Here is a 57,671-nt window from a genome sequence, read left to right as displayed (position 1 = left end):
CGGCACCATCGTCGGCCTGGCGCTGGGCATCGTGTTCGTTGCGCCGGAATTGAAAATGCCAGCCTTCACACAATTCATGGACGGCTCCGGCCCGGTCTGGTCCGGCAGCTTGTTCCCCTTCCTGTTCATTACCATCGCCTGTGGCGCAGTATCCGGTTTCCACGCGCTGATCGCTTCCGGCACCACGCCGAAACTGCTGGAAAACGAACGCCATGCGCGCTTCATCGGCTACGGCGCGATGTTGATGGAATCGTTTGTCGCCATCATGGCGTTAATCGCGGCATCCTGCATCGAGCCTGGCGTGTATTTTGCGATGAACAGCCCGGCCGCATTGATCGGCACTACTGTCGAAACGGCAGCGCAAGCCGTGTCGCAATGGGGTTTCCACGTCACGCCGGAAATGCTGGCGCAGGTGGCTAAGGATGTGGGCGAGCACAGCATCATTTCCCGCGCCGGCGGCGCACCGACGCTGGCGGTCGGCATGGCGCACATCCTGTCGAGCATCGGCGGCGGCAAAGTCATGATGGCGTTCTGGTATCACTTTGCGATTCTGTTCGAAGCGCTGTTCATCCTGACCGCAGTCGATGCCGGCACTCGCGCCGGCCGCTTCATGCTGCAGGATCTGCTCGGTACTTTCGTGCCATCCATGCGCAAGATCGATTCGTTGCCGGCCAGCTTGATTGCGACCGCCTTGTGCGTCGCCGGCTGGGGCTATTTCCTGTATCAAGGCGTGGTCGATCCGCTTGGCGGCATCAATACCTTATGGCCTTTGTTCGGCATCTCCAACCAGATGCTGGCGGGGATCGCTTTGATTCTGGCGACTTGCGTATTGTTCAAGATGAAGCGCGACCGTTTTGCCTGGGTCACCATCGTGCCGACCGTCTGGATTCTGATTTGCACCTTGACCGCCGGCTGGCAAAAAATCTTCGACGCCAATCCACGCGTCGGCTTCCTGACCCACGCCGCCAAATATCAGGCTGCGCTGGCAGAAGGAAAATTGCTGGCGCCGGCGAAATCGATCGCGCAAATGCAGCAGGTAATCTTCAATGATTACCTGGATGCGGGCCTGGCTGCCTTCTTCATCCTGGTGCTGGTGAGCATTCTCGGCTTCGGCATCAAGACCGTACTGGCTGCGCGCGCCAGCCATCGCCCGAGCACCAGCGAAACCCCGTTTGAATCACTGCCGACGAGCGCTCTACCGTCAGTCTGAAAGGTTGGCCATGCTGGAAGAACTATCGAAAGCCGGGCGCTACCTCGGGCAAACCATGCGGCTGATGGTGGGTTTGCCTGAGTACGGCACTTACGTGACGCATATGGAAAACACCCATCCTGGTGAACCGATGATGAGCTACGAAGAGTTTTTCAAGGAACGCCAGGAAGCGCGCTATGGCGGCAATGGCCGGGTTGGCCGCTGTTGCTAGCTGCTTAAAAATTAAGCGTCCTGTGGAGATGTTTGTGCCGACCGGTTCGCCGGCCGGCATTTTTTTCGTCCAGCGTTCAGCCTTTCAGTTGACCGTTATAAGCGCCTGGCGCCGGTTGTGCTTGTTGCGCACTGTGATACAGGCTGACAACGCGCAGCAGGCGACCGATGAACATGCCGTTAAAGACGCCATAAAGTGTGCAGACAACAGCTGTAAATGCGCCATCGTGTGCCAGTGCAGGATGTATCGCCAGCGTCACGCCAACCGTATATTTGGTCAGGAAAATTCCCATCATCAGTATCAATGGCAGCCAGCTACCGCGCTGGAACACCACGCCACGCTCCGGATAGGCAATGACGCGATCCTTCCTGAACAGGCGCCAGTTCAAGCTCGCAGCGACAGTTGCCGCCAGCAGCCAGCACAGCATAGGCGGCGGCGTGACGCCGAACACAGTGGACACGCCCTGCCAGGACAGCGCCAGCATTACCAATGGAATAATCGACAGTTTTTTCAGCGTCAGTTCGCGATCGACGCTGGCCAGGATGCCGCGATAGATCAGGAACGCCAGTAGCGCCCAGACCCAAAGCGGTGTGTGTGAAATGATTTGTACAAGCATGTCGTTCTCCGGTTGATTGATCTGCGGCGATTATCTGGTCGCCGCAGAGGCGGGAAAAGCGGAAAGCGACGAAATGCAGGAATACGTCGTGAATCGACAGTTGGAGAGGATGGCGCACCACCTTGGCGCGCTGCCCCCGGTTGCCAGAACCCTAGCGGATTTCTGCCGAATACTGGAAACGCTCTGCCGGCACAAAAGATGTGCGCCATTCAACCGGTTCACCGGCGTGATCCAGCATCAGCCGTTCGACACAGATCGCCACGGTCTTGGTTTTCAGTTTGAACACGGAAGCATTGGCCCGGTTCAGCGGTTTCGCTGTCAAGTCGTCGATGGCACGCGAGACCAGCACATCGCATTCGCTCTCATAGACGGGATACAGGGATGCCGGAGAATTGCTTTTTAGATATTTCTGCAACTTCCTGAAGCGCGCAAGCGGCAGCCAGATATGTTCCGACAGCACGATTTCATCATCGAAAGAACGGGTGCGATGCAGATATAGCGCTTTGTCGCGCGGCTTGAGCTTGAGTTTATCCGCCACCGCAACGGGCGGTATCGCGGTCGTCATCGAACGAATCTGCGCGGTCGGCAGCTGGTTTTCAGCTTTGCCGTGTTGCCGCACGAAACGCAGCATCGATGAGCGTTCGGCAGCGCGCGCGACGAATGTCCCGCGTCCGCGCACGCGATCGACGACGCCATCGGTGACCAGCGCGTCCAGCACCTTGCGCATGGTGCCGACTGCAATTTCATATTCGGCGGCCAGTTTGTCCTCGGACGGCAGCGCTTCATCAGCGGCCCAGCTACGCAAAGCGATCCTTTGGAGCAGATCGTCACGGACTTGCAGGTAGCGCGGCAAGCGTGGATCAGACCCGTTTTCTGGCGGGAGAGACGCGTTTTTTTTCAGGAGAGACGTATTTTTTTTCGAGAGAGACGCGTTTTTTTCAGAGAGAGACGCATTTTTTTGAGAGAGAGGCGTTTTTTTTGCGCTTTTTTTGATCGGCATTAACAACATTTCAAACTTGGAACGGGTCCGCAATTTACCAAGTTCCAGCTGTTTTTACAATACATATGTGAATCTCTACTTCTATACAGAACCAGAGATTCACAAATTGATTCAATTCTGATTCAGCGCGATGCGTGCCGGACGCGGCTTGCGCTCGGCCAGCCACAACAACAGGATCGCCACTCCCGAATAAATCCAGTAGTCGACCGGCACACCGCCAAGCCAATGCTTATGCCACGGGACATCGGCCGGATTGAAACGTCCCAGTCCATATGCCGGGTTGAGTACAAACCATAGCCAGTCCTCACTGATCCAGAACACCATGATGGACGCCATGATCCGGGCTTCGCCGCGCCAGTCCCAACTGCCGTTGAACCAGATCGGATAGTGGAACATCAACGCAATGAAAGGAAAAATCCAGGCGTGATAGCCGGTCATGGCGCGGCCGCCCCAGAAGATGTCGAGCAGCCAGTGATGTTCGATACGCCAGGTCGGCAAATTGGCGGCCCAGCCGGCGGCGCCCTCGATCTGGATTTCGACATTGGCGAAAAAAAAGGCAGTCAGCACTGCCCAGAACAGCATGCCGAGCAAGCGGCGAAAAGGTGTAGTTGCGGTCATGTCGATACCGTATGAAATTGAGAATCGAGTTTGCTGAAGACAGTTTGCAGCACTGCGCGGCCGGCATGCGGGCGGCCCAACGTCAGGCTGTGCTGCCGCAAGCGTTGAAGTTGTTCCGGCTGTTGCAGTAGTTGCTGGACCCGGAACGCCAGTGCGGTCAGGTCGATCGCTTTCAGCGCTGCGCCCTGTTCCAGCAGATAGTCGGCGTTACGTTCTTCCTGGCCCGGGATTGGCGAGTGGATGATCATCGGTACCCCCATCGCCAGGCATTCTGAGGTAGTCAGGCCGCCTGGTTTGGTAATCGCGAGATCGGCACACGCCATCAATTGTTCCACATGGTGGGTAAAGCCGAAAGGAAACAGGCGGCGCGGATGGGCAGCCGCCAATTGCTGCAGGTTGCCCAGTAGCGCGGCGTTTTTACCCGCCAACGCCACCAGCTGAAAATCGTCGCCCAGCTCCAGCAGCCGTTGCACGGTCTTATCGAGATCGCCGATACCGGCGCCGCCCGACATCATCAGGATAATCTTGCGGTCGGGATCCAGGCCGAATTGCTGCGCGCACCGCCGGCGATCCAGCGGTTGCCCGAATCCCGGCATGATCGGGATACCGGTCACGTGTACCGCGTCGGCCGCCAGGCCGCGCGCCCGCATGCGATAGGCGATTTCTTCGGTGGCGGCAAAGTAACCGCGCATCAGCGGTTGCAGCCACATGCTGTGCAAATCGAAATCCGTAACTTGTACCCAGACCGGGCACACCACACGCTGGCTGCCGATTTCGCGCGCCAGCAATTCGGCCGGCAGGAAGTGGGTGCAGATGATGGCGTCCGGCGCTGCCGCCTGGATCGCGGCACGCAAGGGGCGCGTGCTGATGCGTTCAATCGCGCGCCGCAATTTTTGCGTTGGCGAGTTGGTCAGGGCTTTGTCGCTTTTTTGGTAAACATAACCCCACAACGCAGGATGGCGATTCACCAGATGCAGATAAAAATCGGTATACACCGCACGGAATCCGGCCGGCACGTAATCCATCGCGTCCAGATGGATCGCTTCGGTGTCGGGGAATTCGGCGGCGGCATAGGCCTTGAGCGCTTCGGCGGCGCGCATATGGCCGGCACCGGCAGAGACGCTTAACAGTAATAGTTTACGAGGGCGCGGGGCTTTGACTGACTTATGAATAATATGCTCCGGCCATCATCGGTTTGCTGCCGGTAATGCAAAAGTGACTACTTTCAAGCATACTCCTTGCAATCTGCATTCGGATTTTTACCGGGCACTCCTGCCCGATCACGCTGATGATAGGGATAAATCGGCGCTGAGTAAAATGACATTTATGACAAACAATCCCTGTTTCAGAAAGAACGTGATGCCCGCTACTCGCAAACCGCTGGACGGTTTGGCCATGAGCCTGATGTTGATGCTGTGCCTGTGCTGGGGGCTGCAACAAGTTGCAATCAAAGTGGCGGCGCCCAGCATCTCGCCGATCCTGCAAAACGGCTTGCGCTCAGCGGTTGCGGCGGTGCTGGTGAGCGGCCTGATGTGGTGGCGCGGCAGTAAATTTTCGCTGACCGATGGCACCTTCTGGCCGGGTCTGGCAACCGGCTTGCTGTTTGCCGGCGAATTCCTGTGCGTCTCCATCGGTTTGAACTACACCACCGCTTCGCACATGTCGGTGTTCGTTTACACCGCGCCGATTTTCACCGTGCTGGGTTTGCACTGGCTGGTGCCGGGCGAGCGTTTCGGCGTCACCCAATGGCTAGGTGTGATTGCCGCATTTGCCGGGATTACCGTGGCGTTCGCCGGTGGCTTTGAAGCCGGCGCCGGTTTCAGCCGGATGCTGATCGGCGATGCGTTGGGCGTGCTGGCCGCCGTGTTCTGGGCCGCCACCACGATCATGATCAAGCGCAGCGTCCTCACCAACGCCTCTCCCAGCATGACATTGTGGTACCAGTTGGTGATAGCCGCATTGTCGCTGCCGCTGGTGGCCCTGGTTTCGGGGCAGACAGAAGTGGCGCCGTTGACCGGCATCATGTGGGTGAGCCTGGTGTTCCAGTCGCTGATCGTCGCTTTCGGCAGTTTCCTGGCCTGGTTCTGGATGTTGCGCCGCTATCTTGCTTCGCGGCTGACGGTGTTTTCTTTCCTGACGCCGTTGTTCGGCGTCAGTTTCGGCGTGTTGCTGCTGGGGGATCCGATCGGGTTGCCGTTTGTATTCGGCGCGTTGCTGGTGTTGAGCGGGATTGTGCTAGTGAATTGGCAACGCGGCTAATTGCTGCATATCAGTTTTGTAGGGTGGGCACGTATGCCCACGCGTGACCTCAAATTCACCAACACGCCTATCCGAGAACACGTGGGCAAAAAAACTTGCCCACCCTACCCGACTACAATTGTCAGGCCTTGAAAATCCCTTCAGAAACCAACTCTTGCAACGGCTTGCGTGGGCTTGGCTCTTCCTTGGCGCGCAAACCTTCCGGCAACATAGCTTTATCGCCGATCTTGCCGATGGCTACCGCAGCTTCAATCGCGAAATTGGCCGGGATGTCCAGTTCCTTGCGCGTTTTTTCCTTGTCGAAACCGGCCATGCCGTGCGCATGCCAACCAGACAAACTGGCTTGCAGCGCCAGGTAACCCCAGGCTGAACCGGCGTCGAAAGAGTGGGTTGGCATCGGCGACTCTTCGCTGCTGCCCGGTGGCGCAAAGGTGGTTTTCGACAAGATGATCACTAATGCCGCGGCATTTTCCGCCCAGCTGCGATTGAAATCGTTGAGCAAAGGCAGCAGTTTGTTCCAGTGCGGTGTGCCGCGGCGTGCGAACACGAAACGCCAAGGTTGCGAGTTATAGGACGACGGCGCCCAGCGTGCCGCTTCCAGAATGGTCAGCAATTCTTGTTCGGAAATCTCGTCATTGGCATAGGCGCGTGGCGACCAGCGGCTGAGGAATTGCGGATGGGCAGGGTGGTCGGCTACACGGGGTGTGGACTGGGTCATCAAGGTTCCTGTAGATAAATAAGCAAGGCAAAACGAGGCGGCCGATGACGTTTCAAAAATGTTTCAGAAACATGTCAGAAACGCCACGACCGAGACGCAGCATCTTAGCAGCAGTTTTTGATGCTTGCAGCGCGTGGCCGGATTTACGGGATGTCGTCATCCACACGGGCAAGCAGGGTGAAGATTGCCCCGCCAAGCCGGTATAATCGAGAATAATCAAGTAAATGGGGCAGTCCCATAGACTTTTCGCATAAATCCAGTACGGTCCCCGTACTATTGACCACCTATCCTATGCTCGCACCACAGAAACAACAGATCATCGACCTTTTCAACGCTGCCTTGCAGCCCATTATTGCCGGCAGCGAATTGCAGCCGACGGTGACGCTGGAGCGTCCGCGTGACCCGTCGCATGGCGACGTCGCCTGTAATATCGCCATGCAACTGGCCAAGCCGCTGAAAAAGAACCCGCGTGAACTGGCGCAAGCTTTGGTGGCGGCGGTGCTGGCCAGCACCGAACACCGCGATCTGATCGAAACCGCTGAAATCGCCGGCCCCGGCTTCATCAATCTGCGTTTGACAGCGGCGGCCAAGCAGCAAGTGGTCAAGACCGTTCTGCAAGAGGGCGCCGACTACGGCAAGAGCAAGCTTGGCGCCGGCAAGAAAGTGTTGGTGGAGTTTGTTTCCGCCAATCCGACCGGGCCTTTGCATGTGGGCCACGGCCGTCAGGGCGCGCTCGGCGATGCCATGTCCGCACTGTTCGAGGTGCAAGGTTTCGATGTCACCCGCGAGTTTTACTACAATGACGCCGGCGTTCAGATCGCTACCCTGACGACTTCTGTGCAGGCACGCGCCAACGGCTTCAAGCCGGGTGATGCCGCATGGCCGGAAAGCGCCTACAACGGCGATTACATTGCTGATATTGCACAGGATTTCCTGGCCAGGAAAACGGTTGCCGCCAGCGATGGCGAACCGGTCACCGCCAGCGGCGACATTAACGATATCGAGTCGATCCGCAAGTTCGCCGTCGCTTACCTGCGCCGCGAGCAGGATCTGGATTTGCTGGCCTTCGGCGTCAAGTTCGATAACTATTACCTGGAATCGTCGCTGTACAAAGACGGCAAGGTCAATGCCGCCGTCGAGGCCCTGATCGCAGCCGGCGTCACCTATGAGCAGGATGGCGCATTGTGGCTGCGCACCACCGACTACGGCGACGACAAAGACCGCGTCATGAAGAAGTCCGACGGCACCTACACCTATTTCGTGCCCGACGTTGCCTACCACATCGTCAAATGGCAGCGCGGCTTCGGCAAGGTCATCAATGTCCAGGGCAGCGATCACCATGGCACGATTGCGCGGGTGCGCGCCGGACTGCAAGCCGTCAACATGGGAATTCCGCAAGGCTATCCCGACTACGTGCTGCACAAGATGGTGACCGTGATGAAGAACGGCGAGGAAGTGAAGATTTCCAAGCGCGCCGGTTCGTATGTCACGGTGCGAGACTTGATCGAATGGTCGTCTGGCGAAGATGGCGCTGCCGATGGTGCGCAGGACAAGGACGCGCCGCGCGACCTGACCCGCGGCCGCGACGCCGTGCGGTTCTTCCTGATCTCACGTAAGGCCGATACTGAATTCGTGTTCGATGTCGATCTGGCGTTGGCCAAATCCGACGAAAATCCGGTCTACTACGTGCAATATGCCCATGCCCGTATCTGTTCGGTGCTGGCGCAATGGACCGGTGACGAAGCCAGCCTTGGCACAGTCGACCTGAGCCCGCTGACCGCGCCGCGCGAGGCCAGCCTGCTGGCCAAGCTGGCGGAATATCCGGATATGCTGCAGCATGCGCTGGAAGAGCTGGGGCCGCATCAGGTCGCGTTTTATCTGCGCGATTTGGCGGGTGAGCTGCATAGCTACTACAATGCTGAGCGGGTTCTGGTTGACGATGAAGCGCTCAAGATGGCGCGCCTTGCCTTGATGTACGCAACCCGCCAGGTGTTGCGCAACGGCTTGGCGCTGATCGGCGTATCGGCGCCAGCCCGCATGTAATGTAAATCTGCAATCGGCGATCTCTGGCAGCCGCTGCCGGAGACGGTCTGTAAATCTGCAATCAGGATGTCATTGGGAAAGTATGAGCAAACTTAACAACAAGCAAGCTGGCGGTACCTTACTGGGCCTGATTTTCGGCCTGATTATCGGATTGGCGATTGCCGTCGTAGTGGCGATCATGATCACCAAGACGCCGACGCCGTTTACCAACAAGACTACCAAGACCGATAAAACACCAGAGGTCGCTACCGCGCCGGCTGCGTCGACATCGACAGCGCCATCGAACGATCTGCCGGATCCGAATAAGTCGCTCTACGGTAACAAGGATGCGGCGAAGGAAGCAGCCAAGGCGTTTACTCCCCCGGCTACCACTCCGACACCGAGTGCGGACGGCACGCCGCCGCCAAGCGCTGCCGCAGAGAAAAAGCTGGATGCCCTGGTTGCCAAGGCACAGGAAAGCAAGTCGCCCTCTATCGTTGATAAATCCACTGCCGACAAGACCAAGAAAGCGGCCGGCGACATCGCCGAAGCCAAAACCAAAGCTGCCGCAGCCGACGACAACTGGATTTATTTCCTGCAGGTCGGCGCCTTCCGCGAGCAGACCGAAGCCGAAAGCGCCAAGGCCAGACTGGCTCTGATGGGTTTCGAAGCCAAGATCAGCGAACGCCAGGCCGATACCGGTTCTTTGTATCGGGTACGGATCGGGCCATTTAATCAGTTGGAAACAATGAACCGGATACGCGGAAAGTTGTCAGATAACGGCGTTAATGCAGCGGTGGTACGTGCTGCGAAATAAGAAACTTCGAAGAAACTTCGAAGAAACCTCGAAGAAACTTCGAAGAGGCTTCAGTTATAAGTAAATGAATGTTTTTGTTTGTAATTTATGCGTTTTGTTTAATCTAATCGGTTGGGAATAGTGTGATTCGGCACAATGCACAATGCTAAGTCCGGTGATTTTCGCACTCTGTTCCGCACATAACTTGCTTCGCAATTTAATAAAAAAGGATATTTCATGCGTTTTTTTCAAAAAGCCTTGGCTGTCGCTGGTCTTAGTCTGAGTTTCGGCCTGCTTGCCGTCAGCGCAAGTGCATCGCCGACCAACCCGGTTGCCGGCGCCGAATACAAAGTTCTCGATAACCCGCAACCTACCGATTCCGGTATCGGGAAAAAAGTCGAAGTAACAGAATTTTTCGGGTATTTCTGCCCACATTGCAATGCGCTCGAACCGACGCTGGAAGCATGGGTAGCAAAGCAAGGCGACAAGATTTCTTTCAAGCGTGTGCCGGTCGATTTCGCTATCGACCCTGCAAACCCGAACCAGCAGCAACCAAAGTCACCGTACGTTCCACAGAAAAAGCTGTACTACGCGCTGGAAGCCATGGGTAAGCTGCCTGAATTGCACGCGAAGGTTTTTAACGCGATCCACGTACAGCGCCAGCGCCTGGATACAGACAGCTCTGTCACCGATTTCGCGGTGAAGCAAGGTCTCGACAAAGCCAAGTTCCTGGATGTGTACAATTCGTTCGCAGTGCAAACCAAGGTCACCCGCGCCGCCCAGTTGCAAAATGCCTACAAGATCGACGGCGTGCCAACGCTGGTGATTGACGGTCGTTACGTAACCTCGCCATCGATAGTCAGCGTTACTCCTGGCGCCGGCAAAACCGAGCAGGAACTGTTCAAGTCCACCTTGCAAGTGATGGACAGCCTGGTGACCAAGGCCGCCGCAACCAAGAAATAAGTAAGCTGAAAAGCCAGCTGCAAATCAAACTGACCGTCACGGTCAGTCGGCAGCAGATCTTGAAAAGTCCGCCTCTCGCAAGAGGGCGGGCTTTTTTATCGACGTAAAAGGCACTCCCATGAAACGTGTATTCATCACTGGTGCTTCCAGCGGCATCGGGGCCGCACTGGCGCAATATTATGCAGAGCAGGGCGCAACACTGGGGCTGGTAGCCAGGCGCCAGGCGGTGCTGGAGCAATTGCTGGCGGGTTTGCCGCATCCGGAACGGCATCGCCTGTATGCGCTGGATGTCAACGATCATGCTGCCTTGACTGCCGCCGCCGAAGATTTCATCGCCGCCGGCGATGGTGTCGATGTGGTGATCGCCAGCGCCGGGATTTCACAAGGTACCTTGACTGAATATGCCGAAGACCAGCAAGTGTTTGAGCAAGTGTTTGCCACCAATGTGCTGGCTACGGTCGCGACCTTTACGCCATTTATCGCCACCATGAAACGCCAGGCACGGGCCGGGCAAACCGATTTGCGGCTGGTCGGCGTTGGCAGCGTGGCCGGCATTCGTGGCTTGCCGGGCGCCGGCGCCTACAGCGGATCGAAGGCTGCGGTGATCGGTTACTGCGAGTCGCTCAGGGTGGAGTTACGCGCCAGCGGCATCAAGGTGGTTACCATCGTCCCGGGTTATATCGACACGCCGATGACCCAGGTCAATCACTACAAAATGCCGTTCCTGATGCCGGCGCGGCAGTTCGCCGCCAAGACCGGCGCTGCTGTCGCGCGTGGCAGCAGCTATCGGGTGATTCCGTGGCAGATGGGCGTTGTCGCCAAGTTGCTACGTTTGTTGCCGAACTGGCTGTACGACATGGTGTTTTCTAAAGCGCCGCGCAAGGCACGTAAAACCATCAACTAATCAGAGCACATGGATTTCCATAATTTTTTCTTATTCGTACTGACGGAATTCGCGCTATCGGCGTCACCGGGGCCGGCGGTCATGCTGGTGGTTGCCTACGGCATCACGGTCGGCTGGAAGAAAGCGATTTTCGCCATCTTGGGGATACTTACCGCCAATGCGATCTATTTCACCATTTCGGCGACTGGCTTGGGCGCCTTGATCGTCGCTTCGCATACCTTGTTCAGCGTAGTGAAATGGCTGGGCGTGGCGTATCTGGCGTATCTCGGCTTGTCGGCAATATTCGGCCGGCCTTCGCCGATCACCGCTTCCAAGCTGGATAACCGCAACGCCTCCGGCTGGAAAATCTGGTTCAGCGGCCTGACGCTGCAACTGGCCAATCCCAAGGCGCTGATTTTCTTCATCGCCATCTTGCCGCAATTCCTCAACCCGTCCGCGAATATCCCGATGCAAATGATCTGGCTGGCGGCCGGTTCGATCATTCCGGAATTCTTCATCCTGATCGGCTACGCTGCCCTCGCTGGAAAAATGCAAACCATCGCTACCCGGCCGAGTTTTGCGCGGATTACCGACCGCGTCGCCGGTAGCCTGATGCTGGCGGTAGCGATGATTGTGGCGGCGATACCGTAGGGTGGGCACAAAGGCGTGCCCACCCTACCTGGCTTCTGCGCTGAAACGGTAAACCTGATCCGCATCCAGCCGCCGTTTCAGCACGCCGTCAAACCACAACTTGTGCAAATGCGCCAGCGCTTCGCCCAGCGCGAAAGTCATTTGATGCGCATCCAGCGGCCGCCGGAACATGATCGGCACGATGTCGCTGGCCGACTGCGGCGCCGCCGTGCAGGCTTCCACTACCTCCGCCAGCCGCTCCCGATGGTGTTGCTGCAACTGGTCGATACGGATCTGCAAACCGCGGAACGGCTTGCCGTGCGATGGCAGGACCAGCGTAGTGGTCGGCAGAGCGCGGTATTTTTCCAGTGAATCCATATATTGCTGGACCGGATTCGATTCCGGCTCGATCGCAAACACCGAGACATTGGTGGAAATCCGCGGCAACACCATATCGCCCGAAATCAGCAGATCCAGGTCAGCGCAATACAGCGCCACATGTTCCGGTGCGTGGCCGAAGCCGGTAATTACGCGCCATTGGTGTTGGCCGATGCGCAGCTGCTGCTGGTCCGCTAGCCGATGATAGGCCTGCGGTACCGCGGGCACCATGTTCGGATAGTAGGATTTGCGCTGAGATACCTTGGCGATGACCTCAGGATCGTGCATGCCATGCTGCTGAAAATGCGGCAAGGATGCGCTGCCGTCAGCACCGGGCAGCGCCGCCGACATGATGCGCGCAGAAAGATATTCGCCGCCGCTCATCCACAACGGTGCTTGCCAGCGGCTGCACAGCCAGTCTGCCAGGCCGACGTGATCCGGATGGCAATGGGTGACCAGCACCCGCAATACCGGCAAGCCGCGCAACTCACTTGCAAAAATGGCATCCCAGGCGGTGCGCGTGGCATCGTTGGCAATGCCGCAATCGACGATGGTCCAGCCGTGGCGGATACCTTCCTCGGTTTCCACACTGTCTTCCAGCAACCATAAATTGATGTGATCCAACGCAAACGGCAAACCCATCCGCAGCCAGTGCACGCCGGGCGCGACTTCGAGGGTGGCGCCGCTGGCCGGCAAGGTGTCGCCGAATGCATAGCTGAGCTGGGCTTCGAGTGCGTTCATGGGGGGATTCTTTCTTTTTTGCAATGCTAGTAGTTTTTCGGTGTTTTCATTTTCCGTAAGCGCGCCTACAATGTGCTTTACGTTAACGTTAACTGCCATTGTACCTAAACCAGCAATTCTTGTTCTGCCACCCTGAGACCATGCCGACTTACACCATCACTGAACTTGCCCGCGAATTTGACATTACCCCCAGGGCGATCCGTTTCTATGAGGATCAGGGTTTGCTGAGCCCGAAGCGGGACGGTGCCGGCGGCCGCAACCGGGTGTATGCCGCCCGCGAGCGCACTCGCCTGAAGCTGACCTTGCGCGGCAAACGGCTCGGGCTGACGTTGTCGGAAATCAAGAGCCTGGTCGATATGTACGACTCGCCCAAGGATTCGACGCCTCAGCTGGAACTGTTTCTGAGGGTGCTGGCGCGTCACCGCGAACATCTGGAACAGCAACGCGAAGATATAGAAGTGACACTGGCAGAAATTACCGCGCACGAGGATGAGTGCCGCCGCCTGCTGAGCAGTGGCGAGCTGAGCGATCACGTCGCACCATGACTTTACTAACCAAGCGTAGGGTGGGCACCTGTGCCCACGCGGAATTCAAACCCACCTATATTGGCCTTAAATAACGCGTGGGCAGAAATACCTGCCCACCCTACAAATATATTAAAGGAGACAACATGATCCACTTACCCGGTTTAACGTTCGATCACGGCGAAGATATCGACGCATTACGTAGTGCAATCCAGGAATTCGCCGCCGTGGAAATCGCTCCGCGCGCCGCGGAAATCGACCGTAACGACCAGTTTCCGATGGATTTATGGAAAAAAATGGGCGATCTCGGCTTGCTCGGCATCACCGCTGAAGAAGAGTACGGCGGCAGCGGCATGGGTTACCTGGCGCACATCATCGCCTTGGAAGAAATCTCACGCGCTTCGGCTTCGGTCGGCCTGTCTTACGGTGCCCACTCGAACCTGTGCGTCAACCAGATCAAGCGTAACGGCAGCGCCGAGCAAAAAGCCAAATACCTGCCGAAGCTGATCTCCGGCGACCACGTCGGCGCCTTGGCGATGTCCGAGCCGAATGCAGGTTCCGACGTGGTCAGCATGAAATTGCGGGCCGAACTGAAGGGCGATCGCTGGGTGCTCAACGGCACCAAGATGTGGATCACCAACGGTCCCGATGCGGACGTGCTGGTGGTCTACGCCAAGACCGATCTGGAAGCCGGCGCGCGCGGCATGACCGCCTTCCTCATCGAAAAAAGCTTCAAAGGCTTCAGCGTGGCGCAAAAACTGGACAAGCTCGGCATGCGCGGTTCGCACACCGGCGAGCTGGTATTCCAGGATTGCGAAGTGCCTGCTGAAAACGTGCTGGGCGGACTGGGCAAAGGCGTCAATGTGCTGATGTCCGGCCTGGATTATGAGCGCACCGTCCTTTCCGGCGGCCCGCTTGGCATCATGCAGGCGTGTATGGATGTAGTCGTCCCTTACGTGCATGACCGCAAGCAGTTTGGCCAGTCCATAGGCGAATTCCAGCTGATGCAGGGCAAACTGGCCGATATGTATTCGACCATGATGGCTTGCAAGGCATATGTATACGCCGTCGGCCAGGCATGCGACCGCGCCAAGACGCCCGCCGCAGCCCGCGCCTTGCGCAAGGATGCAGCCGGAGCAATCCTGTATTCGGCCGAAAAAGCTACCTGGATGGCGGGCGAAGCGATCCAGGCGCTGGGCGGCAACGGTTACATTAATGAGTATCCGGTGGGACGCCTGTGGCGCGACGCCAAACTGTATGAAATCGGCGCCGGCACCAGCGAAATCCGCCGCATGCTGATCGGCCGTGAACTGTTTGCGGAAACTTGTTAGTTAGTTAAATAATTAATTTAATTGCATTTTTGATATAAAGGCAACAGCGTCAAGCACATGACTTCACTGCATATTCAGACTGCATTACTGCGACACCCGCAACTTTCCGTCGCGCTCGACAAGCAAGTTTTGCTGAAGATGGAAAACACGCAGCCGGCCGGCTCATTCAAGCTGCGCGGGATCGGCTTGCTGTGCCAGCGCGCGGTGGCCGGCGGCGCCAGCCATCTGGTTTGCCCTTCAGGCGGCAATGCGGGCTTTGCAGCGGCGTTTGCCGGCGCGGCGCTGGGCGTCAAGACGACTATCGTAGTACCGGCAACCACCGCTGCAGAAGTTTGCCAGCGTATCCGGGATATCGGCGCCGAGGTGATCGTTCATGGCGGTGTGTGGGATGAAGCCAACCAGCTGGCGCTGAAGCTGTGCGAACAGCCCGGAGCCGTTTATATCCCGCCCTTCGATCACCCCGATATCTGGGACGGCAACGCCACCATGATCGACGAAGCGGTACTGCAGGCGCGCGAGCTCGGGGTCGATTTCGATGTCGTCATCTGCTCGGTCGGCGGTGGCGGTTTGATGAGCGGCGTGTTGAGCGGTTTGCATCGTAACGGCTTGGCGCATATCCCGTTGATCGCAGTAGAAACTGATGGCGCCGCTTCACTGAACGCCGCAGTGCGCGCCGGTGAACTGATGACATTGCCGGCGATTACCTCGATTGCTGGCACTCTTGGCGCCAAGCGCGTGGCCGATGCGTGTTTTGCCTGGACCAAGCGGCATGAAGTGCACAGCGTAACGGTCAGCGATGCCCAGGCGGTCGCCGCCGCGCTGGCATTTGCCGATCAGATGCGCACGCTGGTGGAACCGGCATGCGGCGCGGCACTGGCTGTGGCCTACGAAAAACTGCCGGTGCTGGCACCGTATCAACGGCCATTGATTGTGGTGTGCGGTGGCATCGGCGTCAGCCTGGCGATGCTGGCTGGCTGGAAGGAACGGTTCTCGCTGTGATTACGTCGCCAAACTTTCCAAAATTACTGTCGTCGCAGATCGCTTTCGATACTGCGCGCATGATATTGGACGGTTTCGACAAGCATTACCGTTTGTTCCGCGAAGCCAGCCTGCTGGCCAAGCAGCATTTCGAAGCCGCCGACTGGAAAACCGCGCAACTCGCCGCGCGCGAGCGGATCGGTTTCTACGACGCGCGCGTGCATGAATGCGTGCAGGCGCTGGAAGACGAATACGATCAAAACGATCTGACCGACGAGGTCTGGCGTGAGGTGAAGCTGCATTACATTGGCCTGCTGACCGACCACAAGCAGCCGGAGCTGGCCGAGACCTTCTTCAACTCGGTCTGTTGCAACATCCTGCATCGCGCCTATTTCCATAACGATTTCATTTTCGTGCGGCCGGCAGTGTCGACTGAATATATCGACACCGATGAGGCCTTGCCTACCTACCGGGTGTACTACCCGGCCAAGGATGGCTTGCATTACACGCTCAAGCGCTTGATTACCAACTTCCAGCTGCAGCGGCCGTTCGCAGACCTGGACCGCGATGTCGCAATGGCTGAAGAGCGCATAGCGAAAGCTTTCGGCGAGACGGCGTTGGAGCCGAATCACCAGATCCAGGTGCTGTCGAACCTGTTCTACCGTAACAAGGGCGCTTACGTGGTCGGCAAGATGATCAACGGCCCGCGCGAGTATCCGTTTGTGGTGCCTATCCTGCATGACCGGGATGGCAAGCTGGTGCTGGATGCGGTGCTGTTCGACACCAAGATATTGACGGTCCTGTTCTCTTTCACGCGCGCCTATTTCATGGTCGACATGGAAGTGCCGTCAGCCTACGTACAATTTCTGCGCAGCCTGTTGCCAAACAAGCCACGTAGTGAAATCTACACCATCCTGGGTTTGCAAAAACTCGGTAAAGCATTGTTTTATCGGGATTTCCTGCGCCACCTGCGGCATTCGTCGGATCATTTTGAAATCGCCCCGGGGATTCGCGGCCTGGTGATGGTGGTATTCGCCTTGCCGTCGTTTCCGTACGTGTTCAAGGTGATCAAGGATTATTTTCCGGCGCCGAAGGAAACCACCAATGCGCTGGTCAAGGAAAAATACCTGCTGGTCAAGCATCATGATCGGGTTGGCCGCATGGCCGATACGCTGGAATATTCCAGCGTGGCTTTTCCGCGCGCGCGTTTCTCCGACGAGCTGTTAGCAGAATTGAAGCGGGTAGCACCGTCGGTGGTCGAAGAAGATGGCGACGAAATCGTCATCAAGCATCTGTATATCGAACGGCGCATGGTGCCGCTGAATATCTATCTGAACAACGCCGAGAAAAACAACGACCAGGCTGCGCTGGAGCATGGCATCACCGAATACGGTAACGCTATCAAGGAACTGGTCGCGGCGAATATCTTTCCTGGTGACATGTTGTACAAAAATTTTGGCGTGACGCGTCACAATCGTGTCGTGTTTTACGACTATGATGAGATTGAATACATTACCGACTGCAATTTCAGGACTATCCCGCAGCCGCGTAACGAGGAAGACGAAATGTCTGCCGAGCCCTGGTATTCCATCGCCAAGAACGATGTCTTTCCGGAACAATTCGGTGTATTTCTTCTCGGTAATCAAAACGTCAAGAAATACTTTATCAAACATCACGCGGATCTATTGACCCAGCAATATTGGCAACAACACAAGCAGCACATTCTTGAGGGGCATTTCGACGATGTGTTCCCGTATCCGCAAGAATGCCGTTTTACCTACGTACAAAGTTGATTGACCGGTAACAGACGCAAGAAATCGAACCATCCGAACCATTTTATTTTTGACCAACCAGGCAGCAAAGCCGTTCTGGCGAATCGCAGGACAAAGCCGGTGATTCCTGAAGCGGTTTACAAAGTTGTCGTAATCTGGAGAAGTAACATGAATGACCCAATCGTTATCGTCGGTGCAGCACGTACTCCAATGGGTGCGTTTCAGGGTGATTTTTCAGCATTGACCGCCAGTGACCTGGGCGCCGTAGCGATCAAGGCTGCAGTTGAGCGCGCCGGGCTGAAGCCGGAGCAGGTCGACGGCGTGTTGTTTGGCAATGTATTGCAAGCCGGCCAAGGCCAGGCGCCGGCACGGCAGGCAACAATCAAAGCCGGTTTGCCGGTTTCTACCAATGCGGCCACCATCTCCAAGGTGTGCGGTTCGGCGATGCAAGCCACCATGTTCGCTTTCGATGCCTTGCTGGCAGGGACCAATGAAGTGGTGGTCGCCGGCGGCATGGAGTCGATGACCAACGCCCCATACCTGATTCCGAAGGGACGCAGCGGCTATCGTATCGGCCACGCCACGATTTTCGACCATATGATGCTGGACGGCCTGGAAGATGCGTACTCCAAGGGCGAAAGCGGCGGCGGCCGTTCGATGGGTACTTTCGGTGAGGAATGCGCTGCCAAATACCATTTCAGCCGTGCCGACCAGGATGCGTTTGCGATTGCATCGGTACAGCGTGCGCAAGCCGCTACTGCCGACGGTTCTTTCAAGTGGGAAATCGCGCCGGTGACCGTCACCAGCCGCGCCGGTGAAGTGGTGATCGACAAGGACGAAGGTCCGCAAAAGGCCAAGATCGACAAGATCCCGTCGCTGCGCGCAGCGTTCAAGAAAGACGGCACCATCACGGCGGCTTCGTCGTCCTCCATCAACGACGGTGCTGCGGCGCTGGTGCTGATGCGCGAATCGACTGCCAAGAAACTCGGCTGCACGCCGATTGCCCGCATTCTCGGCCATGCCAGCCATTCGCAAGAACCGGAATGGTTCACTACCGCACCGGTAGGCGCGATTGAAAAGCTGTACAAGAAAGTCGGCTGGAAGAACAGCGACGTCGATCTGTACGAAATCAACGAGGCTTTTGCCGTGGTGCCGATGGCAGCGATGAAAGAACACGATATTCCGCACGACAAGATCAATGTCCACGGCGGCGCTTGTGCTCTCGGCCATCCGATCGGCGCTTCCGGCGCGCGCATTATCGTTACCCTGCTCGGCGCGTTGAAGGCAAAGGGCGGCAAGCGTGGCGTGGCATCGCTGTGCATCGGCGGCGGTGAAGGTACTGCCATCGCAGTCGAACTGGTTTGACGGGGTGCAACTAGTCCTGATGTAACTGAGTAGCAGGCATCAAATGGATCAGCGGTTTTCGCGAACTTTCCGCGAATTCACGCTGATCTTTGTTATCGGTCTTCGCGAATTGCAATAATCGCAATAGTCGCAATAACAATTACCATTTCAGACAGGGCACAAGAAGATGGCTGCAGCGATTGATTTCTACTTTGATTTTTCTTCTCCGTACGGCTACTTTGCTGCCACCCGTATCGATGAACTGGCGGCAAAATACAAGCGCGATGTCGAATGGCATCCGATCCTGCTTGGTCCGGTATTCAAGACCACCGGCTCGACACCCTTGCCGCAAGTACCGATCAAGGGCGATTACTCGTTCCACGATTTCGAGCGCAGCGCGCGATTTCACGGCATCCCGTACAAGCGTCCCGGCGCTTTCCCGATTTCTACTCAGGCAGCGGCACGCGCGGTGCTGTGGGTTCGTGGCAAACAAGGTGAAGACAAGGCCATCAAATACGCCAAGCAGATTTACAAAGCGTATTTTGTCGACGGCACGAATATCGCCGAGCCGATGAATCTGCTTGAGATCGGCCATCACAGCGGCATCGACACCACTGGCCTGAGCGATGGCATCAACAGCGTGCCGATCAAGAATCAGCTGAAAGCGGAAGTCGACCTGGCGATGGCGCGCGGCGTGTTCGGCTCGCCGTTCATGATTGTCGATGGCGAGCCATTCTGGGGTTTCGACCGTTTCGACCAACTCGAAGCATTTCTGAGGGATGGCAAGATTTGAAGAATAAGGCAGGTGACTGCCCTTGCGGTGGCGGCAATTACGCACAGTGTTGCGGCCGTTATCACAATGGCAGCGAGGTAGCGCCGACCGCACTGGCGCTGATGCGCTCACGTTACAGCGCCTATGTCATGGACAACGGCGCCTATTTGCAAGCGACCTGGCATCGCAATACCAGGCCGACAGAACCGATTGTGGCAGAAGCCGGGCTGAAATGGCTGGGGCTCGAGGTTCGCAAGCATCAGGCCGACGGTGACAGCGCCATCGTGGAATTTGTGGCGCGTTACAAGATCGGCGGCCGTGCGCAGCGCTTGCACGAAGTAAGCCGCTTTGTGCGCGAGCGTGAACCTGGCACAGAAGACCAGCCACGCTGGTTTTATGTAGATGGCAGTTTCCCTGAAAAATAAAAATCATTGCGGGAAGCAGTAGAAGGTCCTAACAGGAGACAAGATTATGACGCAACTGAATTCCAGCATCGATCGCGGCAGTCAGGATATCCCGCTGATCGAACAGACCATCGGCCGCTTTTTCGACGAGATGGTGGAGCGGGTCGCCGACAATGACGCACTGGTATCGCGTCATCAGCAGATCCGCCTGAGCTATCGGCAACTGCAAAGTCAGGCCCGGCAGCTGGCCAGCGCCATGCTCAAGCTCGGGCTGCAGCAGGGTGACCGTATCGGTATCTGGTCGCACAACAATGCCGAGTGGGTGTTGACGCAACTGGCTACGGCCTACGCCGGCATCGTGCTGGTGAATATCAATCCGGCGTATCGCGTCAGCGAGCTGGAGTATGCGCTCAACAATGTCGGCTGCAAGGCGCTGATTTCGATGACCAGTTTCAAGACCAGCGATTATCTGGAGATGATCCGCACGCTGGCGCCTGAACTCGAGCACGCCATTGCGGGCAGCTTGCAGGCAGCGCGTCTGCCGACCTTGAAAACCGTGATCCAGCTTGGCTCCGATGCGCAGCCGGGCATGTTGCGTTTTGCCGACTTTATCGCCAGCGGCGATTCGTCCGATCCGCAGCTGGCAGAGATCGCCAGGCAATTGCAAGCCAGCGATCCCATCAACATCCAGTTCACCAGCGGCACTACCGGCTTTCCGAAAGGCGCGACGCTGACCCATCGCAATATTCTTAACAATGGTTTTTTCATTGGCGAAGCGATGAAGCTGACCGCGCGGGACCGGCTCTGCATCCCGGTGCCTTTGTATCACTGCTTTGGCATGGTGCTCGGCAATCTGGCCTGCCTGACGCACGGCGCTACGATTGTTTATCCGAGCGACGGCTTCGAACCGTTGTCGGTGCTGCAGGCAGTGCAGGAAGAACGCTGCACCGGCTTGCACGGCGTGCCGACCATGTTCATCGCGGAACTGGATCATCCGCGCTTTGCCGAATTCGATTTGTCGACGCTGCGCACCGGCATCATGGCCGGATCGCCATGTCCGATTGAAGTGATGAAACGTGTGGTGCGCGACATGCATCTGGCGCAAATTACCATCGCCTACGGCATGACCGAAACCAGCCCGGTCAGCTGCCAGAGCATGACCGATACACCGCTCGAGAAACGCGTTTCCACGGTTGGCCGGGTTCAGCCGCACCTGCAGGTAAAGATCATCGATCCGGAATCGAGCGCGATCATGCCGATCGGCAGTTCCGGTGAGTTATGCACCCAAGGTTATTCGGTGATGCACGGTTATTGGGGCGATGAAGAAAAGACGCGCGAAGCGATCGACAGCGAAGGCTGGATGCATACCGGCGATCTGGCAACCATGGACGCTGAAGGCTACGTCAATATCGTCGGCCGCATGAAGGATATGGTGATTCGCGGTGGCGAGAATATCTATCCGCGCGAGATCGAAGAATTTTTATATCGTCACCCGGCGATCCAGGATGTGCAGGTGGTCGGCGTGCCGGATCAGAAATACGGTGAAGAACTATGTGCCTGGATTATCTTGCGTCCCGGGCAAACCGCGGACGAACAATCTGTGCGCGATTTTTGCCAGGGCCAGATCGCGCACTACAAGGTGCCGCGCTATATCCGCTTTGTCGATGCCTTCCCGATGACGGTGACCGGCAAGATTCAGAAATTCAAGATCCGTGAAGCGATGAAGGATGAGTTGAAAATCAACGATATCCACACCGCATAAAGGAAATTAGATAGATCCGTCATCCCCGCGAACGCGGGGATCCAGGTTGCCGTATTAAATTGGATTCCCGCGTTCGCGGGAATGACGGGTCGCCGAGACAGGGTCGCCAATGACGCGACGGGTTTTTGGGTAACGCATAAGAAGCTGTTTCACATACCAGACACAAAGGACATCGCAATGCCCCAGTTAGAAAGCAAGCTGAACACACGCAGCGAAGAATTCCAGGAAAATGCCAGCGCACTCAATTTGCTGGTTGACGACTTGCGCCAGAAAGTCGCGCAGATCGCCGAGGGCGGTGGTGACGCTGCACGCAAAAAACATGTGGCGCGTGGCAAGTTGCTGCCGCGCGAGCGGGTGCAGATGCTGCTTGATCCTGGCACGCCGTTCATGGAATTTTCCCAGCTGGCGGCTTATCACGTCTACAAAGATAAAGATGGCAGCGATGCAGCGCCCGCCGCCGGGGTGATTACCGGCATCGGCCGTATCGCGGGGCAGGAATGCGTAGTGGTCTGCAACGATGCAACCGTCAAAGGCGGCACCTACTATCCGCTCAGCGTCAAAAAACATTTGCGGGCGCAAGAAATCGCCGAGCAAAACAATCTGCCTTGCATCTACCTGGTCGATAGCGGCGGCGCCAACTTGCCGAATCAGGATGAAGTGTTCCCGGATCGCGACCATTTCGGCCGCATCTTCTACAACCAGGCCAACCTGTCCGCCAAAGGCATTCCGCAAATCGCGGTGGTGATGGGCTCGTGCACGGCAGGTGGCGCCTATGTGCCGGCGATGAGCGACGAGTCGATCATCGTCAAGAACCAGGGCACGATTTTCCTGGCTGGCCCGCCACTGGTAAAGGCTGCAACCGGCGAGGTGGTGAGCGCCGAAGACCTGGGCGGCGGCGATGTCCATACCCGGCTGTCCGGCGTGGCCGATCATCTGGCGCACAACGATATGCACGCGTTGTCGCTGGCGCGCACTATCGTCTCCAACCTGAATCGCCAGAAGCCGCAAGGTCCGCTGTTGCGTCCGGTAGTCGAGCCGAAGTATCCGGCGCATGAACTGTATGGCGTGATTCCGCTCGATACCCGCAAGCCGTTCGATGTACGTGAAGTCATCGCGCGCATCGTCGACGGCAGCGAGTTCGATGAATTCAAGGCGCGCTACGGCACCACGCTGATTTGCGGTTTCGCCCATATCTACGGCATGCCGGTCGGCATCGTCGCCAACAACGGGATTCTGTTTTCAGAAGCGGCCGTGAAAGGCACCCACTTCATCGAACTCTGCTCGCAACGCAAGATCCCGCTGGTGTTCCTGCAAAACATCACCGGCTTCATGGTCGGCCGCCGCTACGAAAATGAAGGCATCGCCCGTAACGGCGCCAAGATGGTGACGGCGGTGGCAACCACTGCGGTACCTAAGCTGACAGTGATCATCGGCGGCAGCTTCGGCGCCGGCAACTACGGCATGTGCGGCCGCGCTTATTCGCCGCGTTTCCTGTGGATGTGGCCGAACGCCCGCATCTCGGTGATGGGCGGCGAACAGGCCGCCGGTGTGCTGGCAACCGTCAAGCGCGACGGCATCGAAGCCAAGGGCGGCAGCTGGAGCGCGGAAGAAGAAGAAGCTTTCAAAAAGCCGATTCGCGACCAGTACGAACATCAAGGGCATCCGTATTACGCTTCCGCCCGCTTGTGGGATGACGGTGTGATCGATCCGGCCGATACGCGCCGGGTGCTGGGGTTGGGTTTGAGCGCAGCCTTGAATGCGCCGATTGCGGAGACCAGGTTCGGCGTGTTCCGGATGTAAAGCCACATGGCGAACAGAAAACCATCATGCACACAATGACAGGAGTATCGGTGAGACCAGCTTTGGCATCTGCATGCCTGTGCCTGTGTGCATGGTGCGCGCAGGCTGCAGGGCAGCCCCTGGCCGAGGATTTGAACGAAGCCGTCACCCGCTTGCCGATCACCGTCAAGAATCTGTATGGCCGGACCGTCAGTGGCAATGTCGTCGTGACGCAATTCAAACCTGCCGGCGGCGGACCGTTTCCGATTGTGATCATCAGTCACGGCCGGAGCGGTACCGATCGCTCCAAGCCGCCGCGGTTCCGCTACACGCAGCAAGTGCGCTTCTTCATCGAGCGCGGTTTTGCCGTGTTTGTGCCGACCCGGCTGGGCTATGGCGAAGCCGGTGTCGAGCCCGACCCTGAAGATAGCGGCGGCTGCCGCGATAAAGATTACGGGCCGATGGCCGAGGCAGCCAGCAGCGAAGTGTTGGCAGTACTTGATTATGCCAAGCAACAACCCTACGTGAATCCCGGGCGGGTGCTGTTAGTCGGCCAGTCGGTCGGCGGCTACACCACAACCGCGACCGCAGCCAGGATGCCGCAGGGCTTGGTGGCTGCAATCAATTTTGCCGGCGGCGCCGGCGGTGATCCGGAGACGCATCCAGGGATACCTTGCCAAGGCGCCAAGCTGGAAGACATGTATGCGCAATTCGGCAAGACTGCCAAGGTGCCGATGCTTTGGGTATACACCCAGAATGACCTGTATTTCAGTCCGCAATACAGCCAGGCCTGGCACACCGCGTTTAACCAGGCGGGCGGCCAGGCCGAATTCAAATTACTGCCGCCGTTTGCCAAGAACGGGCATTTACTATTTTCATCCGGCCTCAGCATCTGGGAGCCGGTGGTGGCGGATTTTCTTGGGCGAAATGGATTTTCCGCGGAGCCGTTGAAGGAGATGAACAAATGACTTATCAGACTTTAGCAATACAACATGCGTCGCAGGTGGCTACCATCGTCCTCAATCGGCCCGAAGTACGTAATGCCTTCAACGAGACCATGATTGCCGAAATCACCCACGCCTTTGCCGATTTGGGCAGCAACGCCGGGGTCAGGGCGATCGTGCTGGCGGCAAATGGCGCAGCGTTCAGCGCCGGTGGCGATCTTAACTGGATGAAGGCGATGGCGGATTACACGCCGGAACAGAATCGCGCCGATGCCGCCCAGCTGGCGACCATGTTGCGCACCATCTACCAATGCCCGAAGCCGGTGATCGCCAAGGTGCAGGGCGATTGCTATGCCGGCGGACTTGGCCTGGTGGCTGCCTGCGATATCGTGGCGGCGGTGGGTACGGCGCAGTTCTGCCTGTCGGAAGTGAAGATTGGCTTGATTCCGGCAACCATTTCGCCCTATGTCATCAAAGCCATCGGCGAGTCGGCTGCGCGTCGTTACTTTATTACTGCAGAACGATTTTCTGCCGAAACTGCGCAAAAGCTCGGCCTGGTGCATGAGGTGGTTGTCGCAGAAAAATTGGATGAAAGCGTGAATTTGTTGCTCAAGGCATTATTGGCGGCCAGCCCCAACGCCGTCACTGAAGCCAAGCGCCTGGTGCGCGCGATTGCGGGCCAGCCGCTGACTGAGGCGCTGATTGCCGATACGGTTGAAGATATCGCTAAAATCCGCGCTTCTACTGAAGGGCGGGAGGGTGTACGCGCCTTCCTGGAGAAGCGCAAACCGTCCTGGCTGCAGTGATCGCGCCGTGATCACATACAATCTCGTCCTTGCAGAGATTTAAATGTCGGAAAAGATGGCAAATGATTAACGAAGAATTTTTGAACGACCCTTACCCGGCTTACCACGCTCTGCGTGCCCAAGGCGCGTTGCATTGGAGCCCGGAGTTCTGCGGCGGCGCCTGGCTGCTGACCGGCCATGCCGATGTCGCCAGCGTGTTGCGCGATCCGCGTTTCTCGGTGCGCCGCGCCGGCGGCTGGGCTAATAGCAGCGGCCCGGGGGCGCTGGCCGAACTGCGCGAATTCAAACGGATTTTTTCACGTTCGCTATTGTTTGTGGATGCGCCGCAGCACACTCGCTTGCGGCAAGTGATGAATGCCGGCTTCAAGCCTGCGGCATTGCAGGAATTGGGGCCGCAGATCCAGATTATTGTCGATCGTTTGCTCGACCAGGTATTGGCCAAGGCCGCTGACTGCGGCGCGTCCGGGCAGTTTGCTGAATTCGCGCAATTCGACTTCATGCGCGACTTCGCCCGTCCGCTGCCGGCGCTGGTGATCGCCAGCATGCTCGGCATTGCCGCTGAAGACCGCAGTGAATTTGTTGCCTGGTCCGACGATATTGCCGCTTTCATCGGCAGTCCGACGCCGACGCTTGAAATCGCCCGCGCGGCCCAGGTCAGCCTGATCGCCATGAACGAATATTTCCGCCAGCTGTTGCCGCAGCGTCGCGCAGCGTTGGGCGACGACTTGATGAGTCAGCTGATACGCGCTGAAGCTACGGGCGGCATCATCACCACTAAAGAGTTGCTGGCGCAGTGCTGCACGCTGCTGTTCGCCGGTCATGAAACCACGCGTAACCTGCTTGGCAACGGCATGCTGGCGCTGTTGCAACATCCGGAACAATGGCAAGCTTTGCAAAGCACGCCGTCGCTGCTGCCGTCTGCTCTAAAAGAATTACTGCGTTTTGACAGCCCGGTGCAGTACACCGGCCGTCGGCTCAAGGTCGATGTCGAGATGCACGGCCAGCTGATGAAAAAGGGCGATCTGGTGATCCCGCTGATCGGCGCCGCCAATCGCGATCCCGCCAAATTCACAGATCCGGACCAACTCGATATCGCGCGCAACCAGGGCGCCCATCTGTCCTTCGGTTATGGCCCGCACGTCTGCATCGGTGCAACGCTGACCTACCTGGAAGCAGAAATCGCGATGCGCAGCGTGATGCAACGCTTGCCGCAATTGCGACTGGCCGGCGACATCCAGTCATGGGGCGGCAACGCGGTATATCGCAGCCTGAACCAGCTGCCGCTAAAATTTGCACGGCCGTCGGCGGCAGAGCAAGCAACAGCAGCAACACCAGCAACACCAGCGGAGGCCCAATATGCCTGAGTTGCTGACCCAGATCCGCGACCAGCTGGCTGCGTTGCAAGAGCAGAAGCTGTTGCGCAAGCGGCGCATCGTCGATGGTCCGCAGGAGCCGTTGCTGGATGTCGATGGCCGGCAATACCTGTCCTTTTGCAGCAACGATTATCTGGGCCTGGCGAACCATCCGGCTCTGCGTGCTGCAGCGCAAGCCGGGCTCGACCGATACGGCGTCGGCGCCAGCGCATCAGCCTTGATCAGCGGCCACACCAGCGTGGTTGAGGAATTGGAACTGGCGCTGGCGGAATTCGTCGGCATGCCGCGCGCCTTGCATTTTTCGACCGGCTACATGGCGAACATGGGGACCATCCCGGCACTGGTCGGCCCCGGCGATATCGTATTTTCAGATCGCCTGAATCACGCCTGCCTGATAGACGGCGCGCGTTTGTCGGGTGCGCAGTTCCGCATCTACCCGCATGCCGATGTGGCAAGACTGGAACAATTGCTGGCCAAGAGCGATCACCCGCGCAAGCTGATCGTCACCGATGCCGTGTTCAGCATGGATGGCGATATCGCGCCATTACCGGAACTGCTGGCCTTGTGCGAAAAATACGATGCCTGGCTGCTGGTCGACGATGCCCACGGCTTCGGCGTGTTGGGTCCGCAAGGACGCGGCAGCCTGGCGCATTTCGGATTGCAGTCGCAACGCATCCTGTATATGGGGACCTTGGGCAAAGCGGCCGGAGTGGCAGGCGCCTTCGTCGCCGGCGATGCGCTGCTGATTGAATGGTTGCTGCAGCGGGCGCGCACCTACGTGTTTACTACGGCCAGCCCACCCATGCTGGCGAGCGCTTTGCTGGCGGCAGTCAAGCTGATGCAGGTCGAGGATTGGCGGCAACAGCACTTGCGCGATTTGATTGCGCGGCTGCGCAGCGGATTGGCTAGCTTGCCCTGGCCTTTGCTGCCGTCAGAAACGCCGGTGCAAGCGTTGATCGTTGAAGATAACCAGCTGGCGCTGGATCTGATGGCAGGGCTGCGCGAGCAAGGCATCTGGGTGCCGGCGATCCGGCCGCCGACCGTGCCGAAAGACACCGCGCGCTTGCGCATATCGCTGTCGGCGGCGCACAGCATTGAACAAATAGATAAGTTGGTCAGCGCACTGCATGTGCTGGCTGAGCACTATACGAGGAACACAATTGCGTAAGAATAGTACAGATGCACTTGCACCACAGTCGGATCTGATTCAGCGTAGCCTGAACAGTGTCTGGCATCCGTGTACCCAAATGCAGCACCATGAATCGGTGCCGCTGATCGCGGTCAGCCGCGGCCGTGGCGCCTGGCTGTATGACAGCGACGGCAAACGCTACCTGGATGCGATCAGCTCCTGGTGGGTCAACCTGTTCGGCCATGCCAATCCACGCATCAATACCGCATTGAAAGATCAGATCGACCAGCTCGAACACGCCATGCTGGCCGGCTTTACGCATGAACCGGTCGTGCAGTTGTCTGAGCAGCTGGCGGCGCGCACCGGCAATGTGCTGGGTCATTGTTTCTATGCCTCCGACGGCGCCTCGGCAGTCGAGATCGCCTTGAAGATGAGTTTCCATGCATGGCGTAACGCGGGTTACACCGACAAGCAGGAGTTCGTGTGCCTGAAAGGCAGTTATCACGGCGAAACCATCGGCGCGTTGGCGGTTACCGACGTGCCGTTGTTTCGCGATGCCTATGGCCCCTTGCTGCGCCAGGCGCATGTGGTGGCGTCGCCCGATGCACGTGGCGCGCGCGACGCTGAGAGCGCTGCCGACGTCGCCCACCGGGCAGCTGCAACACTGGAAAAATTGTTGCAGCAGCGTTCCAGCCATATCGCCGCCATCATCATCGAACCGCTGGTGCAATGCGCCACCGGCATGGCGATGCACGATCCGGTTTATCTGCGCGAATTGCGCGCTTTATGCGACCGCTACAAAGTCCACCTGATTTTTGATGAAATTGCCGTCGGCTGCGGCCGCACCGGTACTTTCTTCGCTTCCGAGCAGGCGGCTGCGCCGGGAGAGGCGCCAATCTGGCCGGATTTCCTGTGTCTGTCGAAAGGCATCAGCGGCGGTTACCTGCCTTTGTCGCTGGTGATGACGCGCGACGAAATCTATCAGGCTTTCTACGATAACGACCTGGCGCGCGGTTTCCTCCACTCGCATTCCTACACCGGTAATCCGCTGGCTTGCCGTGCTGCGCTGGCAACGCTGGCGATTTTCCGGGAAGACGATGTGATCAACGTCAATCGCCGGCGGGCAGAACGCATTACCGCCGCGTTGGCGCCTTTGGCGCAGCATCCTAAAGTGCAGCATTTCCGTCAACGCGGCATGATCTGGGCTTTTGACGCCGTCATCGATAGCAAGGCGCACGCGGCGACATTTTCACGCCGGTTTTTCAGCAGCGCGGTGGAGCATGAATTGCTGCTGCGGCCGATCGGAAAAACGGTCTACCTGATGCCGCCGTATATTCTCGACGATGAAGAGATCGAGTTGCTGGCTACTCGCACTGCCATGGTTTTCGAAAGCGTGATCGATCATGACTGACCCTATCGTAAATACCCAAAAGGCCGCGTGGTTCGTCGCCGGCACCGATACAGAAATCGGCAAGACGCTGATCGCCGGCGCCTTGCTGCATGGACTGACTAAAACCGGTGTTCGCAGCGCCGGCATGAAACCGGTCGCTGCCGGCGCTGAATTGCGCGATGGCGTCTGGCACAACGACGATGCCGATATCCTGGCGGCAGAGGCCAGTGTGAAGCTGCCACAGGAATTGACTACACCGTTTCTATTGCGTCAGGCGACCGCACCGCATATCGCCGCAGAACAAGAAGAGCGGCCGATCGAACTGGCGCATATCCTGTCATGTTATCGACAGCTCGCCGAGCTGGCCGACGCCGTGATAGTCGAAGGCGTGGGCGGCTTCCGCGTGCCGCTCAACGATACCCACGATACCGCCGACCTGGCGCAGCAGCTCGGTTTGCCGGTGGTGCTGGTGGTCGGTTTGCGGCTGGGTTGCATAAGCCATGCATTGCTGACGGTCGAGGCGATTGCCGCGCGCGGCTTGCGGCTGGCCGGCTGGGTTGCCAACACGGTCGACCCGACCATGCTCAACGGCGACGCCAACATTGCCGCATTGAAGAATCGCATTGATGCACCATTTCTAGGCCACGTGCCGCGCATGAACGCGTTGCCCGCCAAGGCGCTGGTCGAGGCCGCCGCCAGTCATTTGAATTTTTCCTGTTTACCGGGGTGGCCTGCGCCATCCGGCAATACACCAAACTCGTAACCGTATTCCCTCAACACAAAGGAAGTCTGATCATGTCATCGCAACCAATTACATTCCAGCCAGCCGCCAAGCCTATGGTGCTGCCAGCCGACGCCAAGTGGCCGGTGCAAACCGTGCTGGATTTGTTCAACCTGCCGTTCAACGAACTGTTGTTCAAGGCGCAGCAAGTGCATCGTGAAAATTTCGACCCGAATGAAGTCGAGCTGGCGACGCTGTTGTCGATCAAGACCGGCGGCTGCCCGGAAGATTGCGGCTACTGCCCGCAAGCGGCACGTTACGACACCGGCGTCACCGCCCAGAAAATCCTGCCGCTGGATACCGTGCTGGAAGCCGCCCGCCAAGCCAAGGCGCATGGCGCAACCCGTTTCTGCATGGGCGCGGCATGGCGTGAGCCGAAAGACCGCGACTTGGAAAAGGTCGAAGAAATGGTGCGCGAAGTCAAGGCGTTGGGCCTCGAAACCTGCGCCACGCTGGGCATGCTGGGCGAAGGCCAGGCTGAGCGCCTGAAGGGCGCCGGCCTCGATTACTACAACCACAATCTCGATACCGCACCGGAAATCTACGGCGACATCATCACCACCCGCGATTACCAGAACCGCCTGGATACGCTCGACAGCGTGCGCGGCGCCGGCATCAAGGTCTGCTGCGGCGGCATCGTCGGCATGGGCGAATCGCGCCTGCAACGTGCCGGCCTGGTGGCGCAACTGGCGAATCTGGAACCGTATCCGGAATCGGTGCCGGTGAACAATCTGGTGCAAGTCGAAGGCACGCCTTTGCACGGCATAGATCCGATCGACTTGTTCGAATTCGTGCGCACCGTGGCCGTGGCCCGTATCACCATGCCGAAGGCGCGCGTGCGTTTGTCCGCTGGCCGCCGGCAGATGGGTGAGGCGATCCAGTCGCTGTGTTTCCTGGCCGGCGCCAACTCGATTTTCTACGGCGACAAGTTGCTCACCACCGGTAATCCGGAAGTGGAAGAGGACCGTGCCTTGCTGGAAAAACTCGGCATGCATTCGCGGTCATCGGTATTCGATGCACGTTGCGAAGTTACCGCCGACAGCAATACCCAACCGCAATAAATAATATAACTGGGGGAGACAGCATGTTTACCAAGATACTGATTGCCAATCGCGGCGAGATTGCCTGCCGCGTGGCAGCCACCGCACGGCGCATGGGTATCAAGACCGTGGCCGTGTATTCGGATGCCGACGCTGGCGCCAAGCACGTTGCGGTGTGTGACGAGGCGGTGCTGATCGGGCCGGCTGCGGCCAAGGAAAGTTACCTGCGCGCCGACAAGATCATCGAAGTGGCCTTGGCCACTGGCGCGCAGGCAATTCATCCCGGCTACGGTTTCCTGTCTGAAAACGCGCAGTTTGCCCAAGCATGCGCCAAGGCCGGCCTGGTATTCATCGGCCCGCCTGCCAGTGCGATTTCGGCGATGGGCTCGAAGTCGGCCGCCAAGGAATTGATGGAAAAAGCCAAGGTGCCGCTGGTGCCCGGTTATCACGGCGAGAACCAGGATGCCGATTTCTTGCAACAGCAAGCCGATAAGATCACTTACCCGGTGTTGCTGAAAGCCAGCGCCGGCGGCGGCGGGAAGGGGATGCGCATCGTCGAGCAAAGCGCCGATTTCAAGGCTGCGCTGGCTTCCTGCAAACGCGAAGCGATCAACAGTTTCGGCGACGACAAAGTGCTGGTCGAACGTTACCTGACCCGTCCACGTCACATCGAAATCCAGGTGTTTGCCGATACCCAGGGCGATTGCGTCTATCTGTTCGAGCGCGACTGCTCGGTACAGCGCCGCCATCAGAAAGTGCTGGAAGAAGCGCCTGCACCTGGCATGACACCGGAACGCCGGCGCGCCATGGGTGAAGCCGCTGTGGCAGCGGCCAAGGCAGTCGGGTACGTTGGCGCCGGTACGGTGGAGTTCATCGCCAATCAGGATGGTTCTTTCTATTTCATGGAGATGAACACGCGCCTGCAGGTAGAACATCCGGTGACGGAAATGATTACCGGCCTCGATCTGGTCGAATGGCAGTTGCGGGTAGCTTCAGGCGAACCGTTGCCACTCAAACAGGAGCAATTGAAACTGAGCGGCCATGCACTGGAAGCGCGTATCTATGCAGAAAATCCGGACAAGGGATTCTTGCCGTCGATAGGCACGTTACGCCATCTGCGCACGCCGGCGGCCACCGAGTTCGAGGTCAGCCAATCAAACGCCAGCATCGTCCGGATCGATTCCGGCGTGCGTCAAGGCGATGCGATCTCACCGTTCTACGATCCGATGATCGCCAAGCTGATCGTCTGGGGCCAGGACCGGCAACAAGCATTGGCTGCGATGGCGAAAGCGCTGGCGCAATATCAGATCGTCGGTCTCGCCAGCAACGTCAAATTCCTGCAGCGCCTGATTGCCGGCAAGCCATTCTCCGAAGCGGATCTGGATACCGGCCTGATCGAACGTCATCAAGATACCCTGTTTCCCGCCGCTACTCCGGTGGCGATCGAAGTATTCGCTTTGGCGGCAGCATCGTTGCTGCTATCGGAACGTAATGCGGCAAACAACGCCGGCAGTGATCCGTGGACCAATACCGATGGCTGGCGCCTGAACGGCAGCCTGCAACGCCGCCTCGCATTTGTCGACGACGGCAACGCCAGTCCACTCGACGTCACCTACGAGGCAGGCCGCTGGTTGCTGCATCATGAGCAGTTCGGCGCCCAGACTTTCAAGCAGATGACCGTGCTGGAGCAAGACGGTAACGCCATCGAAATCAGCCTTGGCGACAGAACCGTAGCCGGCACGGTAGTGCGCGAAGGCGAACAGTTCCACGTGTTTTACGCCGGCAGCCAGTACACGCTAGGCTATGTCGACCCGCTGCTGCATGCTGGCGACACCGAAGCCGAAGGCGGCCGCCTCACAGCACCGATGCCAGGCAAGATCGTCGCGCTGCTGGTAACCCAAGGCGAACAGGTAAAAAAAGGCGCACCATTACTCATCATGGAAGCCATGAAAATGGAACACACGATCGCCGCCCCGTCTGATGGCCTTGTAGAAGAGTTGTTGTACACAGTGGGCGATCAAGTAAGCGAATCGGCGCAGTTGCTAGTCTTTAAGGCGGCTTAAAGAATCGCGGACATAGTTAAATGGGGTCAGAGTTTTTCTTCGCGCCCTTTGCGAAAATTACTCTGACCCCATTTAACGGCCCACGGAGCACAAAGCGCAGCGTTCGCCAGTCGTTGCACGCAAACGAAAAAATTGTTTAAGGACCCAAACAGTGAAACTCCTGTGTTACGTACCACCAGGCTCCGACTTCGAAAACTGGATCACCGACTTCAGCACAGCCCTACCACAAGCCGAAATCCGCTTCTGGAAAGAAGGCGACACCGCCCCAGCCGACTACGCGCTCGTATGGCGCCCACCCGCAGCCATGCTGCAAGGCCGCCACGACCTCAAAGCCATCTTCAACCTCGGCGCCGGTGTCGACGCAATCCTGCAACTAGGCGCAGCGCTACCCACCGGCGTACCGCTGATCCGGGTCGACGATGGCGGCATGGCAATCCAGATGGCGAACTACGTAACCCATGCCGTGCTAGGTTATTTCGGCCGCCACGACATCTACCGCCAACAAGCCGCGCGCGGCGAATGGCGTCCGTTGCCAGCGCCCGACAAACGCGATTTCACTATCGGCATCCTCGGCATGGGCGTACTGGGCTCGCGTATCGCCGAGGCACTGGCGCATTTCGATTTCCCATTGAATGGCTGGAGTCGTACTCCAAAAAGCCAACCGGGAGTACGCAGCTTTGTCGGCGACGACGATCTCGACGCCTTCCTGCGCGCATCGCGGGTGCTGGTATGCATCCTGCCTTTGACGGACGCCACGCGTGGGATTGTGAATCGGCAAAACCTGCAGAAACTGCAAAAGGGCGCTGACGGCGCAGATGGCGCCTACCTGATCAATGTGGCCCGCGGCGGCCACGTAGTCGAGGCAGATCTGCTGGCATCGATCCAGGAAGGGCAGGTTGCAGCCGCGACACTGGATGTATTTGAGCAAGAACCTTTACCGCCAGCCCACCCGTTCTGGCAAGAGCCGCGTATCACGATCACGCCGCATATATCGGCTGTGACGGTAGATGAAGACACGGTCCGGCAGATCCGCGACAAGATACTTGCGCTGGAAAATGGCCAGAGCGTAAACGGCGTAGTCGATCGCACCAAAGGTTATTGAAAACCGAGCGTTGCAAATTGAAAAATAGGTGATGACATGACATTCCCCAGCAAAGTGAAAATCGTCGAAGTCGGCCCTCGCGACGGCCTCCAAAATGAAAAGGAAACCATCCCGGCCGAAGTCAAGATAGCGCTGGTCGACCAGCTGACCAACGCCGGTTTCGTCAACATCGAAGCCGCTTCCTTCGTATCGCCGAAATGGGTGCCGCAGATGGCGACGTCCAGTGAAGTGATGGCGGCCATCCAGCGCAAGCCGGGCGTTATCTATTCCGCTCTGGTGCCCAACATGAAAGGCCTGGAAGCCGCACTGGCAGCCGGCGCCGACGAGATGGTGATCTTCGGTGCGGCCTCGGAAGCGTTCTCGCAAAAGAATATCAATTGCTCGATCGCCGAATCTATCGAACGGTTCCGTGAGGTGGCGCAAGTCGCCAAACAAGAGGGCAAGCGTCTGCGCGGCAGCATCAGCTGCGCTTTCGGCTGTCCGTATCAAGGCGAAGTCAGCATAGATTCAGTAGTCGATGTGCTGCACCGCTTGCGTGACCTCGGCTGCGACGAAATCGATATCGCCGACACCATCGGCGTCGCCACGCCGAACAAAGTGCATACGGTGATGCAACGACTGGTGCAGGAGTTCCCGATAGAACGCCTGTCAGGTCATTTCCACGATACCTACGGCCAGGCGTTGGCAAATATTTATGCCAGCCTGGAAGTCGGCATTTCGATTTATCACTCGTCTGTTGCAGGCCTGGGCGGCTGCCCGTATGCTAAGGGCGCGACCGGCAACGTATCGTCGGAAGACGTGTTGTATCTTATGCAAGGGCTCGGCATCGAAACCGGCATCGATCTCGATGCGGTAGTGGATGCGGGGCAGTTTATCTCGGCGCATCTCGGACGCAAGGCGGCCAGCCGCGCAGGCAACGCCATCGCGGCCAAGCGTCTGAGTTGAAAGGCCGGGCCGCGATCAAGGCGGACGGCACCTACGACAAGCTTCACTCTCAATATTTCGATACCGTCGCCAAATAAGGTAGATTCAAATGAATACACTTCCCGACAGTGCCCAACGCGTTGCCGACCTGCTGACGGCGATGGGGCATGACAAGCAAGTCGTCATGTTGCCGGAAACCGGCAAGACCTCAGCCGAGGCTGCTGCCGGGCTCGGGTGCAGCGTTGCCGAGATCGCCAAGTCGATTGTATTCAGGCGCTTGACCGATGACGCCGCCGTGATGGTGGTGGCCAGCGGCAGCAATCGTGTCGATGAAGCCAAGGTGGCGGCGCTTGTCGGTCCGCTGGGGAAGGCCGATGCGCGCTTCGTCAGGGAACGGATCGGTTATGCCATCGGCGGCGTTTGTCCTATCGGCCACCTCGGCAAGACGGTAATGCTGATAGATCAGGATCTGCTGGAGCTTGGCAGCGTCTGGGCTGCGGCCGGGCATCCGCACGCTGTCTTCAACCTGACGCCGCAGCAGCTGGTAATGATGACATCGGCGCCGGTTGCCGATGTTGCGTTGCGGGCTTAAGTGGATTGCTTCGAGCGGGTTATGACTGACCATGGCTGACAATAGCCTCATCGCGGATCACACTGCGTCACCTTGCATCAACGTTTGCGTGATGAACGCCGACAGTGGTTTGTGCGAAGGCTGTTGGCGAACTCTGGATGAAATAGCCGCCTGGTCGGGCGCCACCGATGCGCAAAAGCGCAGCATCTGGCAACACATCTTGCAACGCCGGGAGACCCGATGACAGCGCCATCGTTACCGCCGGCCATGCGCGTGCTGGAACGCGGCTGGCTGTCCTCCAACAACATCCTGTTCCTGGGCCGCGAACAAACGGCGCTGGTCGACAGCGGCTACCTGAGCCACGCGGCGCAAACCGTGGCGCTGGTGGCGCACGGCTTGCAAGGCCGGCCGCTGGACCGCTTGTTGAACACGCATCTGCATTCCGATCATTGCGGCGGTAACGCGGCTTTGCAGCAAACCTGGCGCTGCCATACATCGATTCCGGCCGGGCAAGCCGAGCAGGTACGCAACTGGGACAGGGATGCGCTGACTTACAACGGCACCGGCCAGCAATGTGCGCCTTTCAGTTTCGACGATACCTTGCAGGCCGGCGATTTGCTGACGCTCGGCGACATGCAGTGGCAAGTGCTGGCGGCAGCCGGCCACGATCCGCATTCCTTGATTTTTTATTGCCAGGAGCACGGCATCCTGATTTCCGCCGATGCTTTGTGGGAAAACGGTTTCGGCGTGATTTTTCCGGAACTGGATGGCGAATCAGGTTTTGCCGAGGCGCGGGCGACGCTGGAATTGATCGCCACGCTGGACGTGCGCCTGGTGATTCCCGGCCATGGCCGTCCATTCAGCGGCGTCACCGCGGCGCTCGACACGGCCTTCTCACGACTCGACTATCTGGCCGCCGATCCGCAACGGAATGCGCAGAATGCCATCAAGGTTTTGCTGAAGTTCTTGCTGCTGGAACGGCAACAGATCAAATTGACCGACGTACCGCCGATGCTGGCCAGCCTGCCCCTGGCGGCAGCCGCCAACCGGCGCTATCTGCAACGCAGCGACGCCGACCTGAGCGACTGGGCGATAACGCAACTGGTACGTGCCGGAGCGGCTGAAATACGTGACGGCTTCTTGTACAACCGACATTAAATCGATCCTTGATGTTTGGCACGCAAGATTCCAGCTAGGCTTTAGAGGACAAAATCTAGCACGATCGTACTTTTTATTTCACCTTTCCCCCTATAATCAAACTCTTCATACCCAATACAAGAGGTTGTTATGGCATTGCCCGTTGCGTTGCAAAACCTGAGCCTTCCCGTGATAGGTTCGCCGATGTTCATCGCCAGCGGCCCGGCCCTGGTAGCCGCGCAATGCAAGGCAGGCATCGTTGGTTCGTTTCCAGCCCTTAACGCCCGTCCGGCGGAATTGCTGGATGTCTGGCTGACAGATTTGCAGGCGGAACTGGCGGCATACAAGGCAGCGCATCCTGACGCAAAAATCGGGCCGATCGCGGTCAACCAGATCGTTCATCAATCGAACGATCGCCTGGCGCATGACGTCGCCGTCTGCGTCAAGCATCGGGTACCTATCATCATCTCCAGCCTGCGCGCGCCGCCGCCGGAAATGATGGATGCGATCCACAGCTACGGCGGCATCGTGCTGCATGACGTGATCTCGATCCGCCATGCGCAAAAGGCGCTGGAAGCGGGAGTCGACGGTTTGATCCTGGTGGCGGCCGGCGCCGGCGGCCATGCCGGCCCCTTGTCGCCGTTTGCGCTGGTGGGTGAAGTACGTAAATTCTTCAAGGGTCCGATCGCCTTGTCGGGTGCAATCGCCACCGGCGACGCGATCCTGGCAGCGCAGGCGATGGGCGCCGATTTTGCCTACATCGGTTCGCGCTGGCTGGCGACCAAGGAAGCCCATGTCGACGATGCTTATCGCCAGGCGATCGTGGAATCGACAGCGGCCGATGTGGTGTACACCAATCTGTTCACCGGGGTGCATGGCAACTACCTGAAAAAATCCATCGTGAATGCCGGCCTCGATCCTGAGAATTTGCCGGAAGCCGATAAATCGAAGATGAATTTCGGTTCGGGCGGCACCGGCGCCAAAGCCTGGCGCGATATCTGGGGCGCTGGCCAGGGCGTCGGGTTGATGGATGACGTGCCTAGCGTGGCGCAGATGGTTGATCGTTTGCAGACTGAATATCAGGCTGCGCGCCAACGTTTGGCGCTGTAACCGGTGGGCCTGTGACCTTCTTATCGCAGGCCCATAATCTGGTGACGGTCGCAGCCGGCGGCACAATCTCAGTCAATGCATGGCACTGATCCCGGGTGCAAAATTGATAGTCCGGCGTGAATTCTGAGCGTGTCAGCAACAACTCCGACATGGTTTGCTGAGGTTGCCAACGCCAGAATCCGTCTTTCAAACTGCTAGTAAGCGGTGGCTCCATGCCCGCGCCGCTGCCCTGTACGCGAGCTTCTTCCAACACCAGTGCGCCGGCCTCCACGCGATAACTCTCCTCCCAGCGGATTTTTTCCACCGAGTGCTGCCAAGCCAGCGTGAAGCTGGCAATGGCGAGCACTGCTTTAACCCCACCGCTGGCCAGGCAGAGCATGCTTTATGACGGGCTTTGCGCCGGCACGGGTGCGGCATTACGCCAACGCCACCAATGTTGCGCCAATAGAACCAGAGCGATGGCAAAACCCAGTTCATCGCTATATGGCAGCTTCACGACCAGCACGCAGGCGGCGGCAATCATTGCGATGCGTTCCCACCAGGCCAGGCGTCCACGCCAAAAGCCGATCGATCCCATGCCCCATAAAGTCACCGCCAGCAACGCTTTGATACTGATGTAAACAATCGCTGCCCACGTCGGGTCGCCTTGCAACATCAGCGCCGGGTCATATACCGCCATGAAAGGCACCAGGAATCCGGCAATCGCAATCTGCAATGCTTTCATGCCGATCGCCATGCCGGAAGCCCGTGCAATCGGCGACGCGGCAAATGCGGCGAGCGCAACCGGCGGGGTCAGATCCGCCATGATGCCGAAGTAGAAGACAAACATGTGCGACACGATCAGAGGTACGCCTAGATCCAGCAATGCAGGTGCGGCAATCGAGCTGGTGATGATGTAGTTGGGAATGGTGGGGATACCCATACCCAATACCAGGCAGGTCAACATCGTCAACAGGAGCGACAACATCAAGCTATGTTCGCCCAGATCGATAATGTGGCCGGCAACCGTGGTGGCAACACCGGTCAGGGAAATAACCCCGATAATCACGCCGACCAGCGCGCAAGCGATACCGACAGGCAAAGCGTGCAAAGCACCGTGATACAAAGCATCCACCGCGGTTTTGAGGACGCCGCGATCCCGGCCTAAAAAGATCAGTACGACCAGCACTGTCACCACGACAAAAATCGCTGTAATGCCATATTGGTTGAACGTCGCGCAAGCCACGCCCAATCCGAGCCAGAACATCACGCGCCACAGCGTCGCGCTAATCCGCGAAGCCAGGCCGCTGCCCAAGATCAGCACCACCGTCAAAGCCAGGCCCACCATGCCGGAAAACAGCGGCGTGAAGCCCGAGAACAAGAGCGCTACCAAGACCACCAGCGGCAACAATAAATACCAGCGTGCGCGCAATGCGGCTAACGGATTAGGGCAATCTTCTTTTGCCAGGCCCATCAAACCTGCACGACCGGCTTCCAGGTGCACCATCCAGAATACGGTGAAGAAATACAGCAAAGCAGGTATCAGCGCCGCTTTGGTGATATCCAGATAAGGGACATTGATCGTTTCCGCCATGATGAAAGCCACCGCTCCCATGACCGGCGGCATGATTTGCCCACCCATCGAACTGGTAGCTTCCACCGCACCGGCAAACTCGCTGCGATAGCCGAAACGCTTCATCAGCGGAATCGTGAATTGGCCGGTACTGACCACATTCGCAACGCCGGAGCCATTGATGGTTCCCATCAAGCCGGAAGAAATCACCGACACTTTTCCCGGTCCGCCGCGTGAACTACCCACCAGGCCAAGCGCCAGATCATTAAACAATTTCAGCATGCCCGCTTGTTCCAGGAACGCGCCGAATAGAATGAACAGGAAGATATAGCCTGACGACACATAGGTCGGCGTGCCATACAAACCCTCTGTACCAAAGGCCAGCTGTGAAATCACTTGTTCCAGGTCGTAGCCACGATGCTGGAAGCTGCCGGGCAGATATTCACCAAACAAGGAGTAGGCTAAAAATGCCAGGCAGATGCCCGGCAAGGCCCAGCCCATCATGCGGCGCGAAGCATCGAACACCAATATCAGCGTGGCGATGCCGATGATCCAATCCCATTGATTGAGCTCGCCAGCGCGCAAAATCAATTCACCTTCGTAGATCCAGTGATAAAACGCCAGGCCCAGGCCGAACAGGCCAAGCGTAATGCCCAGCCAACTCGGGCGTTCTTGTTTCACACCGCGCAAATCGTATTGGCAGTAAATCAGCAGAAATAGAAAGCCGACGTGCAGTGCACGCACCACGGTAGTGGAAACGGGGCTGAACGCTGCCGTAACAAGCTGAAATGTAGAAAACGCCAGAGCGCCGTAAAACAGCAGCCAGAATGGGCGTGACGGGGATTGTTCCGATTGATCCGATTGTTCCATATGGGACTCCTGAATTGGTTTAATCGATCAAGCCTTTTTCACGGAAATAGCGTTCCGCGCCAAGATGCAACGGGATCGGCAAGCCGCCGGTAGCATCGGCTAGGACGATCGATTTGGCAGCGTTATGTGCATTGCCCAGCTGATCGATATTGTCGTAAAGCTGTTTGGTCATTTCATACGCCGTAGCTTCTGGCACCTTGTCATGCGTTACCAAAATATTGTTAATCGCCACGGTTGGCACGGCAGCATCCTGGCCGGTGTACGTTTTTGCCGGGAGGCTGGATGCCTGATAGGCCGGATTGCCGATTTTGGCGACGACATCTGCCGGCACCGGAATGAAGATCACGGGAATTGTCGTGGACAAATCGCGGAAAGCCGCCATGCCTAAACCGGATGATTGCAGCGTGGCGTCCAGCTGGCGATTCTTCATCAGCTCGACCGATTCGGAATATGGCAGGAATTCTGTTTTGGAGAAATCTGCGTATTTCAAACCGGCGGCAGTAAACACCGCGCGGGCATTAAGTTCGGTGCCGGATTTAGGCGCGCCGACGGAAATGCGCTTGCCTTTTAAATCAGCCAGGGTGCGGATGCCGCTGTCGGCACGAGCAACGATGTGGATGTAATTGGGATAAATTGCGCCAATCGCGCGAATATTCTTCAATGGCTTGGGGAAGCCGGCATCGGCCACGCCTGTCCAGGCATCGCTAACGCTGTCGGCTAAGGCAAAGCCGATTTCACCGCGGCCGCGTTCGAGCAGATTAAGGTTTTCTACCGATGCTTTAGTGGCTTGCACCTGGATTTTGGCTTTGGGCAGGGCTTTGCCATATAACTGCGACATGGCGACGCCGAGCGGGTAATAAACGCCGCTGGAACCACCGGTTAAAACATTGACGAATTGTTGCTGTGCGTGGGCTGCCGTTGCAGAAGCGCTGAGGCACGTAGCGAAGATGAGAGTGTGTGCTAACTTCATGACGGTCTCCTTATTTATCAAAAAAACAAGGTTCACACACTACCATCAAAAAGTGTTTTTTTTACAATTCCAAGACAATTTTATTATCTAAAGATCATCTTTTATTTTCTGAAATACAATGTTTATTTGGATCAGTTATTGACTGACTGCAATAACCAGCCTGACAAAATCTGCAGCAGTTCCTCTGGCTTCTCCAGCGGGGTCATATGGCCGCAGTCTTCGATCACCACCATGCCGGCGGCAGGAATCCGTGCCGCCATCAGCTGCGCTTCGGCGATGCTGCTGAGCTGGTCGTTGCTGCTGGCGACCACCAGCGTCGGACAGCGAATGTTTTCCAGTTCAGCGTAACCATCGCTGCGCAGCGCCGACAATTGATTGATGAAGACTTCCTTGCCGTTACGCAGTGCCATCGCCTGCAGGCGATCCAGCAACACCCGGTCATGGGCGCGATCCGGATGCAGCGACGATGCCAGTGCGCGGCTGGTTAACCCCTTGAACGGCACTTGCCTAGCCAGTTCCAGTTGCATCCGGTTGCCGGCAATTTCACGCGGATCCTGCTGGCGCGCCGAGGTATTCAGCAAAGCCAGCGCGATCACCCGTTCCGGCGCCTGCTGCATGATCGCCTGCGCCACGTAGCCGCCCATCGAGAAGCCGATCAGGACGAAGCGCGGCGGGGCGCTCTGCAAGACGCGGGCAGCCATCGCACTGATCGAATCATCCTGGCCGAGATCGCCGAAATGCAGCTGGCCCAGTTGCGCCAGGCCGTCGCGCATATCGTCCCACAGGGTTTGATCCAGCATGAAGCCGGGTAGCAGCAACAGCTGGGGCAAGCTGTGATTTTGATTTACAGACTGCGTCATTATTTCTTGACCACTTCCTGTTCAACTACCATATCGAGGGTCCATTTGATGGCGCTGGCGTCGGCTGGCGGGTTGGCGACTTGCTCTTCCAGAATCCGCAGACGGTAAGCGATGCCGGGTTCAAAATTGAAACCCTGGATGTTGCCGTACCAGAGCTGCCAAGGATCTTCCTTGCGTTCGCGGATCTGCAGGCAGGTGGTGCGCATCACGCCGGCGCTGCAAGGCACCTTTTCCGATGCGACATAGATGAACTTGATTTTCGCCGCGGCGCCCGGCTTTTCGCGTGCATGGAAACTCAAGGTTTGACCGTCCAGGGTTTTCATTTCCATTTGCTGGCCGTCGATCTTGTACTGATTCACTGCCTGCAGCTTGTCGAGAAAATCGGCTTCGAATTGCATTGCCGGTCCAGGGCAAGCCATGCGGGTTGTCACCGCCTGGACGATCGTCAACTGGCCGGGCCCGCGCACCGAGTAGGGTGCCGAGAACTGGTTACAGCCGGCACGGCCGCTGACACGTCCCTTGCCGTTTTCCTGAGCGAAGTTCAAGATCACCGGCTCGCCGTTGTCGCCATGCGGTATGGTGTGCCCGGTCCAGCGCGTCAGTTCCCATCGCGATGCCGTAAGTGCCGCATCATTGTCAGCCGTCGATTGCGGGGGAGTGCCGGCACAGGCCGCCAAGGTGAGGCCGGCAGCAGCGGCGAGAGACAGGCAGCGGATCAGAGAACAGGGAAGCGTCATATGGACTCCATGCAAAGGGTTGGCGTACAAACGCAAGCGCATATTTTAGCGTAATGAAATGAATTCTATTCCAGCCATCTGGCGCGGCTGGCCGCCAGCGCCACCGCAATGCACAGCACGCCGACCAGCGACAAGGCGGCAGGCAGGCCGAAGCCGTGCGCCAGAAAGCCGATCAGCGGCGGCCCGATCAGGCCGCCGGTATAGCCCATGGTGGTAACGCCGGCCAGCGCGGTCGGGCCGTGGCGGCCGGCGGCGCTGAAGATGAAGGGGAAAATAGTGGCGACGCCGACGCCAGTCAGCGCAAAGCCGAAAATAGCGAACGGGATTTGACTGGCAAGTAACGCGATCAGCATGCCGATACCCGCTATCAAGCCGCCGCCGGCGACGACGCGGCGCGCACCGAGTGCTTCCTTCAGTCTGTCGCCGACGATACGCGTCAGCAGCATCATGCCGGCAAAGAACGCAAAGGCCAGCGGCGCCACGCCGTCGCTGGCAAGCAAGCGATCCTTCATGTAGACCCCGCTCCAGTCGGCCACAGAACCTTCGACGATTGCGCCGCCGAAGGCCACCACGCCGAGTGCAATCAGCGGGCCGTGCGGTAGCGCAAAGTGTTTTTTGCCTGCGATATATTGCGGCCGGTCATTCGGCAAAGCGCGGTAGCACAGACGCAGCGGAATCGCCACGCATGCAGCGATGAGGCTGAAATGCAAGAAGGGCCCAATCCCAATACCGGCAACGGCGCTGCCAAGCAAGGCGCCGGACAAGGTGCCGACACAAAACCAGGCATGCAACTGCGACATGATCGAGCGCCCGGCGAGTTTCTCGACTTCTGCGGCGAGTGTGTTGATAGCGACATTGAAGCAGCTGGACCAGGCGCCCAGGCACAGCATCGCCAGCATCAGCAGCGGCAGCGTGGGCGCCAATGCCAGGCAGGGGATGGTGACCAACAGCAGCACGCCGGCATACCAGCTGGCGCGGCGCGCGCCGTAATGACCTACCAGCCACGCCGCCAGCGGGAACGAGCCGACTGCGCCAATGCCCCCACCCAGCAGGAACAGGCTGAGGCTGGCCGGATCCAGTTGCAGGTTATCGCGCAACGCCGGGATGCGCGAGACCCAGCTGGCATAGATCACGCCCAGCAACAGGAACAGCAGCGGCAAGGCCGCCCGGCGCATGGGAGTGATGGCGACGGGGGCGGGTGATGCGATTGAGTTGGGCATTTGATGAGGAGGCGAAAGTGTACGCGTTAGGAACCAAAAATAACTCCGACTGCGTCTAGGCGACCCCGTCTAGGCGACCCCGTCTAGGCGACCCCGTCATTCCCGTGCACACGGGAATCCATTTTTTTCAGTAATTTGGATCCCCGCGTTCGCGGGGATGACTAAGTTTCCAGCGTTTACTTTCGAAGGCTACAGTCCCGGATGATCAGAAGTCGGCAGGCATGTCTTTCAGATGCATGTGCAAAGCATCCAGCAACGTCTGGCAAGCCTCATCGGTACCCACCGTGATGCGCAGGAACTGGGCAATGCGGGCGCTGCCGAAATGGCGCACGATGATGCCGTCGGCGCGCAGACGGGCTGCCAGCTTGGCGCCATCGTGGCGCGGGTGACGCGCAAACACGAAGTTGGCAGCCGAAGGCAGCACGTCGAAACCGAGCGCGGCCAAGCCGCTCGCCAGATGCCGGCGGCTGGCCATGACCGCCAGCCGGGTCTTGTCAAAGTGCGCCTGATCCTTGATCGCCGCGGTAGCGCCGACGATTGCCATGCGGTCCAGCGGATAGGAGTTGAAACTGTTCTTGACCCGTTCCAGTGCCGTGATCAGGTCCGGATGACCGATCGCAAAGCCGACCCGCAAGCCGGCCAGCGAGCGCGATTTGGACAAGGTCTGCACCACCAGCAGATTAGGGTAGCGCGCCACCAGCGGGATGGCACTGTCACCGCCAAAGTCGACATACGCCTCATCCACGATCACCACGCAGTCGGGCTGGCCGGCTACCAGCCGTTCCACTTCGGCCAAGGGCAGCAGGCAGCCGGTAGGGGCGTTCGGGTTCGGAAAAATGATGCCGCCGGCGGAGGTGTTCAGATAATCGTCAACCCGCAGCGTAAAGTCCTCGGCCAAAGGCACCAGCCGATGGGCGATCTGGTACAAGCCGCAATAGGTCGGATAAAAACTGTAGCTGATATCCGGGAACAGGATCGCTTGTTCATGCTGCAGCAAAGCCTGGAACGCATGCGCCAGCACTTCGTCGGAACCGTTGCCTACAAACACGTGGGCCGGCGTTATCCCGTGCGCGGCGTTTTGTTCGGCCAGCGCCAGTTTCAGCGGCTCGGCATCCGGATTGGGATACAACCGCAGGTTGTCGCCCAGTTCGGCGCTCATGGCCGCCAGCGCCAGCGGCGACGGACCGTACGGATTTTCATTGGTATTGAGCTTGACCAGCTTGCTCAGCTTGGGTTGTTCGCCGGGGGTGTAAGGCGTCAGACGGCTGACGATGGGACTCCAGAATTTGCTCATTGTGTCGCTAAAAAAGGTAAGGGCCGGGTTGGCGGATCAGCCATATGGTAGCAAACCCGGAGCAGTCTGGCTGGGATTCGCAGGTTGCACTGAAGACAACTGGTAACATAGAGGACTCAATACGCGGACCCGGTTCGCGTTATTTTATTCAAGCAACAGGAGCTGCCCTTGAACATACTAGCTGCCAATCAACTCACGTCGATCTGGAATTTTCTTCTTGAATCGTCCTTGCACTACGGCCTCAACGCGGTGCTGGCGATTATCACGCTGGCCGTCGGCTGGTGGCTGTCGTCGCGTTTCGCCAATGCGCTTGACCGGGTAATGACCCGTGCCAGCCTGGACGCTACCTTGCGCCCGGTGCTGCGCAGCGTGTTGCTGTGGCTGGTACGCCTGATCACGCTGGTCGCCGTGCTTGGCCAGTTCGGTGTGCAGACCGCCAGTATTATCGCCGTCCTGGGCGCAGCCGGCCTGGCGATCGGCCTGGCCTTGCAGGGGACTTTGCAAAACATAGCAGCCGGCATGATGCTGCTGTTCCTGCGGCCGTTCCAGGTCGGCGAATACATCTCGAATGGCAGCATCGAAGGCACCGTCGATGAAATCGGCTTGTTTGCGACCAAGCTGACCAAGGCTGACGGCATCTGCCTGTTCGCCCCTAACAATCAACTGTGGAATAGCGCGCTGACCAACTATAGCCGCAACAACACGCGCCGCATCGATATGCCGATCGGCATCAGCTATAAGGATGATCCCGCTGTTGCGATGAAGGCGTTGCAGGCACTGTTGATGGCGGACGACCGGATCCTGGCGACGCCGGCACCGATGGTAGTCGTCACCGACCATGCCGAAAGTGCAGTCATGCTGAATCTGCGGGCCTGGACCACCACCTCCGAATACTGGGCGGTGCGGTGGTCGATTGCGCAAAATGTGCAGGCTGCGCTGGCAGCGGTAAATTGCACGATCCCGTTTCCTACACGCGAATTGCTTATTACGCGTGAAGTCGAAACCAAGATTGCCTGATCGAAACCTATAATAATTATGCATAAACCTATGCATAGATGGCATTAGATCACTTTGCCAACATTCGTTACAGTTCCGCTGCGTGGCGGCGCGTTCCCGAATGCTGGTCTGCCACGTGACCGCTTCGGGTTTGATTTTGATTTTGAGTTGAGCCTGGCTTGCGGTCCACAATTACCAAAAGGATCAGGAGATTTATGACTACCACCCGCACACTCGCGCTGCGCGCTCTCAATCGCACCTTCAATCGCACATTGCATTCTTATGCGGTGATGATGTTCAGCGCCTTGTTGCTCTCCACCTCGGTGGCGCATGCGCAAGACAGCCAGGCCAAGCTGCCTAACGTGATGATCCTGGCAACCGGCGGCACGATTGCCGGCACTGGCGCCGACAGCACCACCACGGTTGGCTACACCTCAGCCACCGTCGGCGTCGAAAAGTTGATCGCTGCAGTGCCAGAGCTGAAGAAAGTCGCCAACGTCAAAGGCGAGCAAGTATTCCAGATCGCCAGCGAAAGCATGACCAACGACCATTGGCTGAAGCTGGCCAAGCGCGTCAACACCTTGCTGGCGCAACCGGATGTGGACGGCATCGTCATCACCCACGGCACTGACACTATCGAAGAAACTGCTTATTTCCTCGACCTGACCGTCAAAAGCCGCAAGCCGGTGGTAGTCGTCGGCGCCATGCGTCCTTCGACCGCGATCTCGGCCGATGGCCCGATCAACCTGTACAACGCAGTCCTGCTGGCCGGCAGCAAAGATGCGATCGGCAAAGGCGTGTTGGTTGCGCTCAACGACCAGATCAACTCTGCCCGCGAAGTAACCAAGACCAACACCTCGACTACCGACACCTTCAAGTCGCCCGAGCTCGGCATGCTGGGTTATATCCAGGGTAATAAGGCGTACTTCTATCGGCAATCGACACGCAAGAATACGGTCGATACCGAATTCGACGTCAGCAAGCTGGATGTGCTGCCACAAGTTGACATCATCTACGGCTACGCCAACATGACCCGCGCTGCACTCGATGCGCAAGTCGCTTCCGGCGCCAAGGGCATCATCCAGGCTGGCGTCGGCGACGGCAGCATTGCGGCGCAGATGAAAACGCCGCTGATCGAAGCACGCAAGAAGGGTGTGATCATTGTTCGCGCCAGCCGCGTCGGCCAGGGCATCGTTGCCCGCAATGGCGAAGCCAACGATGATGAACTCGATTTCGTGGTGGCCGATACGCTGAATGCACAAAAAGCGCGCATCCTGCTGATGCTGGCGCTGACCAAGACTAACAACACCAAAGAAATCCAGCGTATGTTTTATACCTATTGATCATGTTCGCATGACATAGGTTACAAGCAGCAAAAAGCCAGCTAATTCACGTTAGCTGGCTTTTTTTACGTTTGCGACGCTGATCGATCCTGATCATTTCCTCTACAACAGCAGCCAGCACCAGGCACTATTTCCATGTGGAATGGTGCTAATATGCGCGAACCTACAAGCGATACTCCCAGAGCAAGCAATGCATGTGAACTCCCCGGATCAAGCGTCAGTTAAAGCTCCAGACAGGCCACTGCTATCGCTGGTGGTTCCTTTCTACAATGAGAGTTCGGCCATTGCCCATTTCTTCCAGCGGGTAACGCCTATACTGGCGGCTCTCGACACGCTGGATTATGAGATCGTCTGCATCAACGACGGCAGCGCCGACGATACCCTGGCGCAGTTGATCGCCATCGCCAAGCGCGACAGCCGGGTCAGGGTGATCGATCTGTCGCGCAATTTCGGCAAGGAGGCGGCGTTGACTGCCGGCCTGAACGAAGCAGCGGGCGATGCGGTGATTCCTATCGACGCCGACTTGCAGGATCCGCCCGAATTGATTCCACGCCTGGTCGAGCAATGGCGCAACGGTTACGAAGTGGTGCTGGCCAAGCGGATTAACCGGGATAGCGATTCCTATCTGAAGCGCAAGACTGCCCATCTGTTTTACCGTCTTTACAATGCAGTGTCGGACATCAAGCTGCCAGACAACGTCGGCGATTTCCGCCTGATCGATCGCCAGGTTCTGGAGGCGCTCAAGCAGCTGCCGGAAAACCGGCGCTTCATGAAGGGGCTGTTTGCCTGGGTCGGCTTCAAGACGGCCACGATTGACTATGTACGCGAAGCGCGCAGTGCAGGAGAGTCGAAATTCTCCGGCTGGCGCTTGTGGAATTTTGCGCTGGAAGGCATCACCAGTTTCAGTACCGTGCCGTTGCGCTGGCGGACCTATTGCGGTTCTGCGATTTCATTGTTCGCCTTTATCTACGGCCTGGTGATCATTTTCAAAACTCTGATCCATGGCATCGACATGCCAGGCTACGCATCGATCCTCACAGTTGTGCTGTTTCTTGGCGGGATACAGTTAATCGGTATCGGCGTTCTTGGCGAGTATCTGGGCAGAACCTATCTGGAATCGAAAGGGCGGCCGATTTACCTGGTTCGCCGCCGTTATCAAAAAGCCGGAGACTGACGGCGCGATGGCTATGCAGCGCTGGATACGTTTCCTGATCTATACCGCTGCCGGCGCGGTCGGCACGGCATGCCAATACGCCGTCCTGATCGTGCTGGTTCAGAGCGGCCTGGCGACACCGGTGCCTGCGTCGGCGCTGGGAGCCCTGGTCGGTGCAGTCGTCAACTACGGACTCAACTACCGGATTACCTTCAAGAGTCAGGCCAGCCATCTGAAAGCCGCAAGCCGATTCGGCCTGATTGCGGTTGCCGGCATTCTGCTCAATACCGGCTTGATGCATGTGCTAACGATCCAGCTGTCACTCAATTATCTCCTGGCGCAGCTACTGTCTTCTGCGGCAGTACTGATGTTGACTTATTCCGCGAATACACTGTGGACCTTCGGCTCGAAGCAGCCACAACAAACGCAGCAGAAAAATCCTGCATGCCGCGACTCCCGACCCAATGATTAGAAAATTTCCGCCGGTGTTACTGGCAGCGCTGATCGGTATCGCCGCCTTTGTGTTCTACACCGGCGGCGCCATCGTCTGGCCGACCTCCACCGAATGGCTGATGCGCGGCGATTTCGGCCAGCATTTCCTTGGCTGGAATTTTTTCCGGCACACGCCGCTGCTGCAATTTCCACTGGGCGCCAGCCGCGAGTACGGTGAAACCCTGAGTAGCTCAATCGTGTTTACCGACTCGACGCCCTTATTCGCATTCTTGTTCAAACCGTTCGCGGCGTGGTTGCCGGAACCGTTTCAATACATCGGCATCTGGCTCGCGTTGAGCGTCATGCTGCAGGGGGTGTTTGCCTACAAGCTGCTATCGCTGTTTTCGAAGCAGCGCTTGACGGTCTTGCTGGCGACAGCGTTTTTTGTCATAGCACCGCCATTCTGGTGGCGTATCTACGTCGAGTCCGATGCTTTGGCGGCACATTGGCTTATCCTGGCCGCCCTGTATCTGTATTTCAGTCCGCAGTTGCGCTGGCGCGGGTGGCTAGTCTTGTTATCCCTTGCTGCATTGACGCATGCTTATCTGCTCGCCATGGTGCTGGCAATCTGGGGTGCCGACCTCCTGCAGCGGGCACTGAAAAAGCAAATTTCATTGAGGGCGATAGCCGGATATGTACTGTTGTCGGCCGCCTGCCTGGGATTAGTCATGTGGGTTACCGGCTACTTCATGCTGCATGACGGGCTGAGCACGCCGGTGGGCAGCTATTTCCGCATGAGTTTGCTGGGGTTGATCGATCCGCTAAGCTGGTGGTCGTCTGTCATGCCTGAGCCATCCAGGAGCGGCGGCGAGTACGAAGGCTTCAGCTATTTGGGTAGCGGCATGCTACTGTTGCTGGCCAGCGTGGTAGTCAGCGTATTGGCGTTGCTGATTACGAGGAAAGGACAGCTGGCGTCCGGCTGGCGCTGGGCGGCCTTGCTGCCGCTGCTGCCATTGTTTGCCGCGGCCTTGATCCTGGCCATGCAGGCCCTTACCACGCATGTAGGATGGGGCGAACACGATGTATGGATCTATCGCTTGCCGGTTATTTTGGACAAGTTTTTCGGTGTTTTCCGGGTCTCCGGACGGATGTTCTGGCCAGTGTTCTACCTGATTTATGTCGGCGTATTTTGCGCTGCTTTCAAGTTGATCGCTAATCGATGGCTGCAATACCTGCTTGGCGCACTGCTGATCCTGCAATTGGTCGATAGCAATGGCGCCACACAGAATATCCGTAAAAGTTTTCGCGAATACCACTGGACCTCGCCCTTGCAATCGCCGTTCTGGCAGCAGCTGCCAAAAGTCTATCGCCGCATTGCCGTGGTGATGCCGGCCGCCTACAATTTCGATTATTTCCCGATTGCCTTGTTTGCATCGGAGCGCCACTTGTCGATCAATCATGGTTACTTTGCCCGGATGGATGTAAAGCAGTTGTTGAAGCTGCAGTCCGAAACCATCAAGACCGTATTTGCCGGCGGTTATGATCCGCAGACCTTGTATGTGTTCCTCGGCGACCCGCTTTCCATGGCACTGTCAGAACAGGCGAAGATTTCTGCCGGCCCTGATGATTTGATGGCGGAAGTGGACGGTTATCGGGTATTGGCTCCAGGTTGGAAGCAATGCGCCGAATGCCAGCACCTGGGTTTCACTTTGCCGCAGGTAGCGCCTGCGGCGGCGCCGGAATATGTGCCAGGCACTGAGATCAGATTTGGCAGTGGCGGTAACGCGGCTCGCTATCTGGCGGGAGGCTGGTCCCACACGGAGGAGTGGGGCAACTGGAGCTACGCCAATGCGGCAGCTCTACGGCTCGCTATTCCAGGGTACAGCTCTGGCGACCTGACGCTAGACATCTCGGCACATGCTTTCGTGCCACCATCATATCCTCAGCAAACCGTGCAGGTTTCCGTGAACGGGCAGCCAGTGGGCGAGCTGCACTATACTGCCCGGCAGAACCAGAGCCTGCAAAGTTTGCAGATTCCGGCCGCGACGGTGGCGCGCAGCCATGGCGAACTGCTGATCGTGTTCAGCATCGCCGAACTGATATCCCCGATACAGGCGACGGCGAGCAAGGACATCCGCAGTCTGGGTTTGGGCGCGATGTCGATGGTGATTCATTGATAGCAGACTATCGGTGATTGTTGGCTTTACAATCGGCCTTTACAATCGCTATTTGATTAATTTCTTTCCAGAGATCAAGCCATGTCCGAAGAATTCGAAGTCCCCAGCCCGCACGAACAGCATCTGGACCACGTCACCGAGCATGCCCACGGCAGCGGCGATAATTTCGCCGGCAAGATCGCGGTGATGACAGCCATCCTGGCGACCATCGGCGCCATGTTCAGCTATCAGTCCGGCTCCACTGAAAGCGAAGCGGCAATGAACAAGAACAACGCTGCCATCAAGAAAACCGAAGCGTCCAACCAGTGGAATTACTACCAGGCCAAATCCAGCCGGCAAAACCTGGCGGAACTGGCTACGCATATTCCTGGCGTCGATGCGGCGCATTACGCCGCCGAAGCGCAGCGTTACAAGAGTGAGAAGGAAGTCGTGCAGAAAAAGGCCGAGGCGCTCGAAGCGGAGGCTAGCGCATGGGATGAAAAATCAGAGTTGGTATTGCATCAACATCACCGCTGGGCGCAGGCGATGACGGCGATCCAGATTGCCATATCGTTGGCGGCGATTACGCTGCTGACGCGCAAGGAATGGCTGAAAAAAATGGCGTATGGCGCGGGAGCGGTCAGCGTGGTGTTGGGGACGCTGGCCTGGTTGCATATTTAAAAGTGAGAGGCCATGAAAAAAGACGGAAGGCGCAGTGCGCTTTCCGTCTTTTTTCGCTTCAATCGGATTTAATTGAATTTAATCGAATTCAATTCAATCAACGTGTGACAGGCTTGTAGCGAATCCGCTTAGGCTTGGCGCCTTCTTCACCCAGGCGCTTGCGCTTGTCGGCCTCATATTCCTGGTAGTTACCGTCGAAGAACGACACTTGCGATTCGCCTTCAAACGCCAGGATATGCGTCGCGATACGATCCAGGAACCAGCGGTCATGGCTGATCACCATCACGCTACCGGCGAATTCCAGCAAGGCGTCTTCCAGCGCGCGCAAAGTTTCAACGTCGAGATCGTTGGACGGTTCATCCAGCAGCAGCACGTTACCGCCTTGCAGCAGGGTCTTGGCCAGATGCAGGCGGCCGCGTTCACCGCCGGACAGGTTGCCGACGATCTTTTGCTGGTCGCCGCCCTTGAAGTTGAAGCGGCCCAGGTAGGCGCGCGAAGGCATTTCAAAGCGGCCGACGGTGAGGATGTCAGCGCCGCCGGAGACGTCTTCAAACACGGTTTTCTGGTCCGATAAGGAATCGCGCGACTGGTCGACTATCGATACCCGCGCGGTCGTGCCGAGCACCACCTCGCCGCTGTCCGGCTGTTCCTTGCCAGTGATCATCTTGAATAGCGTCGATTTACCGGCGCCGTTAGGGCCGATGATGCCGACGATGGCGCCCGCCGGAATGCGGAAACTCAGGTTGTCGATCAGCATGCGGTCGCCGAACGATTTCGATACGTTCTTGAATTCGATCACTTCATTGCCCAGGCGTTCGGCGACCGGGATGAAGATTTCCTGGGTCTCGTTGCGCTTCTGGTATTCGTGTTCGCTCAGTTCATTGAAGCGTGCCAGACGCGCCTTGCTCTTGGCTTGGCGGCCCTTGGGATTCTGGCGCACCCATTCCAGTTCCTTGGCGATGGTTTTCTGGCGTGACGATTCGGTCGCTTCTTCCTGTTTCAGGCGATCGCCCTTTTGCTCCAGCCATGAGCTGTAGTTGCCTTTCCAAGGGATACCGTAACCGCGGTCCAGCTCCAGGATCCATTCGGCGGCGTTGTCCAGGAAGTAGCGATCATGGGTGATGCCGACCACGGTGCCGGGGAAGCGTTGCAGGAATTGCTCCAGCCACTCAACCGATTCGGCATCCAGATGGTTGGTCGGTTCATCGAGCAGCAGCATGTCAGGTTTCGACAGCAACAAGCGGCACAGCGCCACGCGGCGCTTTTCACCACCGGAGAGGATGCCGATCTTGGCGTCCCATGGCGGCAGGCGCAAGGCGTCGGCCGCCATTTCCAGTTGCAGGTCAAGATTGCCGTCGCCGGCGGTAGCAAGGATGTCTTCAAGTCGCGCCTGTTCCGCTGCCAGCGCGTCAAAGTCGGCATCTTCTTCTGCATAGGCCGCGTATACGGCATCCAGCTTCGCTTGCGCTTCAAACGCTTCGCCCAGCCCGCCTTCGACGGCTTGACGTACCGTTTGTTCCGGATCGAGTTGCGGTTCTTGCGGCAGGTAGCCGATATTCAAGCCAGGCATAGGTACCGCTTCGCCCTGGATATCCTTATCGATACCGGCCATGATTTTCAGCAAAGTCGATTTACCGGAACCGTTCAGGCCCAGCACGCCGATTTTGGCGCCGGGGAAGAACGACAGCGAGATATCTTTCAGGATTTGACGTTTGGGCGGCACGATCTTGCCGACCTTGTTCATTGTGTAGACGTATTGGGCCATGAGTAGCGATGATAATAAAAAGAAATGCGATGAATGGGCAAGCAGCTAATGGTGAACTGAGAGTGCGCCGAGCTGCCAAGAATAACCGATGCGGGCCGGGTTGACGAGTTGTTAAGGCTGGTCTCCGGCGCCAGACGCTGGGCGTATTGTAAACGTGCGCCACAATCCTTCGGCCGAATACAGTGCCAGCGCGCACCAGATGACGATGAAACCCACCAGTCTGGCGCCGTCCAGCTGTTCGTTATATAACCAGACGCCCAGCAACAATTGCAGCGATGGCGTGATGTATTGCAGCACGCCGACCAGCGATAACGGCAGGCGGCGCGCGCCGGCGGCAAACATCAGCAAGGGAATCGAGGTAATCGGACCGGCAGCGACCAGCAGCCATTTGGTGGAAGTCGAGGCACTGACAAAGGTATTCTGATCCTGGACCGTAGTATAAACCAGGTACGCCACCGCCAGCGGCAGCACCAGCGCCGTTTCCAGCGCCAGGCCGGGCAGGGCGCCAAGGCTGGCGGTCTTGCGCAGCAAGCCGTAGCTGCCGAAAGTGACTGCCAGCGTCAGCGCAATCCAGGGTGGATGGCCGGTTTGCCAGGTCAGCCAGACTACGGCGGCTGCCGCCAATGCAATTGCCAGCCATTGCACCGGGCGCAGCCGTTCGCGCAGGAAGATGAAACCAAGCGCGACGCTGACCATCGGATTGATGAAATAACCAAGGCTGGCTTCGACGATGTGATTGTTGTTGACGGCCCAGATGTAGGTGGTCCAGTTGGCGGTCAGCAGCAGCGCGCTGGCCATGAAGCCACCGATGACACGCGGCTGCCGCAGCATCGGCGCTACCCACGCCCATTGCTTGCGCACGGTCAGTACGATCACCAGGAACAGGAACGACCATAGCATCCGGTGCATGACGATATCGACCGGCGGAATTTCGGCTTCGAGCGCCTTGAAGTAGATCGGGAACATGCCCCACAGGACGTAGGAGGCGATCGCGTAGAACATTCCTGCTTGCATGGCGTCAGTCTATGAAAAGTGAAAGAGCGAGTGAAAGAGCGGCGGGCAATCACGTGTTGTGTTTTTAATATTCATTTCAAGTGCTTTTGGATAGTACCTGAATAACATCCAGCATTTTACGCATAAGCGGCGAGCCTGATATTGCGGATATGCATATGGCCGGGCAATTTGGCCGATTACTCAGGCCGCCAGCAATTCCTGGAAATAATAAATTGTCGAACCCAGTTCCGGCGGTGATTGATACGGACTGATGCGGTCACGGCGGAACGGTACCGCATGGGCAAACGCCGGGCCGTCGTACACGAAAGTATGGAACTCGCCGTTCTCGCCGCAAGCATCTACGCCGGGCGGCAAGTCGGCGAGAAAAGCCGCATCGAATTCGCGTCCGCAAAAATCTTGCGACAGATGGCTGCCATTGATGCACACCACCAACGCCTTGAAACCAAGCGCCAGGAATTCATCCACCAGTTGCCGGCGCGGCTGGTTCCAAAGCGGCAGGCTGGCTTGCAACCCGGCCTCGGCGCAGACTTTTTCTTCCCAGTCGCGATGCGCTTGCAAATCGATATCGCCGAACACGGCATGTCGCATGCCGGCGCCGTGCGCATCACGCAAGGTTGCGATGAATTTTTCTTCATACTGTTGCCAGCTGGCGCTGTAAAACGCCAGCGGCACACCGAGCGCATCGGCCTGGGCCTGCAGCAATGCCGGCGGTACGCCGTGTGAACGGGCGCGCTGGCCGCTTTCATCGAGTGCTGTAATCAGGCGTTTGATCTGTATGCCGTTTTGACGGGCGCGCCACAAGGCCAGGCAGGAATCCTTGCCGCCGCTCCATGACACCAGTGCGTTTGTCGTGTGAGTTGTCATGCCCGGGCTGCCGCTTGCGATAGACGTCGATGTTCCGGCCTGGCCACGAAGCGATGCAACAGCAAGCCGCTGGCGCCGCAAATTGCCATCACCACCATCAGCGGCAACGCCGTGCCATCGTGCCACAAGCTCATGCCGATGCCGGCAGCGATACCCAGCGAAAATTGCAACGTGCCCATCAAGGCTGAAGCCACACCGGCTTGCTTGCCTTGTTGCGACAAGGCGATGGCCGAAGCATTCGGGCTGATGAAGCCGTAGCAAGCCAGGTAGCCGAAAAAACCAATCAGCAGGATCGGCAGGTTGCTCATGCCGCAAGCCACCAGCACCGCCACCAGCAGGGTCAGGATAGCCGGCAGCCACAGGGCGCGGCCGAGGATGGTGTCGAGCGCATATTTTCCGACCAGGCGGGCGTTGATCTGCGAGGCGGCAATCAGGCCGAAAGCATTCGTGCCGAACACGAAACCGAAATGCTCTGGCTTGATGCCGTGCAATTCGATCAGGACAAAAGAAGAGCCGGTAATGTAGGCAAACATGCCGCCCTGCATCAGGCCGCCGACCAGGCTATAAGAGACGAACTGGCGATCCAGCAACAGCCGGCCGTATTGTTTCAGGGTGCGGCCCAGATGCAGCGGTTCTGCCTTGTGGCGGTCCAGCGTTTCCTGCATCGTGTAATGGATCGCCAGCAGGCAACACAAGCCAAAGGCGGCGAGGCCGCCGAAGATCACGCGCCAGCCCCAGAATTTGAGCACGCTGCCGCCGATCAGCGGCGCCAGGATGGGCGCCAGGCCCATCACCAGCATCATCAGTGAAAACGCCTTGGCGGCGCCGGTGGTGCCTAGCCGGTCGCGGATTACTGCGCGCGCGATGACCATGCCGGCGCAGCCGCCGAGACCTTGCAGGAAGCGGGATACGATTAGCGCGGTTACGTCTTGCGAGACCATGCAGGCTAGCGAGCCTAGCAGGTATAGCGTCATGCCGACATAGAGTGGCGGCTTGCGGCCGAAGCGATCGCTGAGCGGTCCGTAAAACATCTGGCCGACTGCTAGTCCGACCAGGAAGCTGGCTAGTGTCAGTTGTACCAGGTTGCTGCCGACGCCGAACTGTTGGGCGATGGTGGGGAAGCTTGGGAGGTACATGTCGATCGACAGGGAGCCGATGGCGGTGAGGGCGCCGAGTAACAGGAGCCAGCCCGGGAGTAGTTTCTCGGGGCCTGGGGTATCAGGTGTGTTTGTCATTGGGGTGCTTGGAGTTGCACAACTTGCTTGTGCTTCAGTGGTTATTTATAGCGGGTGGAATGCGTCGGCGGGAGGGCCGGGTGGTGCGCCGGAGATGGATCAATCTGGCGACCGGGAACAGTTGGACATGTTACACGAACATCGCAATATCTGCCGACAACCGACTCGCTAGTAGTTAAATGGGGTCAGAGTTTTTTTACGACAGTAGTACCGTCGTAAATTACTCTGACCCCATTTAACGGCCCACGGAGTAAGTGTCGTTGCATGCGACGAAAGGTCACGTTACTTAAAACGTTTGCTACTCCGTGGGTACGTGCGCCGGGGCTACCCCCATACGCGCTAACCAAACTTTCCTCCTCTGAATTGATCCTGCTGATAATGACGTTTCTTTCGCGAAGGTTCTCGCAGTAAATTGCGCATTTCTGTCCATTGCTCAAGGCAAGCAAAC

The 57,671-nt window shown here is 57.9% G+C and carries 54 protein-coding genes (1 of these 54 running past the window's edge); 37 read left to right on the top strand and 17 right to left on the bottom strand.

All coding sequences use genetic code 11. The annotated features are described in order from the left end of the window. Positions 1-1,210: the 3' portion of a carbon starvation CstA family protein gene (locus tag KHU29_RS16410; protein ID WP_211453844.1), read on the top strand. Its footprint begins 863 nt before the window's first position; the window shows 1,210 of its 2,073 coding nt (coding positions 864-2,073); the start codon falls outside the window, past its left edge; its stop codon occupies positions 1,208-1,210. Positions 1,211-1,220: 10 nt separating this feature from the next. Continuing rightward, the gene (locus KHU29_RS16405; protein ID WP_041742732.1) at positions 1,221-1,421 is read left to right on the top strand and encodes a YbdD/YjiX family protein; all 201 of its coding nucleotides are present in this window, start codon (positions 1,221-1,223) and stop codon (positions 1,419-1,421) included. 76 nt (positions 1,422-1,497) lie between these two features. Here the strand turns inward: KHU29_RS16405 and KHU29_RS16400 are convergent, their stop codons facing one another. The 4 genes from KHU29_RS16400 to KHU29_RS16385 form a co-directional block, all read right to left on the bottom strand. After that, entirely contained in the window at positions 1,498-2,037 is a 540-nt protein-coding gene (locus KHU29_RS16400; protein ID WP_211453842.1) for a DUF6622 family protein, read from the bottom strand. Between the two features lie 151 nt (positions 2,038-2,188). Further along, entirely contained in the window at positions 2,189-2,890 is a 702-nt protein-coding gene (locus tag KHU29_RS16395; protein WP_246542144.1) for a GntR family transcriptional regulator, read from the bottom strand. 258 nt (positions 2,891-3,148) lie between these two features. Then, complete coding sequence (locus KHU29_RS16390) at positions 3,149-3,655, bottom strand: hypothetical protein (protein WP_211453838.1); 507 nt, start codon at positions 3,653-3,655, stop codon at positions 3,149-3,151. Further along, positions 3,652-4,755: an MGDG synthase family glycosyltransferase gene (locus tag KHU29_RS16385; RefSeq protein WP_211453836.1), complete on the bottom strand. Its 1,104-nt coding sequence runs from the start codon at positions 4,753-4,755 to the stop codon at positions 3,652-3,654. Before KHU29_RS16385 ends, KHU29_RS16390 begins: the two co-directional genes overlap by 4 nt. Before the next feature lie 259 nt (positions 4,756-5,014). Here KHU29_RS16385 and KHU29_RS16380 point away from each other — a divergent pair, with 259 nt between their 5' ends. Next, positions 5,015-5,914, top strand: coding sequence for a DMT family transporter (locus KHU29_RS16380; protein WP_211453835.1), 900 nt, complete (start codon positions 5,015-5,017; stop codon positions 5,912-5,914). A 121-nt stretch (positions 5,915-6,035) separates the two neighbouring features. Here the strand turns inward: KHU29_RS16380 and KHU29_RS16375 are convergent, their stop codons facing one another. Continuing rightward, complete coding sequence (locus KHU29_RS16375) at positions 6,036-6,632, bottom strand: nitroreductase family protein (protein ID WP_211453834.1); 597 nt, start codon at positions 6,630-6,632, stop codon at positions 6,036-6,038. Positions 6,633-6,923: 291 nt separating this feature from the next. Here KHU29_RS16375 and argS point away from each other — a divergent pair, with 291 nt between their 5' ends. The 5 genes from argS to KHU29_RS16350 all read left to right on the top strand — a co-directional run bounded on the left by argS (position 6,924) and on the right by KHU29_RS16350 (position 11,947). Next, the gene (gene argS / locus KHU29_RS16370; RefSeq protein WP_211453833.1) at positions 6,924-8,675 is read left to right on the top strand and encodes an arginine--tRNA ligase; all 1,752 of its coding nucleotides are present in this window, start codon (positions 6,924-6,926) and stop codon (positions 8,673-8,675) included. A gap of 82 nt (positions 8,676-8,757) precedes the next feature. After that, entirely contained in the window at positions 8,758-9,471 is a 714-nt protein-coding gene (locus KHU29_RS16365) for an SPOR domain-containing protein (protein WP_211453832.1), read from the top strand. A 216-nt stretch (positions 9,472-9,687) separates the two neighbouring features. Then, positions 9,688-10,413: a thiol:disulfide interchange protein DsbA/DsbL gene (locus KHU29_RS16360; protein ID WP_211453831.1), complete on the top strand. Its 726-nt coding sequence runs from the start codon at positions 9,688-9,690 to the stop codon at positions 10,411-10,413. A gap of 118 nt (positions 10,414-10,531) precedes the next feature. Continuing rightward, a complete protein-coding gene (locus KHU29_RS16355; RefSeq protein ID WP_211453830.1) occupies positions 10,532-11,317 on the top strand; it encodes an SDR family oxidoreductase in 786 nt (261 codons plus the stop codon). Positions 11,318-11,326: 9 nt separating this feature from the next. Continuing rightward, on the top strand, positions 11,327-11,947 hold the full coding sequence (locus KHU29_RS16350; protein ID WP_211453828.1) for a LysE family translocator: 621 nt from the start codon (positions 11,327-11,329) through the stop codon (positions 11,945-11,947). Positions 11,948-11,971: 24 nt separating this feature from the next. Here the strand turns inward: KHU29_RS16350 and KHU29_RS16345 are convergent, their stop codons facing one another. Then, positions 11,972-13,045: an MBL fold metallo-hydrolase gene (locus KHU29_RS16345; protein ID WP_211453826.1), complete on the bottom strand. Its 1,074-nt coding sequence runs from the start codon at positions 13,043-13,045 to the stop codon at positions 11,972-11,974. A 140-nt stretch (positions 13,046-13,185) separates the two neighbouring features. Here KHU29_RS16345 and KHU29_RS16340 point away from each other — a divergent pair, with 140 nt between their 5' ends. The 23 genes from KHU29_RS16340 (at position 13,186) to KHU29_RS16230 (ending at position 38,081) form a co-directional block, all read left to right on the top strand. Beyond that, positions 13,186-13,590 (top strand): MerR family transcriptional regulator, encoded by a 405-nt coding sequence (locus tag KHU29_RS16340; protein ID WP_211453909.1) that lies wholly within the window; start codon positions 13,186-13,188, stop codon positions 13,588-13,590. A gap of 125 nt (positions 13,591-13,715) precedes the next feature. Continuing rightward, positions 13,716-14,900, top strand: coding sequence for an isovaleryl-CoA dehydrogenase (locus KHU29_RS16335; protein ID WP_211453824.1), 1,185 nt, complete (start codon positions 13,716-13,718; stop codon positions 14,898-14,900). 57 nt (positions 14,901-14,957) lie between these two features. Beyond that, positions 14,958-15,899: a pyridoxal-phosphate dependent enzyme gene (locus KHU29_RS16330; protein WP_211453823.1), complete on the top strand. Its 942-nt coding sequence runs from the start codon at positions 14,958-14,960 to the stop codon at positions 15,897-15,899. Beyond that, positions 15,899-17,671: a bifunctional isocitrate dehydrogenase kinase/phosphatase gene (gene aceK / locus KHU29_RS16325; RefSeq protein WP_211453907.1), complete on the top strand. Its 1,773-nt coding sequence runs from the start codon at positions 15,899-15,901 to the stop codon at positions 17,669-17,671. The genes KHU29_RS16330 and aceK overlap by 1 nt, the downstream gene beginning before the upstream one ends. A 147-nt stretch (positions 17,672-17,818) precedes the next feature. Further along, positions 17,819-19,015, top strand: a complete 1,197-nt coding sequence (locus KHU29_RS16320) for an acetyl-CoA C-acetyltransferase (protein ID WP_092438703.1) — start codon at positions 17,819-17,821, stop codon at positions 19,013-19,015. Between the two features lie 166 nt (positions 19,016-19,181). Next, a complete protein-coding gene (locus KHU29_RS16315) occupies positions 19,182-19,787 on the top strand; it encodes a 2-hydroxychromene-2-carboxylate isomerase (RefSeq protein ID WP_211453821.1) in 606 nt (201 codons plus the stop codon). Beyond that, entirely contained in the window at positions 19,784-20,191 is a 408-nt protein-coding gene (locus tag KHU29_RS16310; RefSeq protein WP_246542142.1) for a YchJ family protein, read from the top strand. Before KHU29_RS16315 ends, KHU29_RS16310 begins: the two co-directional genes overlap by 4 nt. 46 nt (positions 20,192-20,237) lie before the next feature. Continuing rightward, positions 20,238-21,932 carry an AMP-binding protein gene (locus KHU29_RS16305; protein WP_211453820.1) on the top strand — a complete coding sequence of 565 codons (1,695 nt, stop codon included), beginning with the start codon at positions 20,238-20,240 and terminating at the stop codon, positions 21,930-21,932. Positions 21,933-22,109: 177 nt separating this feature from the next. Further along, a complete protein-coding gene (locus KHU29_RS16300) occupies positions 22,110-23,732 on the top strand; it encodes a carboxyl transferase domain-containing protein (RefSeq protein WP_211453819.1) in 1,623 nt (540 codons plus the stop codon). Between the two features lie 26 nt (positions 23,733-23,758). Then, complete coding sequence (locus KHU29_RS16295; RefSeq protein ID WP_211453818.1) at positions 23,759-24,679, top strand: dienelactone hydrolase family protein; 921 nt, start codon at positions 23,759-23,761, stop codon at positions 24,677-24,679. Further along, on the top strand, positions 24,676-25,461 hold the full coding sequence (locus KHU29_RS16290) for an enoyl-CoA hydratase/isomerase family protein (RefSeq protein WP_211453817.1): 786 nt from the start codon (positions 24,676-24,678) through the stop codon (positions 25,459-25,461). The genes KHU29_RS16295 and KHU29_RS16290 overlap by 4 nt, the downstream gene beginning before the upstream one ends. Before the next feature lie 62 nt (positions 25,462-25,523). After that, complete coding sequence (locus KHU29_RS16285; RefSeq protein WP_211453816.1) at positions 25,524-26,825, top strand: cytochrome P450; 1,302 nt, start codon at positions 25,524-25,526, stop codon at positions 26,823-26,825. Then, on the top strand, positions 26,818-28,002 hold the full coding sequence (gene bioF / locus KHU29_RS16280) for an 8-amino-7-oxononanoate synthase (protein ID WP_211453815.1): 1,185 nt from the start codon (positions 26,818-26,820) through the stop codon (positions 28,000-28,002). The genes KHU29_RS16285 and bioF overlap by 8 nt, the downstream gene beginning before the upstream one ends. Further along, positions 27,995-29,374 carry an adenosylmethionine--8-amino-7-oxononanoate transaminase gene (bioA, locus tag KHU29_RS16275; RefSeq protein ID WP_211453814.1) on the top strand — a complete coding sequence of 460 codons (1,380 nt, stop codon included), beginning with the start codon at positions 27,995-27,997 and terminating at the stop codon, positions 29,372-29,374. Before bioF ends, bioA begins: the two co-directional genes overlap by 8 nt. Beyond that, positions 29,367-30,116 carry a dethiobiotin synthase gene (bioD, locus tag KHU29_RS16270; RefSeq protein WP_211453813.1) on the top strand — a complete coding sequence of 250 codons (750 nt, stop codon included), beginning with the start codon at positions 29,367-29,369 and terminating at the stop codon, positions 30,114-30,116. Before bioA ends, bioD begins: the two co-directional genes overlap by 8 nt. Positions 30,117-30,148: 32 nt before the next feature. After that, positions 30,149-31,195, top strand: coding sequence for a biotin synthase BioB (bioB, locus tag KHU29_RS16265; protein WP_211453812.1), 1,047 nt, complete (start codon positions 30,149-30,151; stop codon positions 31,193-31,195). Between the two features lie 23 nt (positions 31,196-31,218). Then, the gene (locus KHU29_RS16260; RefSeq protein WP_211453811.1) at positions 31,219-33,237 is read left to right on the top strand and encodes an acetyl/propionyl/methylcrotonyl-CoA carboxylase subunit alpha; all 2,019 of its coding nucleotides are present in this window, start codon (positions 31,219-31,221) and stop codon (positions 33,235-33,237) included. 151 nt (positions 33,238-33,388) lie between these two features. Then, positions 33,389-34,339 (top strand): 2-hydroxyacid dehydrogenase, encoded by a 951-nt coding sequence (locus KHU29_RS16255; RefSeq protein WP_211453810.1) that lies wholly within the window; start codon positions 33,389-33,391, stop codon positions 34,337-34,339. Positions 34,340-34,375: 36 nt separating this feature from the next. Continuing rightward, the gene (locus KHU29_RS16250; protein WP_211453809.1) at positions 34,376-35,284 is read left to right on the top strand and encodes a hydroxymethylglutaryl-CoA lyase; all 909 of its coding nucleotides are present in this window, start codon (positions 34,376-34,378) and stop codon (positions 35,282-35,284) included. A gap of 88 nt (positions 35,285-35,372) precedes the next feature. Next, positions 35,373-35,855, top strand: coding sequence for a YbaK/EbsC family protein (locus tag KHU29_RS16245; RefSeq protein ID WP_211453808.1), 483 nt, complete (start codon positions 35,373-35,375; stop codon positions 35,853-35,855). Between the two features lie 31 nt (positions 35,856-35,886). Beyond that, the gene (locus KHU29_RS16240; RefSeq protein WP_211453807.1) at positions 35,887-36,078 is read left to right on the top strand and encodes a DUF1289 domain-containing protein; all 192 of its coding nucleotides are present in this window, start codon (positions 35,887-35,889) and stop codon (positions 36,076-36,078) included. Continuing rightward, positions 36,075-36,992 (top strand): MBL fold metallo-hydrolase, encoded by a 918-nt coding sequence (locus tag KHU29_RS16235; RefSeq protein ID WP_211453806.1) that lies wholly within the window; start codon positions 36,075-36,077, stop codon positions 36,990-36,992. The genes KHU29_RS16240 and KHU29_RS16235 overlap by 4 nt, the downstream gene beginning before the upstream one ends. Before the next feature lie 129 nt (positions 36,993-37,121). Then, positions 37,122-38,081 carry an NAD(P)H-dependent flavin oxidoreductase gene (locus KHU29_RS16230; RefSeq protein WP_092413320.1) on the top strand — a complete coding sequence of 320 codons (960 nt, stop codon included), beginning with the start codon at positions 37,122-37,124 and terminating at the stop codon, positions 38,079-38,081. Here KHU29_RS16230 and KHU29_RS16225 read toward each other — a convergent pair. From KHU29_RS16225 to hisC, 7 genes are all read right to left on the bottom strand, one after another. Next, positions 38,011-38,460, bottom strand: coding sequence for a DUF1850 domain-containing protein (locus tag KHU29_RS16225; protein ID WP_211453805.1), 450 nt, complete (start codon positions 38,458-38,460; stop codon positions 38,011-38,013). The genes KHU29_RS16230 and KHU29_RS16225 overlap by 71 nt on opposite strands. A gap of 3 nt (positions 38,461-38,463) precedes the next feature. Beyond that, complete coding sequence (locus KHU29_RS16220) at positions 38,464-40,503, bottom strand: TRAP transporter permease (RefSeq protein WP_211453804.1); 2,040 nt, start codon at positions 40,501-40,503, stop codon at positions 38,464-38,466. A gap of 19 nt (positions 40,504-40,522) precedes the next feature. Then, positions 40,523-41,473, bottom strand: coding sequence for a TAXI family TRAP transporter solute-binding subunit (locus tag KHU29_RS16215; RefSeq protein WP_211453803.1), 951 nt, complete (start codon positions 41,471-41,473; stop codon positions 40,523-40,525). 131 nt (positions 41,474-41,604) lie between these two features. Further along, a complete protein-coding gene (locus tag KHU29_RS16210; RefSeq protein ID WP_343216065.1) occupies positions 41,605-42,333 on the bottom strand; it encodes an alpha/beta fold hydrolase in 729 nt (242 codons plus the stop codon). Then, entirely contained in the window at positions 42,333-43,070 is a 738-nt protein-coding gene (locus tag KHU29_RS16205; RefSeq protein ID WP_211453802.1) for an META and DUF4377 domain-containing protein, read from the bottom strand. Before KHU29_RS16205 ends, KHU29_RS16210 begins: the two co-directional genes overlap by 1 nt. A 65-nt stretch (positions 43,071-43,135) precedes the next feature. Continuing rightward, positions 43,136-44,290 (bottom strand): MFS transporter, encoded by a 1,155-nt coding sequence (locus KHU29_RS16200; protein WP_211453801.1) that lies wholly within the window; start codon positions 44,288-44,290, stop codon positions 43,136-43,138. A 205-nt stretch (positions 44,291-44,495) separates the two neighbouring features. Next, complete coding sequence (gene hisC / locus KHU29_RS16195) at positions 44,496-45,584, bottom strand: histidinol-phosphate transaminase (RefSeq protein WP_211453800.1); 1,089 nt, start codon at positions 45,582-45,584, stop codon at positions 44,496-44,498. A 168-nt stretch (positions 45,585-45,752) separates the two neighbouring features. On the opposite strand from hisC, the gene KHU29_RS16190 reads away from it, so the two are divergent. The 6 genes from KHU29_RS16190 to KHU29_RS16165 all read left to right on the top strand — a co-directional run bounded on the left by KHU29_RS16190 (position 45,753) and on the right by KHU29_RS16165 (position 52,345). Continuing rightward, positions 45,753-46,601: a mechanosensitive ion channel family protein gene (locus KHU29_RS16190; protein ID WP_211453799.1), complete on the top strand. Its 849-nt coding sequence runs from the start codon at positions 45,753-45,755 to the stop codon at positions 46,599-46,601. 269 nt (positions 46,602-46,870) lie between these two features. Next, positions 46,871-47,923, top strand: coding sequence for a type II asparaginase (locus KHU29_RS16185; RefSeq protein WP_211453901.1), 1,053 nt, complete (start codon positions 46,871-46,873; stop codon positions 47,921-47,923). A 190-nt stretch (positions 47,924-48,113) separates the two neighbouring features. Next, positions 48,114-49,097 (top strand): glycosyltransferase family 2 protein, encoded by a 984-nt coding sequence (locus tag KHU29_RS16180; protein ID WP_211453798.1) that lies wholly within the window; start codon positions 48,114-48,116, stop codon positions 49,095-49,097. A gap of 7 nt (positions 49,098-49,104) precedes the next feature. Then, positions 49,105-49,548, top strand: coding sequence for a GtrA family protein (locus tag KHU29_RS16175; RefSeq protein ID WP_211453797.1), 444 nt, complete (start codon positions 49,105-49,107; stop codon positions 49,546-49,548). Continuing rightward, positions 49,541-51,685: a DUF6311 domain-containing protein gene (locus KHU29_RS16170; RefSeq protein ID WP_211453796.1), complete on the top strand. Its 2,145-nt coding sequence runs from the start codon at positions 49,541-49,543 to the stop codon at positions 51,683-51,685. Before KHU29_RS16175 ends, KHU29_RS16170 begins: the two co-directional genes overlap by 8 nt. 81 nt (positions 51,686-51,766) lie before the next feature. Next, positions 51,767-52,345, top strand: coding sequence for a DUF4337 domain-containing protein (locus KHU29_RS16165; protein ID WP_211453795.1), 579 nt, complete (start codon positions 51,767-51,769; stop codon positions 52,343-52,345). A 97-nt stretch (positions 52,346-52,442) separates the two neighbouring features. On the opposite strand, the gene ettA is transcribed toward KHU29_RS16165, so the two are convergent. From ettA to KHU29_RS16145, 4 genes are all read right to left on the bottom strand, one after another. After that, positions 52,443-54,110, bottom strand: coding sequence for an energy-dependent translational throttle protein EttA (gene ettA, locus KHU29_RS16160; RefSeq protein ID WP_211453794.1), 1,668 nt, complete (start codon positions 54,108-54,110; stop codon positions 52,443-52,445). A 111-nt stretch (positions 54,111-54,221) separates the two neighbouring features. Beyond that, positions 54,222-55,124, bottom strand: a complete 903-nt coding sequence (gene rarD, locus KHU29_RS16155; protein WP_211453793.1) for an EamA family transporter RarD — start codon at positions 55,122-55,124, stop codon at positions 54,222-54,224. Between the two features lie 180 nt (positions 55,125-55,304). Next, the gene (locus KHU29_RS16150) at positions 55,305-55,988 is read right to left on the bottom strand and encodes a Dph6-related ATP pyrophosphatase (RefSeq protein WP_211453792.1); all 684 of its coding nucleotides are present in this window, start codon (positions 55,986-55,988) and stop codon (positions 55,305-55,307) included. Continuing rightward, complete coding sequence (locus KHU29_RS16145) at positions 55,985-57,223, bottom strand: Bcr/CflA family multidrug efflux MFS transporter (protein WP_211453791.1); 1,239 nt, start codon at positions 57,221-57,223, stop codon at positions 55,985-55,987. Before KHU29_RS16145 ends, KHU29_RS16150 begins: the two co-directional genes overlap by 4 nt. Positions 57,224-57,671: the final 448 nt, after the last annotated feature.

It is taken from the genome of Collimonas antrihumi (assembly GCF_018304965.1).
Lineage (GTDB): Bacteria > Pseudomonadota > Gammaproteobacteria > Burkholderiales > Burkholderiaceae_D > Collimonas > Collimonas antrihumi.
This window is presented reverse-complemented; position numbering and strand designations above follow the sequence as displayed.

What these genes read in the sequence shown, in the direction of transcription:
- KHU29_RS16405 (WP_041742732.1), top strand. Translation starts at nt 1,221, where the DNA reads ATGCTGGAAGAACTATCGAAAGCCGGGCGCTACCTCGGGCAAACCATG.
- KHU29_RS16400 (WP_211453842.1), bottom strand. Translation starts at nt 2,037, where the DNA reads ATGCTTGTACAAATCATTTCACACACACCGCTTTGGGTCTGGGCGCTA.
- KHU29_RS16390 (WP_211453838.1), bottom strand. Translation starts at nt 3,655, where the DNA reads ATGACCGCAACTACACCTTTTCGCCGCTTGCTCGGCATGCTGTTCTGG.
- KHU29_RS16385 (WP_211453836.1), bottom strand. Translation starts at nt 4,755, where the DNA reads ATGCGCGCCGCCGAAGCGCTCAAGGCCTATGCCGCCGCCGAATTCCCC.
- KHU29_RS16380 (WP_211453835.1), top strand. Translation starts at nt 5,015, where the DNA reads ATGCCCGCTACTCGCAAACCGCTGGACGGTTTGGCCATGAGCCTGATG.
- KHU29_RS16375 (WP_211453834.1), bottom strand. Translation starts at nt 6,632, where the DNA reads ATGACCCAGTCCACACCCCGTGTAGCCGACCACCCTGCCCATCCGCAA.
- argS (WP_211453833.1), top strand. Translation starts at nt 6,924, where the DNA reads ATGCTCGCACCACAGAAACAACAGATCATCGACCTTTTCAACGCTGCC.
- KHU29_RS16365 (WP_211453832.1), top strand. Translation starts at nt 8,758, where the DNA reads ATGAGCAAACTTAACAACAAGCAAGCTGGCGGTACCTTACTGGGCCTG.
- KHU29_RS16360 (WP_211453831.1), top strand. Translation starts at nt 9,688, where the DNA reads ATGCGTTTTTTTCAAAAAGCCTTGGCTGTCGCTGGTCTTAGTCTGAGT.
- KHU29_RS16355 (WP_211453830.1), top strand. Translation starts at nt 10,532, where the DNA reads ATGAAACGTGTATTCATCACTGGTGCTTCCAGCGGCATCGGGGCCGCA.
- KHU29_RS16350 (WP_211453828.1), top strand. Translation starts at nt 11,327, where the DNA reads ATGGATTTCCATAATTTTTTCTTATTCGTACTGACGGAATTCGCGCTA.
- KHU29_RS16345 (WP_211453826.1), bottom strand. Translation starts at nt 13,045, where the DNA reads ATGAACGCACTCGAAGCCCAGCTCAGCTATGCATTCGGCGACACCTTG.
- KHU29_RS16340 (WP_211453909.1), top strand. Translation starts at nt 13,186, where the DNA reads ATGCCGACTTACACCATCACTGAACTTGCCCGCGAATTTGACATTACC.
- KHU29_RS16335 (WP_211453824.1), top strand. Translation starts at nt 13,716, where the DNA reads ATGATCCACTTACCCGGTTTAACGTTCGATCACGGCGAAGATATCGAC.
- KHU29_RS16330 (WP_211453823.1), top strand. Translation starts at nt 14,958, where the DNA reads ATGACTTCACTGCATATTCAGACTGCATTACTGCGACACCCGCAACTT.
- KHU29_RS16320 (WP_092438703.1), top strand. Translation starts at nt 17,819, where the DNA reads ATGAATGACCCAATCGTTATCGTCGGTGCAGCACGTACTCCAATGGGT.
- KHU29_RS16315 (WP_211453821.1), top strand. Translation starts at nt 19,182, where the DNA reads ATGGCTGCAGCGATTGATTTCTACTTTGATTTTTCTTCTCCGTACGGC.
- KHU29_RS16305 (WP_211453820.1), top strand. Translation starts at nt 20,238, where the DNA reads ATGACGCAACTGAATTCCAGCATCGATCGCGGCAGTCAGGATATCCCG.
- KHU29_RS16300 (WP_211453819.1), top strand. Translation starts at nt 22,110, where the DNA reads ATGCCCCAGTTAGAAAGCAAGCTGAACACACGCAGCGAAGAATTCCAG.
- KHU29_RS16295 (WP_211453818.1), top strand. Translation starts at nt 23,759, where the DNA reads ATGCACACAATGACAGGAGTATCGGTGAGACCAGCTTTGGCATCTGCA.
- KHU29_RS16290 (WP_211453817.1), top strand. Translation starts at nt 24,676, where the DNA reads ATGACTTATCAGACTTTAGCAATACAACATGCGTCGCAGGTGGCTACC.
- KHU29_RS16285 (WP_211453816.1), top strand. Translation starts at nt 25,524, where the DNA reads ATGATTAACGAAGAATTTTTGAACGACCCTTACCCGGCTTACCACGCT.
- bioF (WP_211453815.1), top strand. Translation starts at nt 26,818, where the DNA reads ATGCCTGAGTTGCTGACCCAGATCCGCGACCAGCTGGCTGCGTTGCAA.
- bioD (WP_211453813.1), top strand. Translation starts at nt 29,367, where the DNA reads ATGACTGACCCTATCGTAAATACCCAAAAGGCCGCGTGGTTCGTCGCC.
- bioB (WP_211453812.1), top strand. Translation starts at nt 30,149, where the DNA reads ATGTCATCGCAACCAATTACATTCCAGCCAGCCGCCAAGCCTATGGTG.
- KHU29_RS16260 (WP_211453811.1), top strand. Translation starts at nt 31,219, where the DNA reads ATGTTTACCAAGATACTGATTGCCAATCGCGGCGAGATTGCCTGCCGC.
- KHU29_RS16250 (WP_211453809.1), top strand. Translation starts at nt 34,376, where the DNA reads ATGACATTCCCCAGCAAAGTGAAAATCGTCGAAGTCGGCCCTCGCGAC.
- KHU29_RS16245 (WP_211453808.1), top strand. Translation starts at nt 35,373, where the DNA reads ATGAATACACTTCCCGACAGTGCCCAACGCGTTGCCGACCTGCTGACG.
- KHU29_RS16240 (WP_211453807.1), top strand. Translation starts at nt 35,887, where the DNA reads ATGGCTGACAATAGCCTCATCGCGGATCACACTGCGTCACCTTGCATC.
- KHU29_RS16235 (WP_211453806.1), top strand. Translation starts at nt 36,075, where the DNA reads ATGACAGCGCCATCGTTACCGCCGGCCATGCGCGTGCTGGAACGCGGC.
- KHU29_RS16230 (WP_092413320.1), top strand. Translation starts at nt 37,122, where the DNA reads ATGGCATTGCCCGTTGCGTTGCAAAACCTGAGCCTTCCCGTGATAGGT.
- KHU29_RS16225 (WP_211453805.1), bottom strand. Translation starts at nt 38,460, where the DNA reads ATGCTCTGCCTGGCCAGCGGTGGGGTTAAAGCAGTGCTCGCCATTGCC.
- KHU29_RS16220 (WP_211453804.1), bottom strand. Translation starts at nt 40,503, where the DNA reads ATGGAACAATCGGATCAATCGGAACAATCCCCGTCACGCCCATTCTGG.
- KHU29_RS16215 (WP_211453803.1), bottom strand. Translation starts at nt 41,473, where the DNA reads ATGAAGTTAGCACACACTCTCATCTTCGCTACGTGCCTCAGCGCTTCT.
- KHU29_RS16210 (WP_343216065.1), bottom strand. Translation starts at nt 42,333, where the DNA reads ATGACGCAGTCTGTAAATCAAAATCACAGCTTGCCCCAGCTGTTGCTG.
- KHU29_RS16205 (WP_211453802.1), bottom strand. Translation starts at nt 43,070, where the DNA reads ATGACGCTTCCCTGTTCTCTGATCCGCTGCCTGTCTCTCGCCGCTGCT.
- KHU29_RS16200 (WP_211453801.1), bottom strand. Translation starts at nt 44,290, where the DNA reads ATGCCCAACTCAATCGCATCACCCGCCCCCGTCGCCATCACTCCCATG.
- hisC (WP_211453800.1), bottom strand. Translation starts at nt 45,584, where the DNA reads ATGAGCAAATTCTGGAGTCCCATCGTCAGCCGTCTGACGCCTTACACC.
- KHU29_RS16185 (WP_211453901.1), top strand. Translation starts at nt 46,871, where the DNA reads ATGATGTTCAGCGCCTTGTTGCTCTCCACCTCGGTGGCGCATGCGCAA.
- KHU29_RS16180 (WP_211453798.1), top strand. Translation starts at nt 48,114, where the DNA reads ATGCATGTGAACTCCCCGGATCAAGCGTCAGTTAAAGCTCCAGACAGG.
- KHU29_RS16175 (WP_211453797.1), top strand. Translation starts at nt 49,105, where the DNA reads ATGGCTATGCAGCGCTGGATACGTTTCCTGATCTATACCGCTGCCGGC.
- KHU29_RS16170 (WP_211453796.1), top strand. Translation starts at nt 49,541, where the DNA reads ATGATTAGAAAATTTCCGCCGGTGTTACTGGCAGCGCTGATCGGTATC.
- KHU29_RS16165 (WP_211453795.1), top strand. Translation starts at nt 51,767, where the DNA reads ATGTCCGAAGAATTCGAAGTCCCCAGCCCGCACGAACAGCATCTGGAC.
- ettA (WP_211453794.1), bottom strand. Translation starts at nt 54,110, where the DNA reads ATGGCCCAATACGTCTACACAATGAACAAGGTCGGCAAGATCGTGCCG.
- rarD (WP_211453793.1), bottom strand. Translation starts at nt 55,124, where the DNA reads ATGCAAGCAGGAATGTTCTACGCGATCGCCTCCTACGTCCTGTGGGGC.
- KHU29_RS16150 (WP_211453792.1), bottom strand. Translation starts at nt 55,988, where the DNA reads ATGACAACTCACACGACAAACGCACTGGTGTCATGGAGCGGCGGCAAG.
- KHU29_RS16145 (WP_211453791.1), bottom strand. Translation starts at nt 57,223, where the DNA reads ATGACAAACACACCTGATACCCCAGGCCCCGAGAAACTACTCCCGGGC.